The organism is Stenotrophomonas geniculata ATCC 19374 = JCM 13324, assembly GCF_001431625.1.
Lineage (GTDB): Bacteria > Pseudomonadota > Gammaproteobacteria > Xanthomonadales > Xanthomonadaceae > Stenotrophomonas > Stenotrophomonas geniculata.
In genome coordinates, this window is the sequence record NZ_LLXT01000098.1 from 1 (window position 1) to 44,908 (window position 44,908).

Annotated in this window: 42 protein-coding genes; 19 read left to right on the top strand and 23 right to left on the bottom strand. The window is 66.3% G+C overall.

All coding sequences use genetic code 11. The features are described 5' to 3' along the window. Positions 1-118: 118 nt before the first annotated feature. Positions 119-1,246, bottom strand: a complete 1,128-nt coding sequence (locus ARC63_RS09265; protein ID WP_043401040.1) for an NAD(P)-dependent alcohol dehydrogenase — start codon at positions 1,244-1,246, stop codon at positions 119-121. Positions 1,247-1,263: 17 nt separating this feature from the next. Next, positions 1,264-2,730 carry a benzaldehyde dehydrogenase gene (locus ARC63_RS09270; protein ID WP_057503089.1) on the bottom strand — a complete coding sequence of 489 codons (1,467 nt, stop codon included), beginning with the start codon at positions 2,728-2,730 and terminating at the stop codon, positions 1,264-1,266. 193 nt (positions 2,731-2,923) lie between these two features. On the opposite strand from ARC63_RS09270, the gene ARC63_RS09275 reads away from it, so the two are divergent. Beyond that, positions 2,924-3,490, top strand: a complete 567-nt coding sequence (locus ARC63_RS09275) for a DUF1415 domain-containing protein (RefSeq protein ID WP_029550892.1) — start codon at positions 2,924-2,926, stop codon at positions 3,488-3,490. After that, on the top strand, positions 3,487-4,290 hold the full coding sequence (locus ARC63_RS09280) for an SDR family oxidoreductase (protein ID WP_019338850.1): 804 nt from the start codon (positions 3,487-3,489) through the stop codon (positions 4,288-4,290). Before ARC63_RS09275 ends, ARC63_RS09280 begins: the two co-directional genes overlap by 4 nt. An 82-nt stretch (positions 4,291-4,372) precedes the next feature. Here the strand turns inward: ARC63_RS09280 and ARC63_RS09285 are convergent, their stop codons facing one another. Continuing rightward, entirely contained in the window at positions 4,373-6,403 is a 2,031-nt protein-coding gene (locus ARC63_RS09285) for a M3 family metallopeptidase (protein ID WP_057503090.1), read from the bottom strand. Positions 6,404-6,573: 170 nt separating this feature from the next. Between ARC63_RS09285 and ARC63_RS09290 the strand changes: the two genes are divergently transcribed. Next, on the top strand, positions 6,574-6,978 hold the full coding sequence (locus ARC63_RS09290; RefSeq protein ID WP_010481352.1) for a hypothetical protein: 405 nt from the start codon (positions 6,574-6,576) through the stop codon (positions 6,976-6,978). Between the two features lie 48 nt (positions 6,979-7,026). On the opposite strand, the gene ARC63_RS09295 is transcribed toward ARC63_RS09290, so the two are convergent. Then, positions 7,027-8,139: a PLP-dependent cysteine synthase family protein gene (locus ARC63_RS09295; RefSeq protein WP_049452857.1), complete on the bottom strand. Its 1,113-nt coding sequence runs from the start codon at positions 8,137-8,139 to the stop codon at positions 7,027-7,029. 122 nt (positions 8,140-8,261) lie between these two features. Between ARC63_RS09295 and gloA the strand changes: the two genes are divergently transcribed. Both gloA and ARC63_RS09305 read left to right on the top strand, forming a co-directional pair. Further along, positions 8,262-8,780 carry a lactoylglutathione lyase gene (gene gloA / locus ARC63_RS09300; RefSeq protein WP_057503091.1) on the top strand — a complete coding sequence of 173 codons (519 nt, stop codon included), beginning with the start codon at positions 8,262-8,264 and terminating at the stop codon, positions 8,778-8,780. A gap of 124 nt (positions 8,781-8,904) precedes the next feature. Further along, positions 8,905-9,333 (top strand): VOC family protein, encoded by a 429-nt coding sequence (locus ARC63_RS09305; RefSeq protein ID WP_057503092.1) that lies wholly within the window; start codon positions 8,905-8,907, stop codon positions 9,331-9,333. Between the two features lie 67 nt (positions 9,334-9,400). Here ARC63_RS09305 and ARC63_RS09310 read toward each other — a convergent pair whose 3' ends face one another. Together ARC63_RS09310 and glmS are read right to left on the bottom strand one after the other, a co-directional pair. Further along, positions 9,401-9,832 (bottom strand): CBS domain-containing protein, encoded by a 432-nt coding sequence (locus ARC63_RS09310; RefSeq protein ID WP_010481344.1) that lies wholly within the window; start codon positions 9,830-9,832, stop codon positions 9,401-9,403. A 445-nt stretch (positions 9,833-10,277) separates the two neighbouring features. Next, the gene (gene glmS, locus ARC63_RS09315; RefSeq protein ID WP_057503093.1) at positions 10,278-12,116 is read right to left on the bottom strand and encodes a glutamine--fructose-6-phosphate transaminase (isomerizing); all 1,839 of its coding nucleotides are present in this window, start codon (positions 12,114-12,116) and stop codon (positions 10,278-10,280) included. Positions 12,117-12,319: 203 nt separating this feature from the next. Between glmS and ARC63_RS09320 the strand changes: the two genes are divergently transcribed. From ARC63_RS09320 to ARC63_RS09350, 7 genes are all read left to right on the top strand, one after another. Next, the gene (locus ARC63_RS09320) at positions 12,320-13,597 is read left to right on the top strand and encodes an efflux RND transporter periplasmic adaptor subunit (RefSeq protein ID WP_010481341.1); all 1,278 of its coding nucleotides are present in this window, start codon (positions 12,320-12,322) and stop codon (positions 13,595-13,597) included. Between the two features lie 35 nt (positions 13,598-13,632). After that, positions 13,633-14,358, top strand: a complete 726-nt coding sequence (locus tag ARC63_RS09325; protein ID WP_014038558.1) for an ABC transporter ATP-binding protein — start codon at positions 13,633-13,635, stop codon at positions 14,356-14,358. A 10-nt stretch (positions 14,359-14,368) separates the two neighbouring features. Continuing rightward, positions 14,369-15,667, top strand: a complete 1,299-nt coding sequence (locus ARC63_RS09330) for an ABC transporter permease (protein ID WP_010481337.1) — start codon at positions 14,369-14,371, stop codon at positions 15,665-15,667. Positions 15,668-15,687: 20 nt separating this feature from the next. Then, positions 15,688-16,905 carry an ABC transporter permease gene (locus tag ARC63_RS09335; RefSeq protein ID WP_057503094.1) on the top strand — a complete coding sequence of 406 codons (1,218 nt, stop codon included), beginning with the start codon at positions 15,688-15,690 and terminating at the stop codon, positions 16,903-16,905. A gap of 1 nt (position 16,906) precedes the next feature. Beyond that, the gene (locus tag ARC63_RS09340; protein WP_057503095.1) at positions 16,907-17,299 is read left to right on the top strand and encodes a PDZ domain-containing protein; all 393 of its coding nucleotides are present in this window, start codon (positions 16,907-16,909) and stop codon (positions 17,297-17,299) included. Positions 17,300-17,422: 123 nt separating this feature from the next. Further along, positions 17,423-18,769: a sigma-54-dependent transcriptional regulator gene (locus ARC63_RS09345; protein ID WP_057503101.1), complete on the top strand. Its 1,347-nt coding sequence runs from the start codon at positions 17,423-17,425 to the stop codon at positions 18,767-18,769. Then, on the top strand, positions 18,766-20,118 hold the full coding sequence (locus tag ARC63_RS09350) for a sensor histidine kinase (RefSeq protein WP_010481333.1): 1,353 nt from the start codon (positions 18,766-18,768) through the stop codon (positions 20,116-20,118). The genes ARC63_RS09345 and ARC63_RS09350 overlap by 4 nt, the downstream gene beginning before the upstream one ends. A gap of 47 nt (positions 20,119-20,165) precedes the next feature. Here ARC63_RS09350 and ARC63_RS09355 read toward each other — a convergent pair whose 3' ends face one another. Together ARC63_RS09355 and glmU are read right to left on the bottom strand one after the other, a co-directional pair. After that, a complete protein-coding gene (locus tag ARC63_RS09355) occupies positions 20,166-20,699 on the bottom strand; it encodes a GNAT family N-acetyltransferase (RefSeq protein ID WP_057503096.1) in 534 nt (177 codons plus the stop codon). Next, entirely contained in the window at positions 20,668-22,035 is a 1,368-nt protein-coding gene (glmU, locus tag ARC63_RS09360; protein ID WP_010481330.1) for a bifunctional UDP-N-acetylglucosamine diphosphorylase/glucosamine-1-phosphate N-acetyltransferase GlmU, read from the bottom strand. The genes ARC63_RS09355 and glmU overlap by 32 nt, the downstream gene beginning before the upstream one ends. Before the next feature lie 83 nt (positions 22,036-22,118). On the opposite strand from glmU, the gene ARC63_RS09365 reads away from it, so the two are divergent. Continuing rightward, complete coding sequence (locus tag ARC63_RS09365; RefSeq protein WP_057503097.1) at positions 22,119-22,505, top strand: GtrA family protein; 387 nt, start codon at positions 22,119-22,121, stop codon at positions 22,503-22,505. A 158-nt stretch (positions 22,506-22,663) separates the two neighbouring features. On the opposite strand, the gene ARC63_RS09370 is transcribed toward ARC63_RS09365, so the two are convergent. The 9 genes from ARC63_RS09370 to ARC63_RS09410 form a co-directional block, all read right to left on the bottom strand. Continuing rightward, positions 22,664-23,086, bottom strand: a complete 423-nt coding sequence (locus tag ARC63_RS09370; RefSeq protein WP_005419509.1) for a F0F1 ATP synthase subunit epsilon — start codon at positions 23,084-23,086, stop codon at positions 22,664-22,666. A gap of 113 nt (positions 23,087-23,199) precedes the next feature. Continuing rightward, entirely contained in the window at positions 23,200-24,606 is a 1,407-nt protein-coding gene (gene atpD, locus ARC63_RS09375; protein ID WP_010481327.1) for a F0F1 ATP synthase subunit beta, read from the bottom strand. 38 nt (positions 24,607-24,644) lie between these two features. Continuing rightward, complete coding sequence (gene atpG, locus ARC63_RS09380; protein ID WP_010481324.1) at positions 24,645-25,508, bottom strand: F0F1 ATP synthase subunit gamma; 864 nt, start codon at positions 25,506-25,508, stop codon at positions 24,645-24,647. 83 nt (positions 25,509-25,591) lie between these two features. Beyond that, positions 25,592-27,139, bottom strand: coding sequence for a F0F1 ATP synthase subunit alpha (gene atpA, locus ARC63_RS09385; protein WP_005411130.1), 1,548 nt, complete (start codon positions 27,137-27,139; stop codon positions 25,592-25,594). Between the two features lie 44 nt (positions 27,140-27,183). Continuing rightward, complete coding sequence (locus ARC63_RS09390) at positions 27,184-27,711, bottom strand: F0F1 ATP synthase subunit delta (protein ID WP_010481321.1); 528 nt, start codon at positions 27,709-27,711, stop codon at positions 27,184-27,186. A 2-nt stretch (positions 27,712-27,713) separates the two neighbouring features. Then, entirely contained in the window at positions 27,714-28,184 is a 471-nt protein-coding gene (locus tag ARC63_RS09395; protein WP_005419512.1) for a F0F1 ATP synthase subunit B, read from the bottom strand. A 106-nt stretch (positions 28,185-28,290) separates the two neighbouring features. Further along, complete coding sequence (gene atpE, locus ARC63_RS09400; RefSeq protein WP_005411133.1) at positions 28,291-28,596, bottom strand: F0F1 ATP synthase subunit C; 306 nt, start codon at positions 28,594-28,596, stop codon at positions 28,291-28,293. 73 nt (positions 28,597-28,669) lie between these two features. After that, positions 28,670-29,470 carry a F0F1 ATP synthase subunit A gene (atpB, locus tag ARC63_RS09405; RefSeq protein WP_010481316.1) on the bottom strand — a complete coding sequence of 267 codons (801 nt, stop codon included), beginning with the start codon at positions 29,468-29,470 and terminating at the stop codon, positions 28,670-28,672. 31 nt (positions 29,471-29,501) lie between these two features. After that, positions 29,502-29,867: a hypothetical protein gene (locus ARC63_RS09410; RefSeq protein WP_006394654.1), complete on the bottom strand. Its 366-nt coding sequence runs from the start codon at positions 29,865-29,867 to the stop codon at positions 29,502-29,504. 459 nt (positions 29,868-30,326) lie between these two features. Here ARC63_RS09410 and ARC63_RS09415 point away from each other — a divergent pair, with 459 nt between their 5' ends. Then, positions 30,327-31,145, top strand: coding sequence for a hypothetical protein (locus ARC63_RS09415; protein WP_010481314.1), 819 nt, complete (start codon positions 30,327-30,329; stop codon positions 31,143-31,145). 661 nt (positions 31,146-31,806) lie between these two features. On the opposite strand, the gene lpdA is transcribed toward ARC63_RS09415, so the two are convergent. The 3 genes from lpdA to ARC63_RS09430 form a co-directional block, all read right to left on the bottom strand. Further along, positions 31,807-33,615 (bottom strand): dihydrolipoyl dehydrogenase, encoded by a 1,809-nt coding sequence (gene lpdA / locus ARC63_RS09420; protein WP_057503098.1) that lies wholly within the window; start codon positions 33,613-33,615, stop codon positions 31,807-31,809. Between the two features lie 107 nt (positions 33,616-33,722). Beyond that, positions 33,723-35,435: a dihydrolipoyllysine-residue acetyltransferase gene (aceF, locus tag ARC63_RS09425; protein WP_057503099.1), complete on the bottom strand. Its 1,713-nt coding sequence runs from the start codon at positions 35,433-35,435 to the stop codon at positions 33,723-33,725. 167 nt (positions 35,436-35,602) lie between these two features. Then, a complete protein-coding gene (locus ARC63_RS09430; protein WP_057503102.1) occupies positions 35,603-36,118 on the bottom strand; it encodes a DNA-deoxyinosine glycosylase in 516 nt (171 codons plus the stop codon). Positions 36,119-36,304: 186 nt separating this feature from the next. Here ARC63_RS09430 and ARC63_RS09435 point away from each other — a divergent pair, with 186 nt between their 5' ends. The 3 genes from ARC63_RS09435 to glpK all read left to right on the top strand — a co-directional run bounded on the left by ARC63_RS09435 (position 36,305) and on the right by glpK (position 40,294). Next, positions 36,305-36,940 carry an OmpW/AlkL family protein gene (locus ARC63_RS09435; protein ID WP_010481310.1) on the top strand — a complete coding sequence of 212 codons (636 nt, stop codon included), beginning with the start codon at positions 36,305-36,307 and terminating at the stop codon, positions 36,938-36,940. A 245-nt stretch (positions 36,941-37,185) separates the two neighbouring features. Then, positions 37,186-38,688, top strand: coding sequence for a glycerol-3-phosphate dehydrogenase (glpD, locus tag ARC63_RS09440; RefSeq protein WP_057503100.1), 1,503 nt, complete (start codon positions 37,186-37,188; stop codon positions 38,686-38,688). A gap of 106 nt (positions 38,689-38,794) precedes the next feature. Continuing rightward, positions 38,795-40,294 (top strand): glycerol kinase GlpK, encoded by a 1,500-nt coding sequence (glpK, locus tag ARC63_RS09445; RefSeq protein WP_049411058.1) that lies wholly within the window; start codon positions 38,795-38,797, stop codon positions 40,292-40,294. Between the two features lie 100 nt (positions 40,295-40,394). Here the strand turns inward: glpK and ARC63_RS09450 are convergent, their stop codons facing one another. Both ARC63_RS09450 and ARC63_RS09455 read right to left on the bottom strand, forming a co-directional pair. Then, positions 40,395-41,189, bottom strand: a complete 795-nt coding sequence (locus ARC63_RS09450; protein WP_010481303.1) for a MetQ/NlpA family ABC transporter substrate-binding protein — start codon at positions 41,187-41,189, stop codon at positions 40,395-40,397. 27 nt (positions 41,190-41,216) lie between these two features. Further along, entirely contained in the window at positions 41,217-42,188 is a 972-nt protein-coding gene (locus ARC63_RS09455; RefSeq protein WP_010481302.1) for a helix-turn-helix transcriptional regulator, read from the bottom strand. Positions 42,189-42,270: 82 nt separating this feature from the next. Here ARC63_RS09455 and ARC63_RS09460 point away from each other — a divergent pair, with 82 nt between their 5' ends. Both ARC63_RS09460 and ARC63_RS09465 read left to right on the top strand, forming a co-directional pair. Beyond that, the gene (locus ARC63_RS09460) at positions 42,271-42,873 is read left to right on the top strand and encodes a LolA family protein (RefSeq protein WP_010481299.1); all 603 of its coding nucleotides are present in this window, start codon (positions 42,271-42,273) and stop codon (positions 42,871-42,873) included. A gap of 107 nt (positions 42,874-42,980) precedes the next feature. Further along, positions 42,981-43,757 carry a DUF481 domain-containing protein gene (locus tag ARC63_RS09465; protein ID WP_010481298.1) on the top strand — a complete coding sequence of 259 codons (777 nt, stop codon included), beginning with the start codon at positions 42,981-42,983 and terminating at the stop codon, positions 43,755-43,757. A 116-nt stretch (positions 43,758-43,873) separates the two neighbouring features. Here the strand turns inward: ARC63_RS09465 and hemC are convergent, their stop codons facing one another. Further along, on the bottom strand, positions 43,874-44,785 hold the full coding sequence (gene hemC / locus ARC63_RS09470) for a hydroxymethylbilane synthase (protein ID WP_010481295.1): 912 nt from the start codon (positions 44,783-44,785) through the stop codon (positions 43,874-43,876). Positions 44,786-44,908: the final 123 nt, after the last annotated feature.

The following is a 44,908-nucleotide window of genomic DNA, read 5'->3' on the forward strand; positions in this document are numbered from 1 at the left end:
TTACGGCGTCCCCCGCAACCGGGCCCACCCCGCCATCCCACGGAATGCCCGCTTTTGCCGTTGCCGTGGACGTTGCTTCGGCGGGTGCAGGGCGCAGCCCTGCAAACCCTCCCCACCCTTACGCTGCGATGCGCAGGATCGGCTTGAGCGTGATTCCCTTCGTACTGTCCTCCGCCGCCTGGTTGATCTGTTCCAGCGGGTAGAACTTCACCAGCTTGTCGAACGGGAAGCGGCCCTGCAGGAACAGCGTGACCAGCTGCGGAATGAACACCTGCGGCACGCTGTCGCCTTCCACGATGCCGCGGATGCTGCGACCACCGAGCAGCAGGTTGTTCACATCGAAACTGGCGGTGGTGCCCAGCTTCGGTGCGCCGACCACGCCCATCATGCCCAAGCCGCCCAGCGCCTCGATACCCGCCGACAGCACCTCGGGGCGACCGGTCGATTCCAGCGCGAAGTCCGCACCACCGCCGGTGATCGCGCGTACGGCCTCGATCACGTCGGTCTCGCGGCTGTTCACCACGTGGGTGGCGCCCAGTTCCAGCGCCAGCTCCAGCCGCGAGGGCACTACGTCGATGGCGATGATGGTGGTGGCACCGGCCACCTTCGCCGCCATCACCGCGCTCAGGCCCACCGCGCCGGCACCATAGCTGGCGAAACTGCTGCCCGAGCGCACCTGCAGCGAATTGAGCACCGCACCGGCACCGGTCTGGATGCCGCAGCCGAGCGGGCCCAGCAGTTCCAGCGGCGCATCGTCGGGTACCTTGATCGCGTTGATCTCGCGCGCGATGGCGAAGGTGGCAAACGAAGACTGCGCGAAGAAATGGTCGTGCAGCGGCTGACCCTGCGCATCGGTGATCGCGGTATGGCCGTGGCCATCGTCGCCACCAAAGTTCAGCGCAAAGAAGTCCTTGCAGTAGGCACCGTGGCCGCCCCGGCAGGGATTGCAGTGACCGCAGGCGCCATAGGTCAGCACCACATGGTCGCCCACCTTGAGGTCGCGCACGTTCGGGCCCACCGCCTCAACGATGCCAGCCCCCTCATGGCCGAGCACTGCCGGCAGCGGCACCGGGTAGTACTGGTCGCGCACGATCAGGTCGGTATGGCACAGGCCCGTCGCCACCACCTTCACCAATACCTCGTCGTCCTGCGGGCCACGCAGCCGGGCCTGCTCGATGACGAAGGGCTGTTCTTTGCCGCGGACCACGGCGGCGGTGATCTCGTGGGTTGTGGTCTTGTCGTTCATCGTGATGGCTCCTTCGATCAGATCGGGTAAGCGGGCGCTTCGCCCTTGACGGTCAACCACTGCCACTGGGTGAACTCTTTCCCGTTGGCGGGGCCACCGATGCTGGTGCCGTTGCCGGACGCACCGACGCCGCCGAAGGGATTGATCACCTCGTCATTCACGGTCTGGTCGTTGATGTGCAGCAGGCCGGTACGCAGGCGCTCGCCGATCTTCAGCGCGCGGCCGACGTTGCTGGACACGATCGCCATCGACAGCCCGTACTCGCTGTCGTTGGCCAGGCGCACGGCATCGTCGTCATCGTCGAACGGCACCACCACCGCCACCGGTGCGAAGATCTCCTCGTTGAACGCCGGATTGTCGGCGGAGACGTTGCCAAGCACGGTCGGTGCGAAGAACAGATCGCGATGGGTACCGCCCGCCTCCAGCGAGGCGCCGGCCTGCACCGCCTGTTCGACCACGCGCGCGGCGTGGTCACGCTGGCCGGCATTGATCAGCGGGCCGATCGCCACGTCTTCGCGCGCCGGGTCGCCCACCTTCAGCAAATTGGCCTTGGCCACCAGCTTCTGCAGGAATGCGTCATGGATCTTCCGCTGCACCAGCACGCGGCCGGTCGCCATGCAGATCTGGCCCTGGTGCAGGTAGACACCCCACGCGGTGTTGGCCACCGCCAGGTCGAGGTCGGCATCGTCGAGAATGATCAGCGAGTTCTTGCCGCCCAGCTCCAGCGAGACCTTCTTCAGGTACCTGCCCGCCGCTTCGCCGACCTTGCGTCCAGCGGCGGTGGAACCGGTGAACTGGATCATCGCCACGTGCGGATCGCTGGTCAGCGCTGCACCGGCCGCGCCATCGCCGGGCAGCATGTGCAGCACGCCGGCCGGCAGACCGGCCTGTTCGAACAGGCGTGCGATCACCGCGCCGCCGCACACCGCCGTGCGCGGGTCCGGCTTGAGCACCACGGCATTGCCCAGCGCGATGGCCGGCGCCACCGCGCGCATGGCCAGGTACAGCGGGAAGTTGAAGGGCGAGATGACGCCGACCACGCCCAGCGGCCGGCGTCGCGCCAGGTTCAGCCGACCCGGCTCGGAGGGCAGGACCTCGCCGGTGCTGCGCGACGGTAGCGCCGCAGCTTCGTGCAGCGCCTTGATCGTCACCTTCGCTTCGAAGCCGGCCTTGAGCCGTGTCGAGCCGCTTTCGCGCACCAGCCACTCCACCAGGGTGTCGATGTGTTCCTCGGCCAGGCGTGCCGCGTTGCGCAGCACCTCCGCGCGCTGCTCGTAAGGCGCTGACGCCCACGCCTGTTGCGCCTGTGCAGCGGCCGCCGCCGAACGCGCTACCTGCGCCGGGTCGGCCAGGCCGATTTCGCCGAGGGTGTTGCCGGTGGCCGGCTCGATCACCGGCTGCCGTTGCTCGGCCGCCTGCCAGTGACCATCGAAGAAGGCGCCGGCCCAAAGGGCATCCGGCAGCCACGGAGAAGATGCAGTCATGGGTGTCCTCCTGTGTCGTGCGTCCATTCCACGCCCGCCGTCCGCGACAGGCAATCGGCCATCCAGCGGTCGCCCGCAAGGGCTTGAATCGGCGGGAATTTCCAGCATGGCGACTGTCCAGTTCCTGCACAGTGAACAGCGCGGCAGCGGCACACTGCCTACAATGTCCGCCCCGCCAGCCGACGTGCCCGCCATGACCGACACCCACCTGCCCACCGATGACCCGATCGCCGCCACCCGCCTGTGGCTGGAGCGCATCGTCATCGGCCTGAACCTGTGCCCGTTCGCCAAGGCGGTGTACGTGAAGGACCAGGTCCGTTTCGTGCTCAGTGATGCGACCACGCCCGAAGCGCTGGTCGAACAGCTGGCCGAGGAGCTGGTGCTGCTGCGCGATACGCCGGCCGAGCAGATCGACACGACGCTGATCGTGCATCCGCAGGTGCTGACCGACTTCCTCGACTACAACGATTTCCTCGACAACGCCGACGCGGCAATCGAAGCGCTGGACCTGCAGGGCATCCTGCAGGTGGCGAGCTTCCATCCGGACTACCAGTTCGAAGGCGTGGCCGCCAACGACGCCAGCAACTACACCAACCGTGCGCCCTTCCCCACCCTGCACCTGCTGCGCGAGGACAGCGTGGCACGCGCGGTGGACGTCTATCCGGACCCGGACGTGATCGTCGAGCGCAACATCCAGACCCTGGACCGCATCGGCGTGGACGGCTGGCATCGCCGCCTGCGTGGCGAAGACCTGACGTGAGCACGGTGCCGCCGATTGCCGCATGGCCGGCCGCGCCGCTGTCGGGCAAGGTGGCGCTGATCACCGGGGGCGCCAACGGTATCGGTCGCGGTATTGCCCAGGCCGTGCTCGGTGCCGGGGGCCGCGTGCTGATCGGCGACCTGGACGTGGAGGCCGGCGAGGCGTGCCTGGCGGAATGGCAGCGCGGTGATGACGCCGCGTTCCAGCGCCTGGACATCACCGACGAAGCCAGCGTGCGCGACTTCATCGCCGTGGCGCTGCAGCGTTTCGGCCGCATCGACGGATTGGTCAACAACGCGGGCATCGCCGGCCCGCACGGCACGCGGCTGCAGGACATGGCGTGGGATGAGTGGCAGCGCCGGCTGTCCTCGCTGCACGGCGCGTTCCTGTGCAGCAAGCATGCATTGCCCGCGCTGACCGCCAGCGCTGCCGGTGCGATCATCAACATCGCCTCCACCCGCGCCTGGCAATCCGAAGCACATAGCGAAGCCTATGCCGCGGCCAAGGGCGGACTGGTGGCCTTTACCCATGCGCTGGCGATCAGCAGCGGCCCGGCGGTGCGGGTGAACAGCATCAGCCCTGGCTGGATCGGCACCACTGCGTGGCAGGCACCCTCACGGCGCCATGAGCCTGAGTACTCGGCCATCGACCATGCGCAGCACCCGGTCGGCCGGGTCGGCCAGCCCGAGGACATCGGCGCGTTGGCGGTGTACCTGCTGTCGTCACTGTCCGGCTTCACCACCGGCCAGGACTTCGTCGTCGACGGCGGCATGACCCGGAAGATGATCTACGCCGAATAAGCACCGCTTTCCGGTGGGTGCGGACCTTGGTCCGCACCATTGCCAGGAAGTGCCAACCAAGGTTGGCACCTACCGGAGCGGTTTACGCCATGCCCGAATGGCGCAGCAGCGCGTCGATCTGCGGTGCGCGGCCGCGGAAGGCCTTGAAGTTCTCCGCCGCCGGGCGGCTGCCACCCCGCGACAGGATCTCATCGCGGAAGCGTGCACCGGTTTCCGCGAGCGCCTGCGGCGCTTCCTCGAACGCGGCGTAGGCATCGGCGCTCAGCACCTCTGCCCACTTGTAGCTGTAGTAGCCGGCCGCATAGCCCCCCGCGAAGATGTGGCTGAACTGGTGCGGGAAGCGGTTCCAGGCCGGCGGATGGTTCACCGCTACCTCCGCGCGCACCCGATCAAGCAGCGCCAGCACGCTGTCCTGCGCCGGTTCGAACTGGCTGTGCAGCAGCATGTCGAACAGGCCGAACTCCAGCTGGCGCACGGTCGCCATGCCGCTATGGAAGTTGCGTGCAGCCAGCATGCGTTCGTACAGCGCGCGTGGCAGCGGCTCGCCACTGTCCACATGCGCGGTCATCCCCTGCAGGTGCTCCCATTCCCAGCAGAAGTTCTCCATGAACTGGCTCGGCAGCTCGACCGCGTCCCACTCCACGCCGTTGATGCCGGCCACGCCCAGCTCGCCGATGCGGGTCAGCAGCTGGTGCAGGCCATGGCCCATCTCATGGAACAGCGTGGTCACTTCGTTGTGGCTGAAGGTAGCCGGCTTGCCATTGGCACCGCGACCGAAGTTGCACACCAGGTAGACCAGCGGCGTCTGCACACTGCCGTCCGCGCGCACGCGGCGGTTGCGGCAATCATCCATCCACGCGCCACCGCGCTTGCCTTCGCGCGCGTACAGGTCCAGGTAGAACTGGCCAACCAGTGCGCCCTGCGCATCGACCAGACGGAAGAAGCGCACATCCTCGTGCCACACTGGCGCGCTGTCCTCCTGCACACGCAGGCCGTACAGCTGCTCGATCACCGAGAACAGGCCGCCCAGCACCTTCGGTTCGGTGAAATACTGCTTCACTTCCTGCTCGGAATAGCTGTAACGCGCCTGCTTCAGGCGATCGGCGGCGAACGCCAGGTCCCAGGCCTGCAGCTGCTCGATACCCAGTTGCTCGCGCGCGAACTGCTCCAGCTCGGCACGGTCCTTGGCCGCGAACGGTTTGGCGCGCGAGGCCAGGTCACGCAGGAAACCGAGCACTTCGGCCGGGTCCTGCGCCATCTTGGTCGCCACCGAATAATCACCATACGAACCGAAGCCAAGCAGCGCGGCCAGTTCCGCGCGCAGGGCCAGGATGCGGTCGATGTTGCCGCTGTTGTCCAGCGCGTCGTCGCCGAATTCGGACGCACGCTGCGCACTGGCGCGGTACAGGATCTCGCGCAGGTCGCGGTCCTCGCCCCAGGTCTGCACCGGCAGGTAGCACGGCATCTGCAGGGTCAGCTTCCAGCCGGCCTTGCCATCCTTCTGTGCTGCGGCATGCGCGGCCGCCTTCACATCTTCCGGCAGGCCCTTCAGTCGCGCTTCGTCCTCGATGATCAGCGACCACGCATCGGTAGCGTCCAGCACGTTCTGCGAGAACTTCGCCGACAGTGCCGACAGCTCCTCCTTGATCGCCGCGAAGCGCTGCTGCGCCTCCGGCGCCAGCTCGGCACCACCGAGGCGGAAATCACGCAGGGTGTTGTCCAGCACCTTGCGCTGGGATTCGTCAAAGCCTGCGGTTTCCGGGCTGTCGGCCAGCGTCTGGTACTGCCGGTACAACGCCAGGTTCTGGCCCAGCGCGCTGGCGAAGCGGGTCACCCGTGGCAGGTTGCTGTTGTAGGCCTCACGCAGTTCCGGGGTGTTGACCACGCCCTGCAGGTGGCCGACCAGGCCCCAGGCACGCCACAGCCGCTCGGTGGCATCGTCCAGCGGGGCAACGAAGGTCTGCCAGGTGACCGGCTGCACCTGCTCGGCCGCGCTGACGGCGGCTTCGGCCGCGGCCAGCAGCACGTCCAGCGCCGGCGCCACGTGCTCGGGGCGGATGGCCTCGAAGCGCGGCAGGCCGGAAAAATCGAGCAGGGGGTTGGCAACGGTCACGGCAGATCTCCAGGGTACGGGCCCGGCAGGCGGGCAGCCCAGTAGATATGGCGCTGGCAGGCGGGGCTGACAAGGGGGCGCGGCCCGGTATTCACGTCGGCCTTACGGTCGCGGTTCGAAGCTCTGGCTGCGGGGGAGTCCGCAGCGGTACGCACCGAACGAGGCCCTACATGGAAGGTCTGGCTGCAGTTGCATCCGCCTCACCGGCCCGGTCACTGGCATTGTCCGCCAGCCCGGCCGAACTGACCTGGATCGCCGCATTGTGCGATGCCGACGACGACGCCCCGCGTCACCTGCAGCAATTGCAGGCTGTGCTGCAGCAGGGCGGCACGTTCAGCGATGCCCAGGAGTGGTACCCGTTCGAAGTGATCGAACGCGGCGCCAGCCAGCTGCGGCTGGGCCATGAGCGCGAGTTCGTGATCTGCGTGCTGCTGTGGCTGCAGGCGCTGGCCCAAGGCCGCGCCAGCATGCTGGACCCGAGCCTGCACCTGGATGATCGCGCGATGGACATCGAGGCCTTGCCCGATGCGCTGCGTGATGCGGTGCTGGATGCGTTCACCGCGGCGGGGTATTGAGACGCCCTCGTGATCGCCGGGCGTGGCCCGGCGACAACGTCAACCGACCTACAGCGCCTCCAGGCTGCACCACGGCAGTTCCGGCAACCCCTGCCCGGCCACTGCGGCGGCCAGCTGTGCATCGGCGCCCTCAACATCAATGCCCTGCCGCGCGTACCATGCCGGGTCGTAGTAACTCTGCGCGTAACGCTCGCCGCTGTCGCACAGAATGCTGACGATGCTGCCCTGATGGCCCGCCTCGCGCATCCACTGCGCGGCCTGCAGCACACCAATGAAGTTGGTGCCGGTGGAGCCACCGACGCGGCGGCCGAGCTGGCGGCTGACATGGCGCATCGCGGCCAGGCTCAGCGCGTCGGGCACCTTCACCATCGCATCCACACTGGTCGGGATGAAGCTCGGCTCCACCCGCGGCCGGCCGATGCCTTCCACGCGCGAACCGCCGCTGCAGGTCAGGCCACGCCAGTCCTGCTCACCGGCCACGGCGGACTGGTATCCGTCGAAGAACACCGATACTTCCGGGTCTGCACAGAGGATGCGGGTGTCATGCCGACGGTAGCTGACATAGCGGCCCAGCGTCGCTGCGGTACCGCCGGTGCCGGGGCTGCACACGATCCATTCCGGAACCGGGCTCGGCTCTTCCGCCATCTGCTTGAAGATGGACTCGGCAATGTTGTTGTTGGCCCGCCAGTCGGTCGCGCGCTCGGCATAGGTGAACTGGTCCATGAAGTGGCCGCCGGTTTCACGGGCCAGTTTTTCCGATTCACCGTTGAGGTCGCAGGCACGCTCGACCAGATGGCAGCGGCCACCGTGGAACTCGATGGCGGCAATCTTCTCCGGCGAGGTCGTGGCCGGGATCACCGCAATGAACGGCAAACCGAGCAGTCGCGCGAAATAGGCTTCGGAGACAGCGGTCGAGCCACTGGACGCCTCGATCACCGGCCGCCCTTCGCGCAACCAGCCATTGGTCAACGCATACAGGAACAGCGAGCGCGCCAGCCGGTGCTTGAGGCTGCCGGTGGGATGGCTCGATTCATCCTTCAGGTACAGGTCGATGCCCTCGAACCCGGGCAGCGCCAACGGGATCAGGTGGGTATCGGCGGAACGGTTGAAATCGGCTTCGATCTTGCGGATGGCAGCGGCCACCCATTCACGCTGCGACATGGCGGGCAATGCTCAGAACGGAACGGTGCGATCCGCCCATTGTACGTCGCGGTGCCGTCAGGTGACGGCCGGTAGAATGACCCCATCCGGCCTGCAACGGCCCTGTCTGAAGGACCTCCCCCATGACCATTCCCGCCCTGCGCGATGTCCCCGGCGTCGCCGCCCAGGCCCCGGCCGAAACCACCGGCTTCGTGTTCAACCACACCATGCTGCGGGTCAAGGACATCACCGCCTCGCTGGACTTCTACACCCGCGTGCTCGGCTACCAGCTGATCGACAAGCGCGACTTCCCGGACGCCCAGTTCAGCCTGTACTTCCTGGCCTACGTACCGGCCGGTACGGTGGTGCCGGAAGACGATGCCCAGCGCCGCCTGTGGATGGCCGGCCTGCCGGGCGTGCTGGAGCTGACCCACAACCACGGCACCGAGACCCAGGACGGCGCGGTCTACCACGACGGCAACAGCGACCCGCGCGGCTTCGGCCACATCTGCGTGTCGGTGCCGGACATCGAGGCCGCCTGCCAGCGCTTCGAGGACCTGGGCGTGACCTTCCAGAAGCGCCTGACCGACGGCCGCATGAAGAACCTGGCCTTCATCAAGGACCCGGACGGTTACTGGGTCGAGATCATCGCCAACGTCTGACCCGGAAAGGGGCACAATTCCGGTAGCGCCGGGCCATGCCCGGCGGCCTTGAGCAGGCCGCGCTGCGCGCTCGCCGGGCACGGCCCGGCGCTACCGACTCCGTCCCCTTTTTTACGAGGTTCGTATGGAAACGATGGAACTGCACCGTGGGCGATTGATCGACCACATCCAGCTGGTGGTGCGTGACCTGGCCGCCAGCCGCCACTTCTATCAGGCGGTGTTCGATACGATCGGCATTCCAATCGCCGGCGAAGGCGATGATTACTTCTGGGCCGATGAGCTGTTCATTTCCAGCGCCAGCAGCGAGGCTGCCGCCGGCCAGCTGACCGGCCGCCACCACCTGGCGTTCCAAGCGCGCGACAGCGCCACCGTTGATGCCTTCCACACTGCAGCCATCGCCGCCGGCGGCACCGACAACGGTGCACCGGGCGAACGCCCCTACCATCCGGGCTACTACGGCGCGTTCGTGCTCGATCCCGATGGCAACAACATTGAAGTGGTCTACCACGGCCCAGCCAAGTACAGCGCCGACTCGGTGAAGGTCACTTTCTGATTTCACCGATGCCGTGAACGAAGAAGCCGGGCAATGCCCGGCTTCTCTGCGTCCAAGGATCCAGTCCTCAGTGCGCCGCCATGTAGATGTCCTGCAGCACGGCCTTTTCCAGTTCCAGTTCGCCCAACAGGTTCTTCACGATGTCGCCCAGGCTGAGGATGCCGACCAGTCGGGTGCCTTCAGTGACCATCAGATGACGGCGCCGCGAGTACGTCATCAACGACATGGCCTGCTTCAGGGTGGCCTCCGGCGCAATGCCTTCCAGACCGGTGGACGGCAGGCTGGAGATCACCCGGCGGCCGGCCTGCGGGCCGTCGTCGGCCAGGGTACGCACGATGTCCTTTTCGGAAATGATGCCGACCGGGGCATCGTCCTTCATCACCACCAGCGCAGCGATCTTGTTCGCGCTCATCTTGTGGGCGGCGGCACCGATGGTGTCTTCGGCGTCGATGGTGATGACAGCTTCTTTCTTGGATTGCAGGAGTTCGCGGACGTTCATTCTTGTTTCCTGGTGCAGGTCACTAAGTCAAAAAGTGTGCTCTTCCGATACGCCCCCTCCCCGGGAACAGACCTTTCAGCGCACGTCTGGCGCACCCGGCTGCCACTTGGAATGGATCGGCAGACGACGTGCTGCAACGCGAACGAGGTGGGCTCAACGGCGCAACCCGGCCCTCGGTCAAAGTGATTCTACGACTGCGACCATCGGTCACTACCGGCATCGATGGGACAGTTCGTCGTGGGAACCAACTGACGATCCAGAGAATGGCACCGCGGCTGAAACCGCCGCTGAATACTGGCGGTGCCACGCGTTAAAGATTGAGTGCGCCCTGCCGAAGGCGGACAAAGCACGCGGCGGCCGTCCCACTTTCCACAGCTACCGACGCAAACGAAAGGGGCCGCGCAGGCCCCTTTCGCATACAGCATCCAACAGCGCCGGGAGAGCTTTACTCCACCGTCACGCTCTTGGCCAGGTTGCGCGGCTTGTCCACGTCGGTGCCACGTGCCAGCGCCGTGTGGTACGCCAGCAGCTGCACCGGAATGGTGTGCACGATCGGGCTGAGCACGCCGGCATGTCGCGGCGTACGGATCACGTGCACGCCTTCGGATGCGTTGAAGTTGCTGTCCTGGTCGGCGAACACGAACAGCTCGCCGCCACGCGCACGCACTTCCTGCATGTTCGACTTCACCTTCTCCAGCAGGCTGTCGTTGGGCGCGATCACCACCACCGGCATGTCCTCGTCCACCAGCGCCAGCGGGCCATGCTTCAGTTCACCGGCCGGGTAGGCCTCGGCGTGGATGTAGGAGATTTCCTTGAGCTTGAGCGCGCCTTCCAGCGCGATCGGGTAATGCAGGCCGCGGCCCAGGAACAATGCGCTGCTCTTGCGCGCGAAACGCTCGGCCCAGGCAGCGATCTGCGGCTCCATGTTCAGCGCGTGCTGCACGCTGCCCGGCAGGAAGCGCAGCTGCTCCAGGTAATCCGCTTCCTGCGCCGCGTCGATGCGGCCATGCAGCTTGCCCAGCACCACGGTCAGCTGGAACAGCGCGGCCAGCTGGGTGGTGAAGGCCTTGGTCGAGGCCACGCCGATCTCGGCGCCGGCGCGGGTGTAGCAGACCAGTTCGCTGGCGCGCGGAATCGCACTTTCCGGCACGTTGCAGATCGACAGCGTGTGCTTATGGCCCAGCGACTTGGCGTACTTCAGCGCTTCCATCGTATCCAGCGTTTCGCCGGACTGCGAGATGGTCACGATCAGATGCTTGGGGTTCGCATAGGCCGCGCGATAGCGGTACTCGCTGGCGATTTCCACGCTGCACGGCAGGCCGGCGATGGCCTCGATCCAGTAGCGCGCGGTCAGGCCGGAGTAATAGCTGGTACCGCAGGCGATGATCTGCACGCCTTCAATGCCCGACAGCACGGCTTCGGCGTTCTTGCCGAACAGCTCGGCCGGGAAACCACCGGCGTCGATCGCCGCTTCGATGGTGTCGCCCAGCGCGCGCGGCTGCTCGTGGATTTCCTTCTGCATGAAGTGGCGGTACGGGCCCAGCTCCAGCGAAGCCAACGACACATCGGACAGATGCACGTCGCGCTCGATGGGCTGGTCATGCTCATCGAAGATGCGCACGCCGTCACGGCGGATTTCGGCGGTGTCGCCTTCCTCCAGGAAGATCACCTTGCGCGTGGCCGAGATCACCGCCGAGACGTCGGAGGCGACGAAGTTCTCACCCTCGCCCAGACCGACCAGCAGCGGGCAGCCCATGCGCGCACAGACGAAGCGCTCCGGCTCGGCACGGCTGACCACGGCCAGCGCGTAGGCGCCGGTCAGTTCCTTCACCGTGTGCTGCAGCGCCACCAGCAGGTCGTCGCCGTCCTTCAGGTGATGGTGGATCAGGTGCGCGATGACTTCGGTGTCGGTCTGCGACTCGAAGGTGTAGCCCAGCGCGCGCAGTTTCTCGCGCTGCTCTTCGTGGTTCTCGATGATGCCGTTGTGCACCAGCGCCACGCCGTGGCTGATGTGCGGATGCGCGTTGGCCTCGGTGACACCGCCATGGGTGGCCCAGCGGGTGTGGCCGATGCCCAGCACCGCGTTGAAGCCCTCGACCTCGGCCGCAGTGGCCATTTCCGACACACGACCGGTACGACGCACACGACGCACATCGCGGCGCTCACCCTGGTCGATCACCGCGATACCCGAGGAATCGTAGCCACGGTACTCAAGGCGCTTCAGACCCTCGATCAGCACCGGCACTACGTCGCGATCAGCGATCGCACCCACGATTCCACACATGTCACGCGTTTCCTTGAAGACGATCGCCGCATTCTAGCCTGCGTGTCCGGCTTCCCCCTCCTGTCCGCTTAATGAAAGTGTCCGGAAAGGTGTCCGCGGACACCCGGACACTTCAGCATGCCTCCCAACCCATTGACCTGAAAGGAAATATAATTGGCACGCTACGTGCTTGGTACTGGCTACCACCGTCAGGCACGCACCCGATGATCCGCGACACTTCCGCACAGGACCAGATCGTTTCCTCCGCCCCGGCCGGCACCACCCGCGCCAACTGGCAGCGCTACCGCTGGCCGGCACTGGGCGCCATCGTGCTGCTCGCCGGCATCGGCTGGGCCGTGCACGCCTGGTCCAACGCCAGCCGCTCCTTCGACAGCAGCCGCGTGCGCATCGCCGAAGTGAAGCGCGGCGACCTGGTCCGCGACATCGCCGCCGACGGCCGCGTGATCGCCGCCAACAGCCCGGTCCTGTATGCCATCTCGGCCGGTACCGTGGACCTGAAGGTGGTCGCCGGCGATGTGGTGAAGAAGGGCCAGGAGCTGGCCATCATCGACAGCCCGGAACTGCGCAGCAAGCTGGCCCAGGAACAGGCCACCCTGGCCGGCCTGGAAGCCGAAGCCAGCCGCGCCGCGCTGGACGCCACCCTTGCCCGCGCCAAGTCGCGCAAGGAAACCGACCAGGCCACCATCGAGCGGCAGGCCGCCGACCGCGATCTGCAGCGCTACCAGCGCGGTTACGACGGCGGTGCAGTACCGCAGATCGATCTGGCCAAAGCCAAGGACTCGCTGAAGAAGGCCGACATCACCCTGGCCAACGCCACCACAGACGCACGCCTGCAGAGCCAGGGCGCCGACCTGGATGCCCGCAACAAGCGCCTGCTGGCCGACCGCCAGAAGGCCGTGGTGGCCGAGGTGCAGCGCCAGGTCGATGCGCTGACCCTGCGCGCCCCGTTCGATGGCCAGGTCGGCCAGGTGCAGGCCGTCCAGTCCACCAACCTGGCCGCCAATGCGCCGGTGCTGGGCGTGGTCGATCTGTCCAAGTTCGAGGTCGAGATCAAGGTGCCGGAAAGCTTCGCCCGCGACCTGGCGATCGGCATGCCGGCACAGCTGACCGGCGGCAATGGCCAGCCGTTCCCGGGTGAGATCAGCGCGGTGTCGCCGGAAGTGGTCAATGGCGAGGTCAATGCCCGCGTGCGCTTCGCCAGCGCGCAGCCGGAAGGCCTGCGCCAGAGCCAGCGGATGTCGGTGCGCGTGCTGCTCGATACCCGCAAGAACGTGCTGAAGGTCGAGCGCGGTCCGTTCGTCGAACAGGGCAACGGCGTGGCCTACGTGATGGATGGCCGCACCGCCGTGCGCCGTCCGGTCGAACTGGGCGTCAGCAGCCTGGGCGAAGTGGAAATCAAGTCGGGTGTGCAGCCGGGCGACCGCATCGTGGTCTCCGGCAGCGACCTGTTCAAGGACGCCGAACGCGTCTCCGTCAACTGATACCTGAACCCTGAATCCTGGAGAGAGGACACCCCATGTACATGCTCGAAATGCGTTCGGTCGCCAAGGTCTTCCGCACCGAACAGGTGGAAACCCACGCACTGCGCTCACTGGAACTTCAGGTCAAGGAAGGTGAGTTCGTCGCGGTCACCGGCCCGTCAGGCTCCGGCAAGACCACCTTCCTCAACATCGCCGGCCTGCTGGAAACCTTCACCAGTGGCACCTACATGCTGGACGGCCAGGACGTGAGCACGCTGGGCGATGATGCGCGCAGCCGCCTGCGCAACCAGAAGATCGGCTTCATCTTCCAGGGCTTCAACCTGATCCCCGACCTGAACCTGTTCGACAACGTCGACGTGCCGCTGCGCTATCGCAAGATGAGCGCCAACGAGCGCCGCGAACGCATCGAGAAGGCGCTGACCCAGGTCGGCCTCGGCTCGCGCATGAAGCACTACCCGAACGAGCTGTCCGGCGGCCAGCAGCAGCGCGCGGCGATCGCACGTGCCCTGGCCGGCAGCCCGCGCCTGCTGCTGGCCGACGAACCGACCGGCAACCTGGACACGCAGATGGCCCGCGGCGTGATGGAGCTGCTGGAGGAGATCAACGCTGCCGGCACCACCATCGTGATGGTCACCCACGATCCGGAACTGGCTGCGCGCGCGCAGCGCAACGTGCACATCGTTGATGGCCAGGTCACCGACCTGGTGCGCGAGCCGGTGCTGGCCACGCCGCCGCGCCACATCGTCGCCGTCAACGAGTGAGGGCCCTACCATGTTCGCCTACTACGCCCGACTGGCGGTGCGCAGCTTCCGCCGCAACAAGGTCCTGACCGCGCTGATGGTGGTTGCCATCGCGCTCGGCATCGGCGCCTCGATGACTACCCTGACCGTGTTCCACGTGCTGTCCGGTGACCCGATTCCCGGCAAGAGCGACCGCCTGTTCTACGTCCAGCTCGACGCCGCGACCGGCGCCTACGTCGCCGGCGAGGAACCGGAAACCCAGCTGACCCGCTTCGACGGTGAAGCCCTGCTGCGCGAAGCCAAGGGCGAGCGCCAGGCGCTGATGAGCGGCGGCGGCGGCACCATCGAACCGGACAACAGCACCCTCAAGCCCTTCAGCATCGACACCCGCTGGACCTCGGCCGACTTCTTCCCGATGTTCGAGGTGCCCATGCAGTACGGCCGCCCCTGGACGCGCGAGGACGATGAAGGCCGTGCGCGCGTGGTGGTCATCTCCAAGGCGCTCAATGACAAGCTGTACCAGGGCGCCAACAGCGTGGGCCGCGACCTGCGCATGGAAGGCCAGAGCTACCGCATCGTCGGCGTGATGAAGGAATGGAGCCCGGAGCCGCACTTCTACGACCTGACCACTGGCAGCTACGGCAAGAACGAAGACCTGCTGCTGCCGATCTCCACCTCCTTCGACCTGAAGCTGGGCAACAACGGCAACATGAACTGCTTCGGCGAGAATCCGGACGGCAACAGCTACTCGCTCAACGCACCGTGCGCGTGGCTGCAGTACTGGGTGGAGATGGACCCGGCCAAGGCCGACGACTACCGCCGCTACCTGGAGAACTATTCGACCCAGCAGCGCGAGGCCGGCCGCTTCAAACACCCGCCGAACGTGCGCCTGCGCACCGTGATGGAGTGGCTGGACTTCAATGGCGCAGTGCCCAGCGACGTGCGCCTGCAGCTGTGGCTGGCACTGGGCTTCCTCGGTGTCTGCCTGGTCAACACGGTGGGCCTGCTGCTGGCCAAGTTCCTGCGTCGCAGCGGCGAGATCGGCGTGCGCCGCGCGCTCGGCGCCAGCCGCGGACAGATCTTCCTGCAATGCCTGGTGGAAGCAGGTGCGGTCGGCGTGGTCGGTGGCGTGCTGGGTATCGGCCTGGCCCTGCTCGGCCTGTTCGCGGTGCGCCAGCAACCGGTGGAATACGCCAAGCTGGCCCACCTGGACGGCAACATGCTGCTGCTCGCACTGGGCCTGACCCTGCTCGCCAGCCTTGCTGCCGGTTTCCTGCCCGCCTGGCGCGCCATGCAGGTCACCCCGGCCATCCAGCTCAAGTCGCAGTAAGCACCCGAACGAGGACTCCCATGGACATCCGCCCCATCCTCAGCACGCTGCGCCGGCACAAGACTGCCGCTGCCCTGATCGTGCTGGAAGTCGCACTGACCTGCGCCATCGTCTGCAACGCGCTGTTCCTGGTCAGCCAGCGCGTGGAGAAGATCAGCATGCCCAGCGGCATCGCCGAGAGCGAACTGGTGATGCTGCGCGTCAGTGGCATCGGCAAGCAGACCGACGCCATGGCCCGCACCCGCGAGGACCTGGCATCGCTGCGCGCGATTCCCGGCGTCAGCAACGTCACCATCATCAACCAGGTTCCCTTCCGCAACGGCTCCTCCAGCAGCAGCATCTCGCGCGAGGTCGACCAGGAACGGCCGACCACCAACGCCTCGATGTACACCCTGTCCGAGAACGGGCTGGCCACGATGGGCATCAACCTGATCGCAGGCCGCGATTTCCTGCCCGACGAATACCAGAACTTCGAAGACGCCAGCAAGGGCGGTGCCAAGGAAAAGGCGATTCCGGTGATCTTCACCCAGGCCACCGCCGCCAAGATGGAACCCAACGGCAGTGCGCTGGCCAAGACCTACTACATGGGCAAGCAGCCGCTGCATGTGGTCGGCATCGTCGACACGCTCAGCACGCCCAATGGCTGGAATGACAACTGGACCAACTCGATGCTGCTGCCCATGCGGCGCACCTTCGATGAAGGTGGCACCTATGTGCTGCGCACTTCGCCAGAGCGCCGCCAGGAGGTCCTCGATGCCGGTGCCGCCGCGCTGGAACGCAACGATCCCAACCGGCTGATGCGCGACAAGCTGACCTATGAAGACCAGCGCAAGGACTTCTTCAAGAACGACCGCGCGATGGTCGGCCTGCTGATCACCGTCAGCATCTCGCTGCTGGTGGTCACTGCGCTGGGCATCATCGGCCTGGCCAGCTTCTGGGTGCAGCAGCGCAGCAAGCAGATCGGCATCCGCCGTGCGCTGGGCGCGACCCGCGGGCAGATCCTGCGCTACTTCCAGACCGAGAACTTCCTGCTGGCCTCGCTGGGCATCGTGCTGGGCATGCTGGCGGCCTACGCGATCAACCTGGCGCTGATGAACCTGTACGAGCTGCCGCGCATGCCGCTGTACTACCTGCCGCTGGGTGCGCTGCTGCTGTGGGTGCTGGGCCAGATCGCGGTGTTCGGTCCGGCGCGGCGTGCGGCGGCGGTACCGCCTGCGGTCGCCACGCGGGGCGCCTGAGATGCGTGCCTGCGCGATATGCCTGATGCTGCTCCTGCCGCTGCCGGCGCTGGCCGGCGGTGGCAACGCGCAGACACTGGAATGGCGCCAGGATGCCGCGCGGCTGTCACTGCGCTCGACCGAGGGCCAGGTGCGCGTGGAGGCTGCCAGCCCGGAAGCACGCTTCGGCGTGCGCAGCGGTGATCGCATCCTCCGCGTGGACGACACGGCGGTGCGCCGGGTCGAACATCTGGCCGAGGCACTGCGCCATTCCCACGCCGCCACCGCCTATCTGTTGCTGCGCCGCGACAGACGCGAACTGACGGTGGCGGTCGACGCCGCAGCCTGGCGCCAGGCACTGGAAGTGCCGCCGCCACCTGCGCCGCCAGCGCCCCCGGCGCCTCCCCGGCGCTGAGCAGGGGCCGCTCCTGCACAGCCACGGGTTTGGCTATGCTTGATGGGTGGCGCCGGGCTCTCCCGGTGCGTGGACACGAACGGCTCCAACGGCGCCGCCCATCCCTTTCTGCAGAACCGTTTGATGCCTGCGATCCTGATCATCGACGACAACGCCAGCGTGGGTACCGCGCTGGACGTACTGTTCTCCCTGCACGACATCGACACCCTGCAGGCGCAGACGCCCGCCGACGGGCTGGCGCTGCTCCAATCTCAGCCGGTCGACCTGGTCATCCAGGACATGAACTTCAGCGAGGACACCACCTCCGGCGAGGAAGGCGAGGCCCTGTTCGCGCAGATCCGCGCGCGCCATCCGGACCTGCCGGTGATCCTGCTCACGGCGTGGACCCATCTGAGCAGCGCCGTGGACCTGGTCAAGGCCGGCGCCGCCGACTACCTGGCCAAGCCCTGGGACGACCGCAAGCTGATGACCACGGTCAACAACCTGCTGGAACTGTCCGAGGCGCGCCGCGAACTGGACCGGCGCCGCAGCCGTGAACTGCACCAGCGCAACGCACTGGAAGAGAAGTACGACCTGTGCGGTGCGGTCTTCGCCGACCCCGCCAGCGAGCGCGTGATCGCGCTGGCCTGCCAGGTCGCACGCTCGGAACTGCCGGTATTGATCACCGGCGCGAACGGGGCCGGCAAGGAAAAGATCGCGCAGATCATCCAGGCCAATTCCCTGGTGGCCAAGGGGCCGTTCGTGGCGGTCAACTGCGGCGCGCTGCCCTCGGAACTGATCGAAGCCGAACTGTTCGGTGCCGAAGCCGGTGCGTATACCGGCGCCAACAAGGCCCGCGAAGGCAAGTTCGAGGCAGCCGATGGCGGCACCCTGTTCCTGGATGAGATCGGCAACCTGTCACTGGGCGGGCAGATGAAGCTGCTGCGCGTGCTGGAAACCGGCCGCTTCGAGCGCCTGGGCTCCAACCGCGAGCGCCAGGTCAAGGTCCGCGTGGTCAGCGCGACCAATGCCGACCTGCCGGCGATGATCCGCGACGGTACCTTCCGCGAAGACCTCTATTACCGCCTCAACACGGTGGAACTGGTGCTGCCGCCGCTGGCCGAACGACCGGGCGACATCGTGCCGCTGGCCGAGCGCTTCCTGACCGCTGGCAAGCCGTTGTCCACTGCGGCCACCGCGGCCTTGCAGCGGCACCCCTGGCCGGGCAACGTGCGCGAGCTGCGCAACGTGATCCAGCGCGCCGAGCTGCTGGCCACCGGCAACCGCATCGAAGTGGCCGATCTCAACCTGCCGCGCGCAGCCGCCACACCGCGCCCGGCCCCCAGTGCGGGCAATGATCCCGACCGTGCACGCATCGAGGATGTGCTGGCGCGCAACCATGGCGTCATCGCCCAGGCCGCCGCCGAACTCGGCCTGAGCCGCCAGGCGCTGTACCGGCGCATGGACCGCCACGGTATTCCCCGCGAATGAAACGGCGCTCGTTCACTTTCCGCCTGTTCCTGCGCCTGCTGCCGGTATTGGCACTGGCGGCGGCACTGCCGTGGCTGCTGGCCTACTGGATGGACCATGGCTGGGTGGTGACCACGGTGTCGGCGTTGATCCTGCTGTCGTTGATGTGGTGGACCCTGCGCCGGGCGACCGCCCCGGTGCGATCTCTGATGCGGGCCCTGGCGGGTACCACCAGCAGCTATCGCGACGGCGAGTACAACTTCGGCGTGCACTGGCCGGGGAACGACGAGCTGGGCGACCTGGTGCAGGCCCACCGCGAACTGGGCGATGTACTGCGTGAGCAGCGGCAGGGCCTGGTGCAGCGTGAACTGCTGCTGGACACGATGGTGCAGAACACGCCGGTGGCGATGCTGCTGATCGCCTCGGGCGGTGATGGCATCGCCCGGGTGGTGTTCTCCAATCTGGCGGCACGCAAGCTGCTGCATGGCGGCTGGAAGCTGGAAGGCCAGCGCCTGGAGGACGTGCTGGAACAGGTGCCGGTGGAACTGCGCGATGCCATCGCCCGTGGCGGTGACAGCCTGTTCGCGGTGCATGCCGAGGGCGAGGACGGCGACGAGGATGACGAGCAGGTCTACCACCTCTCGCGCCGCGCGTTCCAGCTCAACGGGCGCCCGCACGACCTGCTGCTGGTGCGGCTGCTGACCGCCGAACTGCGCCGCCAGGAAGTGCAGACCTGGAAGAAGGTCATCCGGGTGATCAGCCACGAGCTCAACAACTCGCTGGCGCCGATCGCTTCGCTCGCCCATTCCGGCGGCGTGCTGGTGCAGCGTGAGCGCTTTGATCGACTGCCCGAGATCTTCACCACCATCGAGGACCGGGCGCGTCACCTGGAAGGCTTCATCCGTGGCTACGCACGCTTTGCCAAGTTGCCGCAGCCGCAACTGCAGACCGTGCACTGGGCCCCCTTCCTGTCCAGCCTGCGCCAGCAGATCCCGTTTACCATGGAGCGCGAGCCGGACGAAGAACTGAGCAGCCGCATCGACATCGCGCAGTTCGGGCAGGCGCTGCTGAACCTGTTGAAGAACGCGCACGAAGCCTGCGCCGAAGCAGAGCCCCCAAACGATGACGTACAGGTGCAGCTGACGCGGCTGCCGCAGTGGCTGCGGCTGGACGTGCTGGATCGTGGCAAGGGCATGAACGAGCAGGTGCTGCAGAACGCACTGATGCCGTTCTATTCGACCAAGCGCAATGGCACCGGGCTGGGGCTGGCCCTGACCCGCGAGATCGTGGAGGCCCACGGTGGTCGGGTGTCGTTGCAGAACCGCGGCGATGGCGGGCTGTGCGTGTCGATTCTGTTGCCGGTGGGCTGAGCGGGCAGATCCACGCCATGCGTGGACGTGCCGACCAAGGTCGGCACCTACCAGACCTGCCGCATCGCCACCCGCAGGTGCATCGGGAACCCAAGCGCGGCTTCTTCGGCCATCACCGCACGCAGGCCATCGTTCCACTGCGCCTCGGGCACTATCTCGAACCCTTCACTGGCATAGAAGGCCGCATTCCACGGCACGTCGGACAACGTGGTCAGCACCGCTGCCCCGTAGCCGCCAGCCCTGGCCTGTGCCAACGCATGGCGCAACAACACGCGACCATGACCGCGGCGCGCGTGCGCGGGATCCACGTCCATCTGCAGCACATGGAAGTCACCGCACAGCTCACCGGCCAGCAGGTAGCCCGCGATGCCACCGTCAGCCGCATCCACCACCCACAACTGGCCACGTTGAAGGCCATCCTGCAGCGTCGGCAGGTCCAGGCCATGCCCGGCAAATACCGGGTAGGCCTGGTGCCCCTTCAGCAGTTCACCGGCACGTTGCTCAATTGCCGGCAGCATGCCGAGTTCGTCGGCGTGCGGGATGCGTGGCTCAGGACTTCTTGAGCGGGCGCTTCCAGCCATCGATGGTTTCCTGTCGTGCACGTGCCAGCGTCAGCTTGCCATCCGGGGCGTTGCGGGTGATGACCGAACCGGCAGCGATGGTGGCGCCCTCACCGATCAGCACCGGTGCCACCAATGCGCTGTTGGAACCGATGAAGGCGTTGTCGCCGATGGTGGTGGTCGACTTGTTCACGCCGTCGTAGTTGCAGGTGATGGTGCCGGCACCGATGTTCACCTTGCTGCCGATCACCGCGTCGCCCAGGTAGGTCAGGTGATTGGCCTTGCTGCCAACACCGAGGGTGACCTTCTTGGTCTCGACGAAGTTGCCGACATGCACGCCATCGGCGAGCACTGTACCCGGGCGCAGCCGTGCGAACGGCCCCACCAATGCAGCACCTTCGGTGACCACGCCTTCCAGGTCACAATGCGCGCGCACTTCGGTGCCCGGGCCAAGATTGACGTCCTTCAGCCGGTTGAACGGGCCCACGGTGACGCCGTCGCCGAGCACGATATTGCCTTCCAGAACGACGTCGACATCGATCAGCACGTCGCTGCCCACGGTGACGGTGCCACGGATATCCAGGCGTGCCGGGTCACGCACGCGCGCGCCCTGCGCGCACAGGGCCCGAACCGCACGGCGCTGCCAGGCACGCTCCAGCTGCGAAAGCTGCCAGGGATCATTTGCCCCTTCGGCTTCCTGCGCGTCGGCCACCAGCGCCATCTCGGCCGGGGTGTACTCGTGCGCTGCAAAGGCGAACACGTCGGTCAGGTAGTACTCGCCCTGCGCGTTGCTGTTGGACAGCTGCGACAGCCAGCGCCGCAGCGCGGTCGACTCGGCGGCAATGATGCCGGTGTTGATCGTGCGCACACGCAGCTGGTCGTCGGTGGCGTCCTTCTGTTCGACAATCGAGCCGACCTTGCCTTCGGCATCGCGCAGCACGCGGCCGTAACCGGTCGGGTCATCGACATCGGCGACCAGCACCGCCAGTCGACCCGGCTGTGCCAGCAGGTCGCGCAGGGTCTGCGCGCGGATCAGCGGCACGTCGCCGTACAGCACCAGCACCTGCGCGGCGTCGGGCACCTGCGGCATCGCCTGCGCGACGGCGTGCCCGGTACCGAGTTGCTGTGCCTGCTCGGCCCATTGTAGATCGGGCTGGTCGGCAAAGTGCTGGCGCACCGCTTCACCTCCATGGCCGTAGACCACGTGGATCGCGGCCGGCTGCAGCTCGCGGGCGGCATCGATCACATGCGCCAGCATCGGCTGCCCAGCGATCGGCTGCAGCACCTTCGGCAGCACCGACTTCATGCGCTTGCCCGCGCCAGCGGCGAGGATGATGACGTGCAGGGCTTGGGTCATGGGAGCAGCAGTCCGTAGTTCGTTGCCGGTGATTCTAGAGCGTGGGCCGTTAACATGGGGATCTGCCCGCCCACACTCCGACCATGAGCCTGCTCCGCCAGGGAAGCGCCTACCTCATCATCGGCGTGCTGCAACTGCTGCTCGACTGGGCGGTGTTCGTGCTGGTCACGGCCGCCGGCCTGCCCGTGGTGCAGGGCAACCTGGCCGGGCGCGTGGACGGCATGCTGCTGGGGTTCTGGTTGAACGGGCGAATCACCTTCGCCACTGCCGACGGCGAGCAACGGCTGGGCTGGCGACGCTTCGCACGCTTCCTGCCGCTGTGGTTGCTGCTCACCACCGCCAGCACGCTGCTGGTCTCGAGCGCCGACCATGCATTGGGCCTGCAGTACGCCTGGTTGGCCAAGCCACTGGTGGAGGGCGGCCTGGCCGTGATTTCCTTCCTGCTGCTGCGGCACGTGGTGTACCGCTGATACGACGTCAGGATCGGGATCGGTAGCGTCGACGGTCAATCGACTGCCCTTCCATCAGATCGCGGAAATCCCTCGCTGCACGCGACAGTCGACTCGACCCGCCGCCCAAACAAAAACGCCGGCACAGGGCCGGCGTTCTCGTGGGTGCAGCGCGAACCTCAGTGCTTGAGGTTCTTGCGCAGGCGCTCCAGCGCCTGCAGCTGGACAACGGCTTCAGCCAGCTTCTGCTGGGCCTCAGCCACTTCCATCGCCTCGCCGCGGTTGGCCAGGATGCGCTCGGCTTCTTCCTTGGCCTTGCGGACCGAGGCTTCGTCGATGTCCTGCGCGCGGATCGCGGTGTCGGCCAGCACGGTCACCACCTGCGGCTGCACTTCCAGGATGCCGCCGGAAATGGCGAAATCCAGCTGCTCGCCGTTCGGCGTGGTCACCACCACCTTGCCCGGCTTCAGGCGGGTGATCAGCGGCGCGTGCTTGGGCGCGATGCCCAGTTCGCCCAGCTCACCGGTGGCCACGACCAGGGTCGCTTCGCCACGGAAGATTTCCTGCTCGGCGCTGACGATGTCGCAACGGATCGTGCTCATGCAAATCTCTTCGCTGTTCGCGGCGGCGCAATGCCACCGTGGGGGTCCACCGGCGCGGGCGGTTGCCCGGCGCCGGCGTCAGGTCGGGCAGGATCGCTCCCGCCCGTCCCGGATCAGGCCTTCTCGGCCATCTTCTTGGCCTTCTCGACCGCTTCTTCGATGCCGCCGACCATGTAGAACGCCTGCTCCGGCAGGTGGTCGTACTCGCCATCGACGATGGCCTTGAAGCCACGGATGGTGTCCTTCAGCGGCACGTACTTGCCCGGCGAACCGGTGAACACTTCGGCCACGTGGAACGGCTGGCTGAAGAAGCGCTCGATCTTACGGGCGCGCGACACGGCCTGCTTGTCCTCTTCGGACAGCTCGTCCATGCCCAGGATCGCGATGATGTCCTTCAGTTCCTTGTACTTCTGCAGGGTCTGCTGGACGCGCTGGGCGGTGTCGTAATGCTCGTGGCCGATGACCAGCGGGTCCATCTGGCGGCTGGTGGAGTCCAGCGGATCGACGGCCGGGTAGATACCCAGCGAGGCGATCGAACGCGACAGGGTGACAGTCGAGTCCAGGTGGGCGAAGGTGGTCGCCGGCGACGGGTCGGTCAGGTCGTCCGCGGGAACGTAGACGGCCTGGATCGAAGTGATCGAACCGTTCTTGGTCGAGGTGATGCGCTCCTGCAGGACGCCCATTTCCTCGGCCAGGGTCGGCTGGTAACCCACGGCCGACGGCATACGGCCCAGCAGTGCCGACACTTCGGTACCAGCCAGGGTGTAGCGGTAGATGTTGTCGACGAACAGCAGGACGTCCTTACCCTTGCCGTTTTCGTCCTTCTCGTCGCGGAAGTACTCGGCCATGGTCAGGCCGGTCAGGGCGACGCGCAGACGGTTGCCCGGCGGCTCGTTCATCTGGCCGTACACCATCGCCACCTTGTCGAGGACGTTGGAGTCCTTCATTTCGTGGTAGAAGTCGTTGCCCTCACGGGTACGCTCACCCACGCCGGCGAACACGGACAGACCGCTGTGCGCCTTGGCGATGTTGTTGATCAGTTCCATCATGTTGACGGTCTTGCCGACGCCGGCGCCGCCGAACAGGCCGACCTTGCCGCCCTTGGCGAACGGGCACATCAGGTCAATGACCTTGATGCCGGTTTCCAGCAGTTCGGTGGCCGGGGACTGGTCTTCGTACGACGGGGCCGCACGGTGGATTTCCCAGCTGTCGCTGGCGGCCACCGGGCCGGCTTCGTCAATCGGACGGCCGAGCACGTCCATGATGCGGCCCAGGGTGCCGGCGCCGACCGGCACGGAGATGCCGCGGTTGGTGTTGGTGGCAACCAGGTTGCGCTTCAGGCCGTCGGTGGAACCGAGGGCGATGGTACGCACCACGCCGTCACCCAGCTGCTGCTGGACTTCGAGGGTGATTTCGGTGTTGTCGACCTTCAGTGCGTCGTACACCTTCGGCACCGACTCACGCGGGAATTCGACGTCGACGACCGCGCCGATGATCTGAACGATCTTGCCCTGACTCATTGCTGCATCCTCTAAATGTGTGCTTTGAACGAACGCGGTCAGACTGCTGCCGCGCCGCCGACGATTTCGGAGATTTCCTGGGTGATCGCTGCCTGGCGCGCCTTGTTGTAGACGAGCTGGAGGGTGCCGATCAGCTTGTTGGCGTTGTCGCTCGCCGCCTTCATCGCAACCATGCGTGCGGCATGCTCGGAGGCGACGTTTTCCAGCAGTGCCTGGTACACCAGCGACTCGATGTAACGCGTCATCACGTGCTCCAGCACGGTCGCGGCATCGGGTTCGTACAGGTAATCCCAGTCGTGGTGAGCGACCTGCTTCTCAGCCGGCGGCAGCGGCAGCAGCTGATCGAAGCTGGCCTTCTGCACCATGGTATTCACGAAGCGGTTGTAGACCAGGTACACGCGGTCGACCTTGCCTTCGGTGAAGGCGTCGAGCATGACCTTGATCACACCGATCAGCGATTCCAGCTTCGGCACGTCGCCGATGTGGGTCACGCTGCCGACCATGTTGACCTTCACGCGGCGGAAGAAGGTCGATGCCTTCTGGCCGATGGTCACCAGGTCCACTTCCGCACCCTTGTCCTGCCATGCCTTGGCTTCGCCCAGCATCTTGCGGAACAGGTTGTTGTTCAGGCCGCCGGCCAGGCCGCGATCGGAGGAGATCACGATGAACCCGACCCGCTTGACCTGCTCGCGCTCGACCAGGAACGGATGCTGGTAGTCGGTGCTGGCCTGGGCCAGGTGGCCGATCACCTGCTTCATCGCCTGCGCGTACGGACGCGAGGTCTTCATCCGATCCTGCGCCTTGCGGATCTTGGAGGCCGAGACCATTTCCAGGGCGCGCGTCACCTTGCGGGTGTTCTGCACGCTCTTGATCTTGGTTTTGATTTCGCGTCCGCTTGCCATCTCTTGTTTCCCGTGGCGCGGGGCTGATGCCCCGCGTTGTTCAACCGTTTGAGCGGGGCGAGCCCCGCTCTACGAGCGCTGGATTACCAGCTGCCGGTGGTCTTGAACTCGGCGATGCCCTTCTTGAAGGCACCTTCGATGTCGTTGTCCCAACCGCCGGTGGCGTTGACCTTGCTGACCAGTTCGCCCTGGGTGTTGGCGAAGTGGGCGTGCAGGCCTTCTTCGAACGCCAGCAGCTTGTTGACCGGCACGTCGTCGAGGTAACCCTCGTTGACGGCGTAGATCGACAGCGCCTGGTTGGCGATCGACATCGGCGCGTACTGCTTCTGCTTCATCAGCTCGGTGACGCGCTGGCCACGCTCCAGCTGCTTGCGGGTCGCCTCGTCCAGATCCGAGGCGAACTGCGCGAACGCAGCCAGCTCGCGGTACTGGGCCAGCGAGATACGGATGCCGCCCGACAGCTTCTTGATGATCTTGGTCTGGGCCGAGCCACCGACGCGCGACACCGAGATACCGGCGTTCACGGCCGGGCGGATGCCGGCGTTGAACAGGTCGGTTTCCAGGAAGATCTGGCCGTCGGTGATCGAGATCACGTTGGTCGGAACGAAAGCGGACACGTCGCCGGCCTGGGTTTCGATGATCGGCAGCGCGGTCAGCGAACCGGTCTTGCCGGTGACCTTGCCTTCGGTGAACTTCTCGACGTATTCCTCGGACACGCGGGCAGCGCGCTCGAGCAGGCGGGAGTGCAGGTAGAACACGTCACCCGGGTAGGCTTCACGGCCCGGCGGGCGCTTCAGCAGCAGCGAGATCTGGCGGTAGGCAACGGCCTGCTTGGACAGATCGTCGTACACGATCAGCGCGTCTTCGCCGCGGTCCATGAAGTACTCACCCATGGTGCAGCCCGAGTAGGCGCTGATGTACTGCATGGCAGCCGATTCGGAAGCGGTCGCGGCCACCACGATGGTGTGGGCCAGCGCGCCGTTCTCTTCCAGCTTGCGCACGATGTTGGCGATGGTCGAAGCCTTCTGGCCGATCGCAACGTACACGCACTTGATGCCGGTGCCCTTCTGGTTGATCACCGCATCGATCGCCATCGCGGTCTTGCCGGTCTGGCGGTCACCGATGATCAGCTCGCGCTGGCCACGGCCGATCGGGATCATCGAGTCGACCGACTTGTAACCGGTCTGCACCGGCTGGTCGACCGACTTGCGCCAGATCACGCCCGGAGCAACACGCTCCACCGGAGCGGTCAGGTCGGTGCCCAGCGGGCCCTTGCCGTCGATCGGTTCGCCCAGCGCGTTCACGACGCGGCCCAGCAGCTCCGGACCAACCGGCACTTCCAGGATGCGGCCGGTGGTCTTGGCGACGTCGCCTTCGCGCAGGTGCTCGTAGTCACCCAGCACCACGGCGCCGACCGAGTCGCGCTCCAGGTTCAGGGCCAGGGCGAAGGTGTTGTTCGGCAGTTCGATCATTTCGCCCTGCATCACGTCGGCCAGACCGAAGATGCGCACGATGCCGTCGGACACGCTGGTCACGGTGCCTTCGTTGCGCGATTCCGCGGCCAGCTTGACCTTCTCGATGCGGTTCTTGATCAGTTCGCTGATTTCGGAGGGGTTGAGCGTGGTTGCCATCGTCAAGTCCTAGTGCCGGCAGCGGGGCCGGACGTTAAATGAATTCAGTTAGCGAGCGCGGTCTGCAGACGGGCCAGCTTGCCCTTCAGCGAACCATCGATGACCACGTCGCCGGCGTCGATCACGGCGCCGCCGATCAGCGAGGCATCGACCGCGGTGGTCACATCGACCTCGCGGTTGAAGCGCTTGCGCAGCGCGACCTTGATCGCGTCCAGCTCACTGGCCGACAGTTCGGCGGCCGAGGTGACGGTGGCCTTGACCACGTGCTCGGCTTCGGCGCGCAGGGCGTCGAACATGCCGGAGATTTCCGGCAGCAGCGGCAGACGATGCGATTCGGCCAGGATGGCCAGGAAGCGCGAGTAGGTCTCGCCGTGCGACACCGGCGCCAGCAGGGCGACGGCGTCGTCACGACCCAGCTCCGGGTTGGCGAGCAGGGCCGCCACGCGCGGGTCGGCGGCGACGTGGGCGGAGAACGCCAGGGCGTCCGACCACGGCGCGAACGCGCCTTCGTCGCGCGCGGTCGCGAACGCGGCGCGGGCGTACGGGCGGGCAAGCGTGAGGGCCTGGCTCATCCTTAGATCTCCGAGGCCAGCTCGTCGAGCAGCGCCTTGTGGGCGTTGGCGTCGATTTCGCGCTTGAGCAGCTTTTCGGCACCGGTCACGGCCAGCGCGGACACCTGCTTGCGCAGATCTTCACGGGCACGGTTGGCGGCGGCGTCGATTTCAGCCTGGGCCAGTTCCTTCTGACGGGTGGCTTCGGTGATCGCTTCGTTACGGGCAGCATCAACGATCTGGTTGGCACGTGCGTGGGCCTGATCGATGATCTCGTTGGCCTTGGTGCGTGCTTCCTTCAGCGCTTCGTTGACCTTCTCCTGCGCCTGGGCCAGATCTTTCTGGCTGCGGTCGGCAGCAGCGAGGCCTTCAGCAATCTTCTGCTGGCGCTCTTCGATCGCGTTCATCAGCGGCGGCCAGATCTTGGTCGCGATGATCCAGATCAGACCAGCGAAGGCCAGCGCCTGCGCAAGAAGGGTGAAATTGATATTCATGGTTAGCTCGATCGCTGGTTTCGGGGTGGACGCGCCGCCGTAGCGGCGCATCCGGCCTTCATCCGAAACCGGGTGCATCAGCACCCGGTCGTCTCAAACCGCTGTATCAGCCGGCCAGAGCCTTGGTGACGGCGCCAGCGAAGGCAGCCGACAGCGGGTTGGCGAAGGCCAGCAGCAGGCCGACGGCGACCGAGATGATGAACGCGGCGTCGATCAGGCCGGCGGTGATGAACATACGGACCTGCAGGACCGGGATCAGTTCCGGCTGGCGGGCTGCCGACTCCAGGAACTTACCAGCCATGATGGCCAGACCCAGACCGGCGCCCAGCGCGGCCAGGCCGATCATGATGCCGACGGCAAGGGCGGTGGAGCTCTGAATCTGCGCGAAGTTGGTCAGGACGGCGAAGTACATGGTTATCTCCAGGAACTTAAGTTGCTAAGGGTGATGAAACGGATGAAGGTTGAAACGCGTTGAAGCTTGAAACTCAGTGAGCGTCTTCCGACAGGCTCAGGTACACGATCGACAGCATCATGAAGATGAAGGCCTGCAGCGGGATCACCAGCAGGTGGAACAGCATCCAGCCGAGGCCGAACACACCACCGGCAATGGCACCGAAGAAACCGGCACCACCCAGCACCCAGATCAGCAGGAACACGATTTCGCCGCCGAACATGTTGCCGAACAGTCGCATCGCCAGCGAGATCGGCTTGCTCAGCCACTCGACGATGTTGAGGATCAGGTTGAACGGCATCATCCACTTGCCGAACGGCGCCGTCAGGAATTCCTTGATGAAGCCGCCCAGGCCCTTCGACTTCAGTGCGAAGAACAGCATCAGGAAGAACACGCTGATGGCCATGCCCAGGGTGGCATTGACGTCAGCGGTCGGGACCGGCTTCCAGTAGTGCACGCCCACCCACTCCAGCGGCTTGGCGATGAAATCGGCCGGGATCATCTTCAGCAGATTCATCAGCAGAATCCAGAAGAAGATGGTGATGGCGATCGGCGTGACCAGCTTGCTCTTGCCGTGGTAGGTGTCCTTGGCCTGGCGGTCGACGAACTCCAGGCAGATCTCGACGAAGGCCTGCCACTTGCCCGGCACGCCGGCGGTGGCCTTGCGGGTCCCCAGCCAGAACGCGACAACGATCACCAGGCCCATCAGGACCGCAGTGAGGAAGGTATCGACGTGGATATGCCAGAACATACCCTCACCCTTGCCGACCGGTGCGGTCAGGTTGTGCAGGTGATGCTGGATGTAGCTGGTAGGGGTTAGAGCCTCGCCCGCCATGTGTCCGGAACCTTCAGTTAATTGAATTCTGTCAACGCCTGGCCATGGCCAGGACCTGGAACATCAAGCCGACGGCGATACCGGCCAACAGCGCCAATGCAGGCAGCTTGAAGACCAGGAACCCCACCAGCAGGACGCCGAAAACCACCACCCACTTGGCCACGATCGCAATGATCAGGCGAGCCATCGCCGATCCTGCGGCCAGTGCCCCACCACCCAGTGCCATCCGTGCCGCCACCCAGCCACCGGCCGAAATGGCCACACCGGACGCCAGCGCGCCGAGGGCATATTTCGGACCTACCAGCAGGAAGGCCAGGGCCAGGACAGCCACTGCGGCCAGCGGGTAGACCGCGGCGCGCAGCATCAGTCGCCGACCCGCATCAACGGAGTTCAGCACAGGACGTCCCGCGTGGTTGCAAGTGGAGGGCTGAGGCGGCTACAGCAGGGGGGCCTCATCGAGCCGCCAAATTATAGCAATGGGACAATTTGCGAGACAACCGCTGCCTGTTCATCCCGGGAAGCCGCAAGTTGCGGTAACGGTTACATTTTTGCGTGCCACCCGGGGGACAATGACGTCCGTATGATGCTGCGGCGCAATATTGAACTTTGGTCGCATCCGGCGGAACTTTCGCCGAATGCGCCGGTCCGATCTTTCGACCTGCCTGCAGCAACCTCGTCGACGCTCCGCCCCGCAGGTCCCACGATGGCCCCGAAGCCCGGCTCCGGGGCCATCTTTTTGCATCGTCGCGACAGCGCTGAACCGTGCACACGCCGTGGACCATACGTTCACGGATGGTGGACGGGCCTGTCCGGCACAGTGGTCTTCATTCTGATGAACCACTGCAAGGACTCTTCGATGCGCCCTGTACCCACCCTGCTCGCCCTCTCCCTGCTCGCCGCCGGCGCCTCGTTCGCCACTGCCGCCCACGCCGCTGAAGGCGACGACCGCTTCGCCCTGCGCCTGGGTGCGATGAACATCGACTCGGACAATACCCTCCGCGGCAAGACCAACGTGGCCGGCCAGGACATCGGTTTCTCCGAGGACTTCAAGCTGGGTGGCAAGGAGTGGGAGCCGCGCATCGACGGCATGTTCCGCATCAGCAACCGCCAGCGCCTGCTGTTCAACTACTTCAAGTACGACAAGGACCGCCGCGAGACTCTCGGCCAGGACATTTCCTTCGGTGACGTCAACGTGCCGTCGGGCAGTTTCGTCAAGGGCGAGCTGAAGTACCAGGTCGCCAGCCTGGTCTATGACTACTCGGTGGTGGACACCGACACCTTCGACCTCGGCCTGCAGTTGGGTGCCGAGTACGCCAAGGTGAGCACCAAGGCCTACGCCGATCTGGGCACCGTCTACGAAGGCCAGTTCCTCAACGAGAAGACCGACGGCGTGGCGCCGGTGGTCGGTGCGCGGCTGAGTTTCACCCCGTCCGAGAAGTGGATGATCACGCTGCAGGGCCAGTACCTCAACACGCGCTGGGGCAGCTTTGATGACTACAAGGGCGACCTGAGCCGCGCCAACGCCATCGTCGATTACCGCTTCACGAAGAACTTCGGCGTGTTCGCCGGCTATGACTGGTTCAAGCTGGACGCGGACAAGAAGGGCAGCGACGGCACCATCGGCCTGAAGCAGGAATTCAAGGGCCCGGTGGCCGGCGTCAGCTTCGTGTTCTGATCCCCCGCTCCTTCCACACGCTCTCTCTCCTGGCGCGGCCTCCGGAACATCGGGGCCGCGCTTTTTTGTGCTGTTTTTCCCTGCGTGCAGGAGCAAGAGCAGCTGGGTGGAGCGCTTGAGGGAGAGGGGGCTGGGTGCGAATGTCCCCCGGCGCCGGCCTGCGGCCGTCACCTCCTCCTTTACTTCGCACCCAGCCCCCTCTCCCTCCGCGTATCAGGCATCCAGGCGGCCCAGGCAGTGGCTCTCGACTGTCCGCAAGCCGAGCCGCTGCGTGGGTGGCAGTTCCCGTAGACGCAGGCTGGTCGAGCGCTGAGGGAAGAGGGGCTTGCGTGCGAATGTCCCCCGGCGCCGGCCTACGGCCGTCACCTCCTCCTTTACTTCGCACACAAGCCCCTCTTCCCCCGCGTGTCAGGCATCCAGGCGGGCCAGGCTGTGGCTCTCGACTATCCGCAAGCCGAGCCGCTGCGCGGGTGGCAGGCGTTTGGACAAAGTAAAGGAGGAGGCGACCGCCGCAGGCGGGCGACGGGGGACATTTGTCGAAATGCCTGCCACCCGCGCAGTGGCCCGGACCCTCGCGATGACAACAGCCGAAGATATTCCTGCAGCCAACAAAAAACCCCGGCAGAAACCGGGGCTTTTCGTGTGGAGCGGCGCTGACGCCTTACTTCTTCTTCGGCATGTACAGATCGGTGATCGTGCCGTCGTAGATTTCCGAGGCCATCGCCACCGACTCGCTCAGCGTCGGGTGCGCGTGGATGGTGTGGCCGATATCTTCGGCTTCCGCACCCATCTCGATGGCCAGGCCGATCTCGGCCAGCAGGTCACCGGCATGCACGCCAACGATCGCACCACCGATGATGCGGTGGGTCTCTTCGTCGAAGATCAGCTTGGTGAAGCCCTCGGTACGGCCGATGCCGATCGCGCGGCCACTGGCGGCCCACGGGAACTTGGCCACGCCCACCTTCAGGCCCTTGGCCTTGGCTTCGGTCTCGGTCACGCCGACCCAGGCGATTTCCGGATTGGTGTAGGCCACCGACGGAATCACGCGGGCCACCCACTCCTTCTTGTGGCCGGCAGCCACTTCGGCGGCCAGCTTGCCTTCGTGCGTGGCCTTGTGGGCCAGCATCGGGTTGCCGACGATGTCGCCGATGGCAAAGATGTGCGGCACGTTGGTGCGCATCTGGCGATCCACCGGGATGAAGCCACGCTCGGTGACCTGCACGCCGGCCTTCTCGGCATCGATCTTCCTGCCGTTCGGCGAGCGGCCCACGGCCACCAGCACGCGGTCGAAGGTGCCCTGCGCCAGCGCAGGCGCCTGGCCTTCCTCGGCAGCTTCGAAGGTCACGGTGATGCCCTTGGCATCGGCGGTGACGCCCGAGGCCTTGGTCTTCAGGTGCACTTCGATGCCCTGCTTCTTCAGGCGGTCGGCCAGCGGCTTGACCAGATCCTTGTCGGCGCCCGGCATCAGCTGGTCCATGAACTCGACCACGGTGACCTTGCTGCCCAGCGCACCGTACACGGTGGCCATTTCCAGGCCGATGATGCCGCCGCCGACGACCAGCAGCGAGCCCGGCACTTCGGCCAGCTCCAGCGCGTCGGTGGAATCCATCACGCGCTTGTCGTCCCACGGGAAGTTCGGCAGCTTCACTGCCTGCGAACCGGCGGCGATGATGCACTTCTGGAAGCGCAGCAGCTGGGTGCTGCCGTCAGCTGCGGTGATTTCCAGTTCGTTGGCGGAAACGAACTTGCCGACGCCCTGCACGTTGCGGACCTTGCGCTGCTTGGCCATGCCGGCCAGGCCCTTGGTCAGCTGGTTGACGACCTTTTCCTTGTACTGGCGCAGCTTGTCCAGGGTGATGGTCGGCTTGCCGAACTCGACGCCGAAATCACCGGCGTGGGCGACCTCGTCGATCACCGCAGCAGCATGCAGCAGTGCCTTGGACGGAATGCAGCCAACATTGAGGCAGACGCCGCCGAGGCTGGCGTAGCGCTCGACCAGCACCGTATCCAGGCCGACGTCTGCGGCGCGGAACGCCGCCGTGTAGCCGCCCGGACCGGAGCCCAGCACAACCATCTCGCATTCGATGTCGGCCGGCTTGCCACTGGACAACGCCGGCTTCGGTGCGGCCGGTTCGGCCGGGGCGCGGTGCGACGGGGTCACCGGCGGCTTGCTGGCCGGAGCAGCTGCTGCCGGAGCCGGCGCAGCGGCCTTGGCTGGGGCTTCGGCGACGCCTTCAGCGTCCAGCACCACGACCACGGCACCCTCGGACAGGGTGTCGCCCAGCTTGACCTTGATTTCCTTGACCACGCCAGCAGCCGAGGACGGCACTTCCAGAGTGGCCTTGTCCGATTCCAGGGTCACCAGACCCTGATCCTTCTTCACCGTGTCGCCAACGGCGACCAATACTTCGATCACCGGCACATCGCTGTAATCGCCGATGTCGGGAACCTTGACTTCAATCGTGGCCATGGTGGGTTTTCCTCGTGCCCGCCCGGCATGGCCGGCAGGCTGTCACTGCATCTGTTCACGCGGCCGCGCCAGGGGCTGCGGCCGCACGGTGGGGGCGAAGCGGTGCCTTACAGCAGCACGCGGCGCATGTCGGCCAGTACCTGCGACAGGTACGTGGTGAAGCGTGCGGCCAGAGCGCCGTCGATGACGCGGTGGTCGTAGCTCAGCGACAGCGGCAGCATCAGCTTCGGTGCGAATTCCTTGCCGTTCCAGACCGGCTGGATGGACGACTTAGACACGCCCAGGATGGCCACTTCCGGTGCATTGACGATCGGGGTGAACGCGGTGCCACCGATGCCACCCAGCGAGCTGATCGAGAAGCAGCCGCCGCTCATGTCGGCCGGGCCCAGCTTGCCGTCGCGCGCCTTCTTGGCCAGTTCGCCGGTTTCCTGCGCGATCTGCACCACGCCCTTCTTGTCCACGTCGCGGATGACCGGCACGACCAGGCCGTTCGGCGTATCGGCGGCAAAGCCGATGTGGAAGTACTTCTTCAGGGTCAGGTTTTCACCGCTGGCATCGAGCGAGGCGTTGAACTCCGGGAACTTCTTCAGCGCCGCGGCGCTGGCCTTGATCAGGAAGGCGAGCATGGTCAGCTTGATGCCGGCCTTCTCGTTTTCCTTGTTCAGCGCCACGCGCAGGCCTTCCAGATCGGTGATGTCAGCCTGCTCGAACTGGGTGACGTGCGGGATCATGGCCCAGTTGCGGGCCAGGTTCGCACCCGAGATCTTCTTGATGCGCGACAGCGGCTGGACTTCGGTCTCGCCGAACTTGCTGAAGTCGACCTTCGGCCACGGCAGCAGGTTCAGGCCACCACCGGCAGCGACAGCAGCACCGCCGGCAGCCGGCACGCCACCGCTGAGTGCGGCCTTGACGAACTTCTGCACGTCACCCTTGGTGATGCGGCCACCCTTCTCGGTGCCGTTGATCTGCAGCAGGTCCACGCCCAGTTCGCGGGCGAACACACGCACCGCCGGGGTGGCATACGGCACCTTGGCCGGCAGCACGCCATCGGCGTTGAACTGCACCGGCGGGCTGGACGGGGTACCGGCCGAGGCGATCTCGCGGGCCGCCAGCTTGTCCGGCTGCGCCGGCACAGCGACAGGCTCAACCTTGGTGGAGGTCTCGGCGGCAGCCGGAGCGGCGGCTGCGGCAGCCTTGGTCGGCGCCGGTGCGCCAGCGCCCTCGGCTTCGATGATGGCGACCACATTGCCCTGCGACAGATTGTCGCCAACCTTGACCTTGATCTCCTTGACCACACCGGCCACCGACGACGGCACTTCCATGGTGGCCTTGTCGCTTTCCAGCGTGACCAGGCCCTGGTCCTTCTTGACCGTGTCGCCGACGGCGACCAGCACTTCGATGACCGGGATGCCGGAGTAATCGCCGATATCCGGCACCAGCGCCTCCACCGCGCCACCGCTGGCGGCCGGGGCAGCCGGGGCAGCAGCGGCCGGAGCCGGCGCGCCCTGGGTAGCGGCGGCCGGGGCAGCGGCCTTGGCCGGTGCCGGAGCAGCAGCGGCCGGCTTGGCGGCTTCGCCTTCGGCCACTTCGATCAGCGCCACGACCTTGCCTTCGGACAGGCTGTCGCCGACCTTGACCTTCAGTTCCTTGACCACGCCAGCCACCGACGACGGCACTTCCATGGTCGCCTTGTCACTTTCCAGCGTCACCAGGCCCTGGTCCTTCTTGACCGTGTCGCCGACGGCGACAAGCACCTCGATTACCGGGATATCGCTGTAGTCACCGATATCGGGGACAAGTGCTTCCTTGATTTCGGCCATGGGGATAACTCCGGCAATCTGGTGTAGGGAAACGTCTATTGTGCGGCCAGCGGGGGCCAGCGCCAACCGTTACAGGTGTTTTCAGTACTCACGCAGCCGGGACACGCTGTTGCTCATGGGTTGCGGCCGCGACCAGTCGGTAGCGTATTGTCCGGACGATGTCCGCTTCATGTCGCCAGTGCGTCGGCTACCGGCTGCCAGGCCTGGCGCAGCCGCGGCAGCGACCAGGCCGCGTTGGCCGGGCTGGTGGACGGCAGTGCCAGCAGCCTTGGCGGAGTCTCCAGGCAGGGCAGCACCCAACGCTGGAATGCCTTCAGCGAAGCGGCACCGTTGCAGCCGATCAGCTCCAGCTCAGGAAGCGAAGCGATCAATGCCGGCAGCGCATTGGGCACTTCCGTGCCACGCACGATGTCGGCATCCAGGCTGCCACGCCGCTCGCACTGGCCGATCACATCCCACAGGCCGATACCTGCCGCCTGTAGTGCCTGCAGTCGCTGCGCATAGGGCAGACCCGCGTCGAAGCCACAGATATCGGCCAGCACAGGCCAGAAGCGATTGCGCGGATGCGCGTAGTAGCGCTGCTCCTGCAATGACGCAACGCCGGGCATCGAACCCAGCAGCAGCACCCGGCACTTCATGTTCACCTGCGCTTGCAGGCCGATGCACACCGTTGCGTCGCTCACATCTTCTCCAACTGCATGAATGTCGCCGAAGGCCGAAAAGCCCATGAAAACAGGCTTTTCACTCCGGTCGCTGAACAAGGAAAACCATTTTTTAACGTGCGTCGGATTCGATTCATGTTGGGGCGACTACGGTGTGCTCGCCCCGCAACCGGGGGCCCAAAACAAGAAACATTAGGAGATACCCCCATGCGCTCCATCCGTATCCTGAGTCTCGCCCTGCTGACCTCCGCCGCCTTCGCGCCGGCCGCTTTCGCCCAGGACAGCAGCAGCACCGACACCGCTTCGGGCAAGCATTTTGCCGTTGTCGGCGGCATCTCGCTGCTGGAACCGAAGAACGACCCGATCACCGGCGTGAAGAAGACCGATGGTGGCCCGGCGCCGACCGTCAGCTTCAGCTACTACATCAACGACAACTGGGCCGTTGAGCTGTGGGGCGCTGCCGACAAGTTCGACAACAAGTTCAAGGGCCCGGACAACGCCCGCCTGGGCTCGGTCGAGCAGCAGCCGATCGCGCTGAGCGGCCAGTACCACTTCGGCCAGGCTGACAACGTGTTCCGCCCGTTCGTGGGCGTGGGCTACTACCAGTCGAGCTTCAGCAACGAGAAGCTGGGCAACGGCGCTGACACCGACATCCGCTTCAAGGATGCCAAGGGCGTGATCGGCACCGTCGGTGTGGACATGAACATCAACTCCACCTGGTTCGCCCGTGCTGACGCCCGCTACATGCGTTCGCGCCCGGACGTGAAGGTGGGCGGCGAGAAGATCGGCGAAGCCAAGATGGATCCGTGGACCGTCGGCTTCGGCATCGGCGCCCGCTTCTGATCCAGGCTGCACCTGCTTCACTGATGTAACGCGACGGGCCCTTCGGGGCCCGTCGTCGTTTCTGTCACCCGCGTTCCACCTGTAGAGCCGAGCCCATGCTCGGCTGCTTTTATGTAGAGTCGAGCCAAGCCCCTATCCCGAGTCGAGCGGCGGGCTCCGCGCGCATTGCGATGCGTTACGTTCAATGGCGCCCACGGTCAATGGTGGCGCGGCTCGGCTCTACATAAACAGGATGCGGAGGCACGATGCACGACGTCGACCTGCTGGTGATCGGTGGCGGCATCAACGGCGCCGGCATCGCCCGTGATGCCAGCGGCCGCGGCCTGCGCGTGCTGCTGTGCGAACAGCACGACCTGGCCGCGCATACCTCCAGTGCCAGCAGCAAACTGGTCCACGGCGGCCTGCGTTACCTGGAACAGGGCGAGCTGGGCCTGGTGCGCAAGGCGCTGGGCGAACGTGAGGTGGTACGCCGGCAGGCGCCCCATCTGGTCCATCCATTGCGCTTCGTACTGCCGTGGGAACCCCACCTGCGCCCACGCTGGATGCTGCGCATGGGACTGTGGCTGTACGACCACCTGGGCCGGCGCAGCCCGGCATTTCCCGCCTCGCACGCCCTGGACCTTCAGCGTGATCCGCTCGGCCCTTGGCTCTCTCCGGACCTGCGGCAGGCCTTCAGCTACGCCGACGCGCAGGTGGATGACGCGCGCCTGGTGCTGCTCAACGCCCTGGACGCTGCCCAACGTGGCGCGCAGGTACATGTGCGCAGCCGCTGCATCGAGCTGCGCCCTGTACAGGGCCATTGGCAGGCCATGCTGGAATCCGCCGATGGACAGCAGCATGTGACCGCGCGCGCCGTCGCCAATGCGGCCGGCCCATGGGCCGGCGGCCTGCTGGAGCAGATGGAGGCACGCAGCGGCGGCCCCGCGCTGCGGCTGGTACAAGGCAGCCACATCGTGCTGCGCCGTCCCTGGCCCGATGACAGTGCCTGCCTGCTGCAGCAGCCCGATGGCCGCGTGGTGTTCCTGCTGCCGTTCGCCCACGATCATCTGCTGGTCGGCACCACTGACACCGACTACCGCGGTGACCCGGCGCGCTGCGGCGTACTGCCCTCTGAGGTGAGCTACCTGTGCGCGGCCGCCAACCGTTATCTGCGCGAGCCGATCACTGCGCAAGACGTGGTCTGGCAGTTCGCCGGTGTGCGCCCACTACTGGCCGATCCGGACCCGCGTGCGGCAAAGCTGAGCCGAGACTACCGCCTTCAGCTGCAGTCCGACCCGGCGCCGGCGCTGCATGTGCTGGGCGGCAAGCTGACCACCTACCGGGTGCTGGCCGAAGAAGCGCTGAACCTGCTGCGGTCAGCTCTGCCACAGATGGGACCGGCCTGGACGGCAGGTGGAGACCCGCTGCCGGGCAGCGACTGGGGTGACGCCGCACAGGCGCGCTCCCGCCTGCAGGCGCTGGCACCGTGGTTGCCCGAGGAAATCGCACGCCGCTGGGCCGGCGCCTACGGCAGCCGCAGCGCGGAGCTGCTGCATGGCCTGCAGGGTGTGAACGATCTTGGCGAGGACTTTGGCGGCGGCCTGCATGCGCGGGAAGTCGCCTTCCTGCGTGAGCACGAATGGGCCCTGGATGCCGAGGACGTGCTGTGGCGGCGGAGCAAGCTGGGGTTGCGGCTGGATGCGGCGCAGGCGGCGCGGCTGCAGGCGTGGATGGGGGGGCGGATCCCTTTCCCACGGAACGGGCTCTGACCTCCCGTGTTGCCACGTGTGCCAACCAGGGTTGGCAGCTACCAGGGCGTCCGCGCGCGACGCGATCGATGCATTAGGATCTCCCCATCGCTACCGGAGACGCTGCATGACGCCCCGCTACGTGCTGGCCATCGACCAGGGCACCACCAGTTCGCGCGCGATCCTGTTCGACCGTGCCGGCGACATCGTCGGCAGTGCGCAGCGCGAGTTCGCGCAGATCTTCCCGCAGCCCGGCTGGGTCGAGCATGACCCGCGCGAGATCCTCACGAGCGTCTATGCCACGCTGACCGAACTGCTCAGCCGCGGGCAGATCGACCCGCGCCATATCGCCGCACTGGGCATCACCAACCAGCGCGAAACCACCGTGGTCTGGGACCGTGCCACCGGCCAGCCGATCCACAATGCCATCGTCTGGCAGTCGCGGCAGAGCCACGCCATCTGCGAGCGGCTGAAGTCCGACGGGCATGAAGCGCTGATCCGCGAGCGTACCGGTCTACTGATCGACGCCTATTTCTCCGCCACCAAGGTGCGTTGGATACTTGACCATGTGGAGGGCGCGCAGCAGCGCGCCGAACGCGGCGAGCTGCTGTTCGGCACCATCGACAGCTGGCTGGTGTGGAACCTCAGTGGCGGCCAGGCGCACGTGACCGATTACAGCAATGCCGCGCGCACCCTGCTGTTCAACATCCACACGCTGGACTGGGATGACGACCTGCTGGCGCTGCTGGACATCCCGCGCGCGATGCTGCCTCAGGTGCGCGATTCCAGTTCGGTGTATGCGCACACCCGGCCGCAGTTCTTCTTCGACCACCCGATCCCGATCGCCGGCATCGCCGGTGACCAGCAGGCGGCGTTGTTCGGCCAGGCCTGCTTCCAGCCGGGCATGGTCAAGAACACCTATGGCACCGGCTGCTTCATGCTGATGCACACCGGCACGCAGGCGGTGCGTTCGCGCAACGGCCTGCTGACCACCATCGCCTGGGGCCTGGATGGCCGCGTGGAATATGCGCTGGAAGGTTCGATCTTCATCGCCGGCTCGGTGGTGCAGTGGCTGCGCGACGGCCTGCGGATGATCGAGCGCGCCAGTGACAGCCAGGCGCTGGCCGCGCAGGTGCCCGACAGCAGCGGCGTCTATCTGGTTCCCGCCTTCGTCGGCCTGGGGGCGCCGTACTGGCGCAGTGATGTGCGCGGTGCGATGTTCGGCCTGACCCGTGGCACCCGCAAGGCGCACTTCGTGCGCGCGGCGCTGGAAGCGATGGCCTACCAGACCCGCGACGTGCTCGATGCGATGCAGTCCGATGCCGGTATCGCGCTGACCGAACTGCGCGCCGATGGCGGCGCGATCGGCAACGACTTCCTGGCCGGCTTCCAGGCCGACATCCTCGGCGTGCCACTGCTGCGGCCGCGGTTGACCGAGACCACCGCGCTGGGCGCGGCCTACCTGGCCGGTCTGGCAGTGGGGTTCTGGTCCAGCCGCGAACAGATCGCCGCGCAATGGGGCCTGGACCGGCGCTTCGAGCCACAGATGGACGTGGCCCGGCGTGAAAAACTGTATGCAGGATGGCAGCAGGCCGTTGCCGCCACCCTCGCCTTCCACGTCGACTGACTTTGTAGAGCCGAGCCATGCTCGGCTGCCGTTGGTGGGGTGCCGCAAAAAAGCAGAGCCGAGCATGGGCTCGGCTCTACAGGGACATTGGCGCCGGCAATCAGAACGCCGGCAGCACCGCGCCCTTGTACTTGGTCTCGATGAAGGCCTTCACCTGCGGGCTGGTCAGGGCCTTTGCCAGCTTCTGCACGCGGGCGTCGTCCTTGTTGTCCGGGCGCGCGACCAGGAAGTTCACGTACGGCGAGTCCTTGCTCTCGATCGCCAGTGCATCCTTGGTCGGGTTGAGGCCGGCGTCCAGCGCGTAGTTGGTGTTGATCAGGGCCAGGTCGACCTGGTCCAGCACGCGCGGCAGCATCGCCGAGTCCAGCTCGCGGAACTTCAGGTTCTTCGGATTGGCGGTGATGTCACGCAGGGTCGACAGCGCGTTGGTCGGATCCTTCAGCTCGATCACGCCGGCCTTGTGCAGCAGGATCAGCGCACGGCTGTTGTTGCTCGGGTCGTTCGGGATCACCACGTCGGCGCCTTCGCGCAGCTCGGCCAGCGACTTGATCTTGCGCGAGTACGCACCGAACGGCTCGATGTGCACGCCGATCACCTTCACCAGATCGGTCTTGCGGTCGCGGTTGTAGGCGTCCAGGTAAGGCTCGGTCTGGAAGTAGTTGGCGTCCACCTGCTTCTGCACCAGCTGGTCGTTGGGCTGCACGTAGTCGTTGAATACGCGCACGTCCAGATCCACGCCTTCCTGCTTGAGGATCGGCTTGACCACTTCAAGGATCTCGGCATGCGGCACGGCCGTGGCGGCCACCACCAGCTTCTGCGAGGGCTCGCCGGACGTGCCGCAGGCGGTCAGGGCCAGCGCAGCGGCGAGCAGGGGCAGCAACAGGGTCTTCTTCATGGGCGGGAGGGTTCTCGGGGGGGAGTGTCAGGAGTTGTCGTAGTTGCTCAGGGCGAGCTCAAGCAGCGCCTTGGCCTGCTCGCGCAGCATCACCGGTTCGACGATCTCGGCATCCGAGCCGTAGTGCAGCACGTCCATCAGCAGCTCGCGCGAGACACTGTACGGCACCTTCAGTTCATAGCGGCCGTCGGCCAGGAAGCGGCCCTGCTGCTTGGAATGCCAGTGCTCGTCGGCCACCCAGCGCGCGGCCTTGGCGCTGAACAGGATGGTCGCCCAGCCCTTCGGCGCGCCGGAGAAGATGCCGTAGCTGGCCCCCAGCTGCTCGTCCAGTTCGCTGTCGGCCACGTCGCGGGCGGTGCTGTCGATCACCCGCGCCTTGTGGATGCGATCCACGGCAAAGCTGCGCAGCGCCTCGCGGTCATGGTCCCAGGCATCCAGGTACCAGTTGTCGCGGTAGTGGGTCAGGCGCTGCGGCGAAACGGTGCGCTTGGTCGGCTCGTCGGTGGAGCGGGCGCGGTACTCGAACGCCAGCTGGCGGCGCTCCAGCACCGCCGAAGCCACGCTGCGGAAGCTGCCTTCATCGAACTTGCGGCCACGGTGCGGAATTACCCGCACGCGGTCCACCGGCCAGCTGGAAACACCAGCCTGGGCTGCCAGCAGGCTCTCGATGCGCTGCTGCAGAGGTGCCAGCACCGAGGACAGCACGCCGCCGCCGGTCCGCGCCAGCAGGTGCTGCGAGGCCAGCAGGGCATGCAGTTCCTCCGAGCTCAGCCACAGGCCGGGCAGCTCGAAGCGGTCGCTCTCGTCGGCCTGGTAACGGAAGCCGGCCTCGCCGTCGCCCTCGATCGGTGCCATCAGCGCGTCGCGCAGGAAGGCCAGATCGCGGTAGACGGTGGCACGGGAGCAACCGAGCTTGTCCTGCAGGGTCGCCACCGTCACCGGATAGCGTGCGGACTTGAGCAGACGATGCAGGGCGGTGATGCGTTCGTATCGGTCCATACCCCCGATTATGTCCGAGTCGCGGGTCTTGTGTGGGACGTTTGGGCTATCGTGGTCGCCCCCCACCCCTCTGGAACACCCGATGCGCCGGTTGCCTGCCCTGTCCCTGCTGGCCTGCCTGCTGCTGGCCGCCTGTGATCGCGCGCCCGCGCCGGCCAGCACCGACGCGCCCGTGCCTGCGGCGGATCCGGCGCAGGCGGTACTGGGCGCCAGCCAGCGCTTCTCGGCCCTGCGCAGCTTCCACGCCGAACTGGAGGTGCTGGGTGCACCGCAGCCGGTGCGCAGCGCCATGGACTTCGTCGCCCCCGACCGCTTCCGGGTGCAGACCCCGGCCGGTCCGCAGACGATCATCGGCGACACTATGTTCCTGCAGGCCGACGACGCGATCCGGCAGGTGCCGACCCCACCGGGCCTGCTCGAGCAATGGCGCAACCCGCTGCCGGCCGATGCCCTGCCCGCCGATCTGCAGGCCGAAGACCTGGGCAGCCAGTCGCTGGACGGGGTCGAGACGCGTCACTACCGCCTGCGTGGCGCGCAGCCCGGCGAACGCCTGGAGTACTGGGTGGACGCGCAGGGCCTGCCGCGGCAGATCGTCCGCAGCGGCAGCAGCAATGGCCGCAGCTTCCAGCTGCGCCTGCGCTATTCGCGCTTCAACGACCCGGCATTGCGCGTCGATCTGCCCTGAATAGGCGATCGCGGCAACGTCTGCTGAAGAAACCGTTTGGATCGATTCGGACCGCCATCACGCTTCCAGTATCATCACCGGCTGTCAACCGCTTCGGAGAAGCCCCGATGTCCCTGCGCGTGTCCCTGCTGATCCCCCTGCTGCTGTGCGCACCGCTCGCATATGCGCAGGATGCCTCCGAACTGGCGGCGATGTCCTCGCCGTGGAGCGGCAGTGGCGGCGAGCTCGGCTTCGCTTCGGCACGCGGCAACAGCAGCACCGAGAGCTTCAACGGCCGCCTGCGCCTGCGCTACACCGATGGCGACTGGGTGCACAGCATGGACCTGGCCGGCCTGCGTTCCAGCTCCAAGGTGATCGAGACCCGCGACGACGGCTCCACCAGCCGCCGCAACAACACCACCGCCAACCGCTACACCGGCAGTGCCGGCAGCGCGCTGCAGCTGGGCGAGCACCGCCAGCTGACGGCCACGGTGCGTACCGAGCGCGATGACTTCGCCACCTACGACCGCCAGAGCTCGTTCGGTCTGGGTTACGGCACCCGCCTGTGGAACACCGAGCGTTTCTCGTTCGACGCACAGATCGGCCCCGGTGTGCGCCGCACCCACAGCACCGAGGACGACCGCACCCGCACCGGCATGATCGGCCGCGGCCTGTTCGACATGAAGTACTCGCTGACCGACAACACCGACCTGGTCAACACCCTGCTGGTCGAATCGGGTTCCTACAACACCTTCGGCCAGAACGACTTCGGGGTTTCGGTGAGCATGAACGAGCATCTGGCGCTGAAGGCCGGCTGGCAGGCGCGTTACAACAGTGACGTGGCCGAGGACAAGCGCAAGACCGATACGCTGACCACGATGAACGTGGTCTACAAGTTCAAATAAGCAGAACGGGCGCCGAGGGCGCCCGTTCTCTTTCGGTAGTGCCGGCCGCTGGCCGGCAACCGCATTCAATCAGGGCAAGAGGTTGCCGGCCAGCGGCCGGCACTACCTGCGATGGTTTAGACGTTCAGCAGTTCGCCGGCACCGGCATCCAGCAGCATGTTCGCCACGCGCCGGCCCAGCGCTTCCGGGGCATTGGCCGGGCCCACCGCCTCGGCACGCACCGCACGGCCATCGCTGGCGCTGCCAACCAGCCCCTGCAGGTGCAGGTCGTCGCCCTGCCACTGCGCGATGGCCGCAACCGGTACATGGCAACTGCCATGCAACGCACGGTTCATCGCCCGCTCGGCTTCCACGCAGGCACGCGTGGCCGTGTCATCAAGCGGGGCGAACAACGCCATCAGGCGCGCATTGCCGCCATCGCACTCCACTGCCACCGCGCCCTGCGCCGGGGCCGGCAGCCACTGCGGCGGTTGCAGGCGCGCGACGATGCGCCCGCCCAGGCCCAGACGCTCCAGGCCGGCCACGGCCAGCACGATGGCGTCGTAGCCGCCGTTGTCGAGCTTGGCCAGGCGGGTGTTGACGTTGCCGCGCAGGTCCAGCAGCTCCAGGTCCGGGCGCAGCGCGCGCAGCTGGGCCTGACGACGCAGCGACGAGGTACCGACCCGCGCGCCGATCGGCAGCGCGTCCAGCGAGGCGTACAGATTGGAGACGAAGCCATCGGCGGGATCGTGGCGGGTCAGCATTGCCGGCAACGCGAACGGCGCGTCCAGTTCCATCGGCACATCCTTCAGCGAATGCACGGCGCAGTCGGCCTCGCCACGCAGCATGGCCAGCTCCAGTTCCTTCAGGAACAGGCCCTTGCCACCAATCGCGGCCAGCGAACGGTCGAGCACCTCGTCGCCGCGGGTGCTCATCGGCACCAGTTCCACATGCAGGCCGGGGTGGGCCTGGCGCAGGCGGTCGGCGACGTGTTCGCTCTGCCAGAGGGCGAGCGGGCTCTTGCGGGTGGCGATGCGGACGGTTTCCATCCGGTCATTATCGCGCCTCCGGCGGGGATACGGCCAACGGCGGAGCCCCTCGTGGCTGGCGCGAACGGCTGGTTCATTGCGCTAGGCCGGGCGGGGGGGGTTCGCGGGGGACGCCGTAAACCC

What these genes read in the sequence shown, in the direction of transcription:
- glmU (WP_010481330.1), bottom strand. Translation starts at nt 22,035, where the DNA reads ATGACCCAAGCCCTGCACGTCATCATCCTCGCCGCTGGCGCGGGCAAG.
- ARC63_RS09450 (WP_010481303.1), bottom strand. Translation starts at nt 41,189, where the DNA reads ATGAAGAAGACCCTGTTGCTGCCCCTGCTCGCCGCTGCGCTGGCCCTG.
- gloA (WP_057503091.1), top strand. Translation starts at nt 8,262, where the DNA reads ATGACCATTCCCGCCCTGCGCGATGTCCCCGGCGTCGCCGCCCAGGCC.
- ARC63_RS09365 (WP_057503097.1), top strand. Translation starts at nt 22,119, where the DNA reads ATGAGCCTGCTCCGCCAGGGAAGCGCCTACCTCATCATCGGCGTGCTG.
- ARC63_RS09345 (WP_057503101.1), top strand. Translation starts at nt 17,423, where the DNA reads ATGCCTGCGATCCTGATCATCGACGACAACGCCAGCGTGGGTACCGCG.
- ARC63_RS09435 (WP_010481310.1), top strand. Translation starts at nt 36,305, where the DNA reads ATGCGCTCCATCCGTATCCTGAGTCTCGCCCTGCTGACCTCCGCCGCC.
- atpA (WP_005411130.1), bottom strand. Translation starts at nt 27,139, where the DNA reads ATGGCAACCACGCTCAACCCCTCCGAAATCAGCGAACTGATCAAGAAC.
- ARC63_RS09295 (WP_049452857.1), bottom strand. Translation starts at nt 8,139, where the DNA reads ATGTCGCAGCGTGAATGGGTGGCCGCTGCCATCCGCAAGATCGAAGCC.
- ARC63_RS09395 (WP_005419512.1), bottom strand. Translation starts at nt 28,184, where the DNA reads ATGAATATCAATTTCACCCTTCTTGCGCAGGCGCTGGCCTTCGCTGGT.
- atpD (WP_010481327.1), bottom strand. Translation starts at nt 24,606, where the DNA reads ATGAGTCAGGGCAAGATCGTTCAGATCATCGGCGCGGTCGTCGACGTC.
- glpD (WP_057503100.1), top strand. Translation starts at nt 37,186, where the DNA reads ATGCACGACGTCGACCTGCTGGTGATCGGTGGCGGCATCAACGGCGCC.
- ARC63_RS09265 (WP_043401040.1), bottom strand. Translation starts at nt 1,246, where the DNA reads ATGAACGACAAGACCACAACCCACGAGATCACCGCCGCCGTGGTCCGC.
- ARC63_RS09335 (WP_057503094.1), top strand. Translation starts at nt 15,688, where the DNA reads ATGGACATCCGCCCCATCCTCAGCACGCTGCGCCGGCACAAGACTGCC.
- ARC63_RS09460 (WP_010481299.1), top strand. Translation starts at nt 42,271, where the DNA reads ATGCGCCGGTTGCCTGCCCTGTCCCTGCTGGCCTGCCTGCTGCTGGCC.
- aceF (WP_057503099.1), bottom strand. Translation starts at nt 35,435, where the DNA reads ATGGCCGAAATCAAGGAAGCACTTGTCCCCGATATCGGTGACTACAGC.
- ARC63_RS09340 (WP_057503095.1), top strand. Translation starts at nt 16,907, where the DNA reads ATGCGTGCCTGCGCGATATGCCTGATGCTGCTCCTGCCGCTGCCGGCG.
- ARC63_RS09270 (WP_057503089.1), bottom strand. Translation starts at nt 2,730, where the DNA reads ATGACTGCATCTTCTCCGTGGCTGCCGGATGCCCTTTGGGCCGGCGCC.
- hemC (WP_010481295.1), bottom strand. Translation starts at nt 44,785, where the DNA reads ATGGAAACCGTCCGCATCGCCACCCGCAAGAGCCCGCTCGCCCTCTGG.
- glmS (WP_057503093.1), bottom strand. Translation starts at nt 12,116, where the DNA reads ATGTGTGGAATCGTGGGTGCGATCGCTGATCGCGACGTAGTGCCGGTG.
- lpdA (WP_057503098.1), bottom strand. Translation starts at nt 33,615, where the DNA reads ATGGCCACGATTGAAGTCAAGGTTCCCGACATCGGCGATTACAGCGAT.
- ARC63_RS09370 (WP_005419509.1), bottom strand. Translation starts at nt 23,086, where the DNA reads ATGAGCACGATCCGTTGCGACATCGTCAGCGCCGAGCAGGAAATCTTC.
- atpE (WP_005411133.1), bottom strand. Translation starts at nt 28,596, where the DNA reads ATGTACTTCGCCGTCCTGACCAACTTCGCGCAGATTCAGAGCTCCACC.
- glpK (WP_049411058.1), top strand. Translation starts at nt 38,795, where the DNA reads ATGACGCCCCGCTACGTGCTGGCCATCGACCAGGGCACCACCAGTTCG.
- ARC63_RS09305 (WP_057503092.1), top strand. Translation starts at nt 8,905, where the DNA reads ATGGAAACGATGGAACTGCACCGTGGGCGATTGATCGACCACATCCAG.
- ARC63_RS09350 (WP_010481333.1), top strand. Translation starts at nt 18,766, where the DNA reads ATGAAACGGCGCTCGTTCACTTTCCGCCTGTTCCTGCGCCTGCTGCCG.
- ARC63_RS09465 (WP_010481298.1), top strand. Translation starts at nt 42,981, where the DNA reads ATGTCCCTGCGCGTGTCCCTGCTGATCCCCCTGCTGCTGTGCGCACCG.
- ARC63_RS09390 (WP_010481321.1), bottom strand. Translation starts at nt 27,711, where the DNA reads ATGAGCCAGGCCCTCACGCTTGCCCGCCCGTACGCCCGCGCCGCGTTC.
- atpG (WP_010481324.1), bottom strand. Translation starts at nt 25,508, where the DNA reads ATGGCAAGCGGACGCGAAATCAAAACCAAGATCAAGAGCGTGCAGAAC.
- ARC63_RS09455 (WP_010481302.1), bottom strand. Translation starts at nt 42,188, where the DNA reads ATGGACCGATACGAACGCATCACCGCCCTGCATCGTCTGCTCAAGTCC.
- atpB (WP_010481316.1), bottom strand. Translation starts at nt 29,470, where the DNA reads ATGGCGGGCGAGGCTCTAACCCCTACCAGCTACATCCAGCATCACCTG.
- ARC63_RS09415 (WP_010481314.1), top strand. Translation starts at nt 30,327, where the DNA reads ATGCGCCCTGTACCCACCCTGCTCGCCCTCTCCCTGCTCGCCGCCGGC.
- ARC63_RS09290 (WP_010481352.1), top strand. Translation starts at nt 6,574, where the DNA reads ATGGAAGGTCTGGCTGCAGTTGCATCCGCCTCACCGGCCCGGTCACTG.
- ARC63_RS09320 (WP_010481341.1), top strand. Translation starts at nt 12,320, where the DNA reads ATGATCCGCGACACTTCCGCACAGGACCAGATCGTTTCCTCCGCCCCG.
- ARC63_RS09330 (WP_010481337.1), top strand. Translation starts at nt 14,369, where the DNA reads ATGTTCGCCTACTACGCCCGACTGGCGGTGCGCAGCTTCCGCCGCAAC.
- ARC63_RS09355 (WP_057503096.1), bottom strand. Translation starts at nt 20,699, where the DNA reads ATGGCTGGAAGCGCCCGCTCAAGAAGTCCTGAGCCACGCATCCCGCAC.
- ARC63_RS09325 (WP_014038558.1), top strand. Translation starts at nt 13,633, where the DNA reads ATGTACATGCTCGAAATGCGTTCGGTCGCCAAGGTCTTCCGCACCGAA.
- ARC63_RS09275 (WP_029550892.1), top strand. Translation starts at nt 2,924, where the DNA reads ATGACCGACACCCACCTGCCCACCGATGACCCGATCGCCGCCACCCGC.
- ARC63_RS09310 (WP_010481344.1), bottom strand. Translation starts at nt 9,832, where the DNA reads ATGAACGTCCGCGAACTCCTGCAATCCAAGAAAGAAGCTGTCATCACC.